The sequence below is a fragment of the Sanguibacter sp. 25GB23B1 genome (assembly GCF_040012415.1).
Taxonomy (GTDB): Bacteria; Actinomycetota; Actinomycetes; order Actinomycetales; family Cellulomonadaceae; genus Sanguibacter.
Genome location: NZ_JBDYKL010000020.1, coordinates 1 through 55,882, shown reverse-complemented (window position 1 = coordinate 55,882; position 55,882 = coordinate 1). Strand labels below are relative to the sequence as shown.

The 55,882-nt window shown below is 69.7% G+C and carries 53 protein-coding genes (1 of these 53 cut by a window edge); 18 read left to right on the top strand and 35 right to left on the bottom strand.

All coding sequences use genetic code 11. From position 1 onward, the window contains the following. On the top strand, positions 1–776 hold the 3' portion of the coding sequence (locus ABKW26_RS12175; protein WP_348594032.1) for a hypothetical protein. 508 nt of this gene lie to the left of the window's left edge; 776 of the gene's 1,284 nt are visible here — the last part of the coding sequence; its start codon lies beyond the left edge, outside the window; it ends in the stop codon at positions 774–776. Between the two features lie 57 nt (positions 777–833). On the opposite strand, the gene ABKW26_RS12170 is transcribed toward ABKW26_RS12175, so the two are convergent. From ABKW26_RS12170 to ABKW26_RS12160, 3 genes are read right to left on the bottom strand one after another with little or no spacing between them, the layout of a single operon-like run. After that, the gene (locus ABKW26_RS12170) at positions 834–1,319 is read right to left on the bottom strand and encodes a hypothetical protein (protein ID WP_348594031.1); all 486 of its coding nucleotides are present in this window, start codon (positions 1,317–1,319) and stop codon (positions 834–836) included. 5 nt (positions 1,320–1,324) lie between these two features. After that, complete coding sequence (locus tag ABKW26_RS12165) at positions 1,325–2,164, bottom strand: dihydrofolate reductase family protein (protein WP_348594030.1); 840 nt, start codon at positions 2,162–2,164, stop codon at positions 1,325–1,327. Next, positions 2,161–2,646 carry a SufE family protein gene (locus ABKW26_RS12160; RefSeq protein WP_348594029.1) on the bottom strand — a complete coding sequence of 162 codons (486 nt, stop codon included), beginning with the start codon at positions 2,644–2,646 and terminating at the stop codon, positions 2,161–2,163. Before ABKW26_RS12160 ends, ABKW26_RS12165 begins: the two co-directional genes overlap by 4 nt. Positions 2,647–2,684: 38 nt before the next feature. Between ABKW26_RS12160 and zapE the strand changes: the two genes are divergently transcribed. After that, entirely contained in the window at positions 2,685–3,722 is a 1,038-nt protein-coding gene (gene zapE / locus ABKW26_RS12155) for a cell division protein ZapE (protein ID WP_348594028.1), read from the top strand. A 63-nt stretch (positions 3,723–3,785) separates the two neighbouring features. Here zapE and ABKW26_RS12150 read toward each other — a convergent pair whose 3' ends face one another. The 4 genes from ABKW26_RS12150 to glgX form a co-directional block, all read right to left on the bottom strand. After that, positions 3,786–4,742 carry a polyphosphate kinase 2 family protein gene (locus ABKW26_RS12150; protein WP_348594027.1) on the bottom strand — a complete coding sequence of 319 codons (957 nt, stop codon included), beginning with the start codon at positions 4,740–4,742 and terminating at the stop codon, positions 3,786–3,788. 46 nt (positions 4,743–4,788) lie between these two features. Continuing rightward, positions 4,789–6,462 (bottom strand): malto-oligosyltrehalose trehalohydrolase, encoded by a 1,674-nt coding sequence (gene treZ / locus ABKW26_RS12145; RefSeq protein WP_348594026.1) that lies wholly within the window; start codon positions 6,460–6,462, stop codon positions 4,789–4,791. Between the two features lie 205 nt (positions 6,463–6,667). Further along, entirely contained in the window at positions 6,668–9,220 is a 2,553-nt protein-coding gene (gene treY, locus ABKW26_RS12140) for a malto-oligosyltrehalose synthase (protein ID WP_348594025.1), read from the bottom strand. A gap of 22 nt (positions 9,221–9,242) precedes the next feature. Next, positions 9,243–11,405: a glycogen debranching protein GlgX gene (gene glgX / locus ABKW26_RS12135; protein ID WP_348594024.1), complete on the bottom strand. Its 2,163-nt coding sequence runs from the start codon at positions 11,403–11,405 to the stop codon at positions 9,243–9,245. Between the two features lie 182 nt (positions 11,406–11,587). Between glgX and ABKW26_RS12130 the strand changes: the two genes are divergently transcribed. From ABKW26_RS12130 to ABKW26_RS12120, 3 genes are all read left to right on the top strand, one after another. Continuing rightward, positions 11,588–11,821 carry a hypothetical protein gene (locus ABKW26_RS12130; protein WP_348594023.1) on the top strand — a complete coding sequence of 78 codons (234 nt, stop codon included), beginning with the start codon at positions 11,588–11,590 and terminating at the stop codon, positions 11,819–11,821. A gap of 127 nt (positions 11,822–11,948) precedes the next feature. Continuing rightward, the gene (locus ABKW26_RS12125) at positions 11,949–13,334 is read left to right on the top strand and encodes a GntP family permease (protein WP_348594022.1); all 1,386 of its coding nucleotides are present in this window, start codon (positions 11,949–11,951) and stop codon (positions 13,332–13,334) included. A 207-nt stretch (positions 13,335–13,541) separates the two neighbouring features. Further along, complete coding sequence (locus ABKW26_RS12120; RefSeq protein WP_348594021.1) at positions 13,542–13,682, top strand: hypothetical protein; 141 nt, start codon at positions 13,542–13,544, stop codon at positions 13,680–13,682. A gap of 30 nt (positions 13,683–13,712) precedes the next feature. Here the strand turns inward: ABKW26_RS12120 and ABKW26_RS12115 are convergent, their stop codons facing one another. The 4 genes from ABKW26_RS12115 to ABKW26_RS12100 all read right to left on the bottom strand — a co-directional run bounded on the left by ABKW26_RS12115 (position 13,713) and on the right by ABKW26_RS12100 (position 19,096). Next, on the bottom strand, positions 13,713–14,255 hold the full coding sequence (locus tag ABKW26_RS12115; protein WP_348594020.1) for a flavodoxin/nitric oxide synthase: 543 nt from the start codon (positions 14,253–14,255) through the stop codon (positions 13,713–13,715). A 73-nt stretch (positions 14,256–14,328) separates the two neighbouring features. Further along, complete coding sequence (locus tag ABKW26_RS12110) at positions 14,329–15,285, bottom strand: universal stress protein (protein ID WP_348594019.1); 957 nt, start codon at positions 15,283–15,285, stop codon at positions 14,329–14,331. 120 nt (positions 15,286–15,405) lie between these two features. Then, complete coding sequence (locus ABKW26_RS12105) at positions 15,406–17,127, bottom strand: FAD-dependent oxidoreductase (protein ID WP_348594018.1); 1,722 nt, start codon at positions 17,125–17,127, stop codon at positions 15,406–15,408. Between the two features lie 55 nt (positions 17,128–17,182). Further along, positions 17,183–19,096 carry a heavy metal translocating P-type ATPase gene (locus ABKW26_RS12100; protein ID WP_348594017.1) on the bottom strand — a complete coding sequence of 638 codons (1,914 nt, stop codon included), beginning with the start codon at positions 19,094–19,096 and terminating at the stop codon, positions 17,183–17,185. Positions 19,097–19,219: 123 nt separating this feature from the next. Here ABKW26_RS12100 and ABKW26_RS12095 point away from each other — a divergent pair, with 123 nt between their 5' ends. Both ABKW26_RS12095 and ABKW26_RS12090 read left to right on the top strand, forming a co-directional pair. Continuing rightward, entirely contained in the window at positions 19,220–20,059 is an 840-nt protein-coding gene (locus tag ABKW26_RS12095) for an LLM class F420-dependent oxidoreductase (protein WP_348594016.1), read from the top strand. Further along, positions 20,056–20,742: a DNA alkylation repair protein gene (locus tag ABKW26_RS12090; RefSeq protein WP_348594015.1), complete on the top strand. Its 687-nt coding sequence runs from the start codon at positions 20,056–20,058 to the stop codon at positions 20,740–20,742. Before ABKW26_RS12095 ends, ABKW26_RS12090 begins: the two co-directional genes overlap by 4 nt. Positions 20,743–20,831: 89 nt before the next feature. Here the strand turns inward: ABKW26_RS12090 and ABKW26_RS12085 are convergent, their stop codons facing one another. The 10 genes from ABKW26_RS12085 to ABKW26_RS12040 all read right to left on the bottom strand — a co-directional run bounded on the left by ABKW26_RS12085 (position 20,832) and on the right by ABKW26_RS12040 (position 31,699). Next, positions 20,832–21,521 (bottom strand): DUF3618 domain-containing protein, encoded by a 690-nt coding sequence (locus ABKW26_RS12085; protein WP_348594014.1) that lies wholly within the window; start codon positions 21,519–21,521, stop codon positions 20,832–20,834. Further along, positions 21,518–21,958, bottom strand: a complete 441-nt coding sequence (locus ABKW26_RS12080; protein ID WP_348594013.1) for a phage holin family protein — start codon at positions 21,956–21,958, stop codon at positions 21,518–21,520. The genes ABKW26_RS12085 and ABKW26_RS12080 overlap by 4 nt, the downstream gene beginning before the upstream one ends. Continuing rightward, on the bottom strand, positions 21,955–22,890 hold the full coding sequence (locus ABKW26_RS12075) for a hypothetical protein (protein ID WP_348594012.1): 936 nt from the start codon (positions 22,888–22,890) through the stop codon (positions 21,955–21,957). Before ABKW26_RS12075 ends, ABKW26_RS12080 begins: the two co-directional genes overlap by 4 nt. 42 nt (positions 22,891–22,932) lie before the next feature. Continuing rightward, positions 22,933–23,898 carry a manganese catalase family protein gene (locus ABKW26_RS12070; protein WP_348594011.1) on the bottom strand — a complete coding sequence of 322 codons (966 nt, stop codon included), beginning with the start codon at positions 23,896–23,898 and terminating at the stop codon, positions 22,933–22,935. A 180-nt stretch (positions 23,899–24,078) separates the two neighbouring features. Beyond that, positions 24,079–24,264, bottom strand: a complete 186-nt coding sequence (locus ABKW26_RS12065; protein WP_348594010.1) for a hypothetical protein — start codon at positions 24,262–24,264, stop codon at positions 24,079–24,081. 161 nt (positions 24,265–24,425) lie between these two features. Further along, a complete protein-coding gene (locus ABKW26_RS12060) occupies positions 24,426–24,842 on the bottom strand; it encodes a hypothetical protein (protein WP_348594009.1) in 417 nt (138 codons plus the stop codon). A 71-nt stretch (positions 24,843–24,913) separates the two neighbouring features. Further along, positions 24,914–26,095 carry a cation:proton antiporter gene (locus ABKW26_RS12055; RefSeq protein WP_348594007.1) on the bottom strand — a complete coding sequence of 394 codons (1,182 nt, stop codon included), beginning with the start codon at positions 26,093–26,095 and terminating at the stop codon, positions 24,914–24,916. Between the two features lie 144 nt (positions 26,096–26,239). After that, positions 26,240–28,990, bottom strand: coding sequence for an HAD-IC family P-type ATPase (locus tag ABKW26_RS12050; RefSeq protein WP_348594005.1), 2,751 nt, complete (start codon positions 28,988–28,990; stop codon positions 26,240–26,242). 146 nt (positions 28,991–29,136) lie between these two features. Continuing rightward, positions 29,137–29,943 carry an alpha/beta hydrolase gene (locus ABKW26_RS12045; protein WP_348594003.1) on the bottom strand — a complete coding sequence of 269 codons (807 nt, stop codon included), beginning with the start codon at positions 29,941–29,943 and terminating at the stop codon, positions 29,137–29,139. A 70-nt stretch (positions 29,944–30,013) separates the two neighbouring features. Then, the gene (locus tag ABKW26_RS12040) at positions 30,014–31,699 is read right to left on the bottom strand and encodes a cation:proton antiporter (RefSeq protein ID WP_348594001.1); all 1,686 of its coding nucleotides are present in this window, start codon (positions 31,697–31,699) and stop codon (positions 30,014–30,016) included. A 351-nt stretch (positions 31,700–32,050) separates the two neighbouring features. Here ABKW26_RS12040 and ABKW26_RS12035 point away from each other — a divergent pair, with 351 nt between their 5' ends. After that, the gene (locus tag ABKW26_RS12035) at positions 32,051–32,935 is read left to right on the top strand and encodes a hypothetical protein (RefSeq protein ID WP_348593999.1); all 885 of its coding nucleotides are present in this window, start codon (positions 32,051–32,053) and stop codon (positions 32,933–32,935) included. 43 nt (positions 32,936–32,978) lie between these two features. Here the strand turns inward: ABKW26_RS12035 and ABKW26_RS12030 are convergent, their stop codons facing one another. Both ABKW26_RS12030 and ABKW26_RS12025 read right to left on the bottom strand, forming a co-directional pair. Further along, positions 32,979–33,638: a dihydrofolate reductase family protein gene (locus ABKW26_RS12030; protein WP_348593997.1), complete on the bottom strand. Its 660-nt coding sequence runs from the start codon at positions 33,636–33,638 to the stop codon at positions 32,979–32,981. Between the two features lie 51 nt (positions 33,639–33,689). After that, on the bottom strand, positions 33,690–34,166 hold the full coding sequence (locus ABKW26_RS12025; RefSeq protein WP_348593995.1) for a helix-turn-helix domain-containing protein: 477 nt from the start codon (positions 34,164–34,166) through the stop codon (positions 33,690–33,692). An 84-nt stretch (positions 34,167–34,250) separates the two neighbouring features. Here ABKW26_RS12025 and ABKW26_RS12020 point away from each other — a divergent pair, with 84 nt between their 5' ends. The 3 genes from ABKW26_RS12020 to ABKW26_RS12010 all read left to right on the top strand — a co-directional run bounded on the left by ABKW26_RS12020 (position 34,251) and on the right by ABKW26_RS12010 (position 36,116). Beyond that, complete coding sequence (locus ABKW26_RS12020) at positions 34,251–34,880, top strand: MFS transporter (RefSeq protein WP_348593994.1); 630 nt, start codon at positions 34,251–34,253, stop codon at positions 34,878–34,880. After that, entirely contained in the window at positions 34,844–35,443 is a 600-nt protein-coding gene (locus ABKW26_RS12015; protein WP_348593993.1) for an MFS transporter, read from the top strand. Before ABKW26_RS12020 ends, ABKW26_RS12015 begins: the two co-directional genes overlap by 37 nt. Positions 35,444–35,621: 178 nt before the next feature. Then, positions 35,622–36,116, top strand: coding sequence for an isoprenylcysteine carboxylmethyltransferase family protein (locus ABKW26_RS12010; RefSeq protein WP_348593991.1), 495 nt, complete (start codon positions 35,622–35,624; stop codon positions 36,114–36,116). Between the two features lie 37 nt (positions 36,117–36,153). On the opposite strand, the gene ABKW26_RS12005 is transcribed toward ABKW26_RS12010, so the two are convergent. The 7 genes from ABKW26_RS12005 to ABKW26_RS11975 all read right to left on the bottom strand — a co-directional run bounded on the left by ABKW26_RS12005 (position 36,154) and on the right by ABKW26_RS11975 (position 45,338). After that, positions 36,154–37,032, bottom strand: a complete 879-nt coding sequence (locus tag ABKW26_RS12005) for an aminoglycoside phosphotransferase family protein (protein WP_348593990.1) — start codon at positions 37,030–37,032, stop codon at positions 36,154–36,156. 72 nt (positions 37,033–37,104) lie between these two features. Continuing rightward, positions 37,105–37,695, bottom strand: a complete 591-nt coding sequence (locus ABKW26_RS12000) for a putative immunity protein (RefSeq protein ID WP_348593988.1) — start codon at positions 37,693–37,695, stop codon at positions 37,105–37,107. 198 nt (positions 37,696–37,893) lie between these two features. Beyond that, a complete protein-coding gene (locus ABKW26_RS11995) occupies positions 37,894–38,202 on the bottom strand; it encodes a hypothetical protein (RefSeq protein WP_348593987.1) in 309 nt (102 codons plus the stop codon). Positions 38,203–38,950: 748 nt separating this feature from the next. Beyond that, on the bottom strand, positions 38,951–40,003 hold the full coding sequence (locus ABKW26_RS11990; protein WP_348593985.1) for a restriction endonuclease: 1,053 nt from the start codon (positions 40,001–40,003) through the stop codon (positions 38,951–38,953). A gap of 1,614 nt (positions 40,004–41,617) precedes the next feature. Continuing rightward, the gene (locus ABKW26_RS11985; RefSeq protein ID WP_348593983.1) at positions 41,618–42,238 is read right to left on the bottom strand and encodes a hypothetical protein; all 621 of its coding nucleotides are present in this window, start codon (positions 42,236–42,238) and stop codon (positions 41,618–41,620) included. Positions 42,239–42,312: 74 nt separating this feature from the next. Next, on the bottom strand, positions 42,313–43,698 hold the full coding sequence (locus ABKW26_RS11980; RefSeq protein WP_348593981.1) for a M23 family metallopeptidase: 1,386 nt from the start codon (positions 43,696–43,698) through the stop codon (positions 42,313–42,315). A 368-nt stretch (positions 43,699–44,066) separates the two neighbouring features. Next, positions 44,067–45,338, bottom strand: coding sequence for an Nramp family divalent metal transporter (locus ABKW26_RS11975; protein WP_348593979.1), 1,272 nt, complete (start codon positions 45,336–45,338; stop codon positions 44,067–44,069). A gap of 372 nt (positions 45,339–45,710) precedes the next feature. On the opposite strand from ABKW26_RS11975, the gene ABKW26_RS11970 reads away from it, so the two are divergent. Next, positions 45,711–46,694, top strand: coding sequence for a cytochrome c oxidase assembly protein (locus ABKW26_RS11970; RefSeq protein WP_348593977.1), 984 nt, complete (start codon positions 45,711–45,713; stop codon positions 46,692–46,694). 166 nt (positions 46,695–46,860) lie between these two features. On the opposite strand, the gene ABKW26_RS11965 is transcribed toward ABKW26_RS11970, so the two are convergent. After that, entirely contained in the window at positions 46,861–48,930 is a 2,070-nt protein-coding gene (locus tag ABKW26_RS11965; RefSeq protein WP_348593975.1) for a cytochrome c oxidase assembly protein, read from the bottom strand. A gap of 39 nt (positions 48,931–48,969) precedes the next feature. Between ABKW26_RS11965 and ABKW26_RS11960 the strand changes: the two genes are divergently transcribed. The 5 genes from ABKW26_RS11960 to ABKW26_RS11940 all read left to right on the top strand — a co-directional run bounded on the left by ABKW26_RS11960 (position 48,970) and on the right by ABKW26_RS11940 (position 52,758). Then, complete coding sequence (locus ABKW26_RS11960; protein ID WP_348593973.1) at positions 48,970–49,428, top strand: hypothetical protein; 459 nt, start codon at positions 48,970–48,972, stop codon at positions 49,426–49,428. Positions 49,429–49,530: 102 nt separating this feature from the next. Then, complete coding sequence (locus ABKW26_RS11955; protein ID WP_348593971.1) at positions 49,531–50,097, top strand: TlpA disulfide reductase family protein; 567 nt, start codon at positions 49,531–49,533, stop codon at positions 50,095–50,097. Positions 50,098–50,227: 130 nt separating this feature from the next. Continuing rightward, entirely contained in the window at positions 50,228–51,271 is a 1,044-nt protein-coding gene (gene ccsB / locus ABKW26_RS11950; RefSeq protein WP_348593969.1) for a c-type cytochrome biogenesis protein CcsB, read from the top strand. 111 nt (positions 51,272–51,382) lie between these two features. Next, positions 51,383–52,030 (top strand): thioredoxin domain-containing protein, encoded by a 648-nt coding sequence (locus ABKW26_RS11945; protein WP_348593968.1) that lies wholly within the window; start codon positions 51,383–51,385, stop codon positions 52,028–52,030. Continuing rightward, a complete protein-coding gene (locus tag ABKW26_RS11940; RefSeq protein WP_348593966.1) occupies positions 52,027–52,758 on the top strand; it encodes a cytochrome c biogenesis protein CcdA in 732 nt (243 codons plus the stop codon). The genes ABKW26_RS11945 and ABKW26_RS11940 overlap by 4 nt, the downstream gene beginning before the upstream one ends. A 67-nt stretch (positions 52,759–52,825) precedes the next feature. Here ABKW26_RS11940 and ABKW26_RS11935 read toward each other — a convergent pair whose 3' ends face one another. The 4 genes from ABKW26_RS11935 to ABKW26_RS11920 are packed head-to-tail and all read right to left on the bottom strand — an operon-like array spanning position 52,826 to position 54,926. After that, positions 52,826–52,984 carry a hypothetical protein gene (locus ABKW26_RS11935; RefSeq protein ID WP_348593964.1) on the bottom strand — a complete coding sequence of 53 codons (159 nt, stop codon included), beginning with the start codon at positions 52,982–52,984 and terminating at the stop codon, positions 52,826–52,828. Then, the gene (locus ABKW26_RS11930; RefSeq protein ID WP_348593962.1) at positions 52,977–53,894 is read right to left on the bottom strand and encodes a cation diffusion facilitator family transporter; all 918 of its coding nucleotides are present in this window, start codon (positions 53,892–53,894) and stop codon (positions 52,977–52,979) included. Before ABKW26_RS11930 ends, ABKW26_RS11935 begins: the two co-directional genes overlap by 8 nt. Continuing rightward, positions 53,891–54,532 (bottom strand): isoprenylcysteine carboxylmethyltransferase family protein, encoded by a 642-nt coding sequence (locus tag ABKW26_RS11925; protein ID WP_348593960.1) that lies wholly within the window; start codon positions 54,530–54,532, stop codon positions 53,891–53,893. The genes ABKW26_RS11930 and ABKW26_RS11925 overlap by 4 nt, the downstream gene beginning before the upstream one ends. Beyond that, positions 54,522–54,926 carry a metalloregulator ArsR/SmtB family transcription factor gene (locus tag ABKW26_RS11920; protein ID WP_348593957.1) on the bottom strand — a complete coding sequence of 135 codons (405 nt, stop codon included), beginning with the start codon at positions 54,924–54,926 and terminating at the stop codon, positions 54,522–54,524. The genes ABKW26_RS11925 and ABKW26_RS11920 overlap by 11 nt, the downstream gene beginning before the upstream one ends. A 216-nt stretch (positions 54,927–55,142) precedes the next feature. Between ABKW26_RS11920 and ABKW26_RS11915 the strand changes: the two genes are divergently transcribed. Continuing rightward, a complete protein-coding gene (locus ABKW26_RS11915) occupies positions 55,143–55,649 on the top strand; it encodes a flagellar basal body-associated FliL family protein (RefSeq protein WP_348593955.1) in 507 nt (168 codons plus the stop codon). Positions 55,650–55,882 lie beyond the last annotated feature (233 nt).

Here is a 55,882-nt window from a genome sequence, read left to right as displayed (position 1 = left end):
TCGGGTTCCCGCTCATCGCCAAGGCGGCGAGCAGCGCCGACTACCAGGACGTCGAGTTCGAGGGCAAGAAGAAGGTCTTCGAGATCGAGACCCAGACCGAGCTCGACGAGCTCTGGGTCTCCCTGCAGGCGGCAGGGTACCGCGGACGCTTCGTCGTCCAGGAGCTCATCCCGGGTGACGACACGCAGATGCGGTCGATCACCTCGTACACAGACTCTCGCGGGGAGATCACGCTGCTGTGCTCGGCGCACGTGCTGCTCGAAGAGCACACGCCGTCGGGGCTGGGCAACCCGGCGGCGATGATCACGCGCCGGTTCGACGACATGCTCGAGCAGGCGCGCCAGTTCCTCGTGGCCACGGGCTACGTCGGGTTCGCGAACTTCGACGTCAAGGTCGACCCGCGTGACGGGTCGTTCCGCTTCTTCGAGGTGAACCCCCGCATCGGACGCAACAACTACTACCTCACCGCCGCGGGCGCGAACCCCATGACGTTCCTCGTCGAGGACAGGGTCCACGGTCGGGCGGTGGAGCCGGTGGTCGTCGACACCGAGATCCTCTACTCGATCCTGCCGAACAGGCTGCTCCTGCGGTACGTCGTCGATCCCGCGCTGCGGGCGACGGTGACCGGGCTCATGAAGTCCGGGAAGGTCGTGCACCCGCTGAGGTACAGCGAGGACGCCTCGATGAAGCGCCGCACCTACGTGCAGCTTGCGCTCCTCAACCAGGTGCGCAAGTTCCGCACCTACTACCCGCGACTGACGAGCACGGGATTCTGACGAGCACCTGATCTGACGAGACGACGTGAGCCCGGCTCGTGTCGTCAGGGCTGAGGCTCAGCCGATCTCGCTCGTCCGCGTGTAGAGGTGCAGCACGGGCACGTGCAGCTCCTCGCGTGCGCGCGACGCCCAGTCACGCCGGAACGTGTCCTCGAGCGCGTGGGGATAGGTGACGACGATGATCTCCCGTACGTCACCGAGAGCGACGGCGTCGCGCAGCGCAGGGATCGGGTCGTCCTCGACGACAGCGCCAGAGGCAGCGCAGCCGACCGCCTGGAACTCGGCGATGCTCAGTGCCAGCTGTTCGCTCGCCTCGGCGCGGGCCTCGCGCTCGTCGGGCTCGCCGGCGGTCGCGTCCTCCCACGCCTGCTTGAACAGGCCTGCGGCGAGGTGGTTGAAGATCGAGCCCAGGAGGCTGCGGTCGGTGTCCGCGGGCACGAGCACACGGTAGTCGAGCTCTTCGTCCGGGTGCAGTCCGACGATGTGCTGGACATCGAAGTCGTCGAGAGTGTCTTCGGTCAGGACAAGGATGGTCTCGGTCACAGCGTTCACACTACCGGCGCGGGCTCGGTTTGTCGGATGGTCCACCGGGCGAGGAGGACTCCGTCGGCGTGGAGCAGGTGAGCCAGGCGTGCCGCTGGACGGTCGGTGAGGACGTCCGAGGTGATGACGGGCCGCGCGGCGCTGCCGCCCAGCACCTGAGGGCTCGTCGTGAGGCACATCTCGTCGACGAGATCCGCCTCGAGCATGGACCCGAGCAGCGTCGGACCTCCTTCGCACAGCACCCGGGTGAAACCTCGTGCCGCCAGCGTGTCGAGCGCGTCGGCGAGGTCGACCTGCTCGTCGCCGGACACGACGACCCGGTCCGCGGGCACGGAGGCGGGCAGGTTCCGGCGCCCGGCCTCGCAGGTCACGACGTAGGGCTGCTGCGCCGCGGTGTCGCCCGCAGCGCCGGCCATCGCCTCGGGCAGGTGCCCGCTGCGTGTGACGACGGCGGTGTGGAGGTGCGTCGCGCGTCCGGCCGCCTCCCGCGCCGCGGTGAGGCCCCGCGGGACCTTCAGGGGGACGTACCGTTCGGTCCGCACCGTGCCGGCTCCCACGAGCACGATGTCGGCGAGGGCACGCATGACGCGGAAGGCTCGGTAGTCGGCCTGGCCGTTGATCGACCCCGAGCGCCCGTCGTCCCCCCACGCCGCTCCGTCGATCGTCGAGATCATCGAGGCGCGGACGAGGGCGCTGCGACCGTCCGGCGCCGGCGGGTGCGCGTAGAGCGAGCAGAGCTCCGGCTCGTCGGGGCTGTGGCGCAGCCGGCTGCCGGCCGGCGCGCCGAGCGCGCCCGGCCCTGTCGCCAGGAGCACCTCGAGGTCGGGAAACGTCTGGTCGGTCATCCTCCCGGTGCCTCGACGACAGCGTCACGGACCTGACGCTGGACGCGACCGAGCATCGACGCCATCCCGGCCAGCCGCAGGGGGCTGATGAGCCCGCCGAGCCCGAGCCGCTCGGGCAGGTCGCTCGGGACCGCGAGCACGGCGTCCGCATCGAGGTCTGCGAGCCCTTCGGTGAGGACACCGGCGAACCCGCGGGTCGTCGGTGCCTCAGGCGGGGCGGAGTAGTGGACGGTCACGGCGTGCGGCGCGGCGGGTGCCACCTCGACCACGACGAAGACGGGGGACTGGCACTCCTCGACGCGCTCCATGAGCGAGGTGTCCGACGCGTACGGCTCAGGGACGTCGGCGACCTGCTCGCCGAGCTCGACGAGCATCTCGAGCCGCTGTGCGGGCCCGAGCGCGTGGAAGTCCTCGACGAGGGCGACCAGCGCCGCCGGCAGCTCGGCAGGGGGACGGGGGGACTCGGACGTGGTGATCGACACAGCACCAGCCTAGAGGTTGGCCAGTAGGCTTGATCGTCGTGACCGTCCCCCTCCCGCACCTCACCGACGTCCGCCCGCACGTGCCTGTCGAGCGGCTCCTGGCGGACCTCGTCCCGCCGCGGCACTTCGCGGACGCGTCCTTCGGCTCCTATCGCGCCGACGCCGCGCACCCGAGCCAGCAGGCGACCGTCGATCGACTCGTCGAGGTCGCCGAGGCGCTCTCGGGGTCACCCAAGGGGTGGCTCAAGCGACTCGTCGGCAGCGGGTCCGGCGCCCAGGTCGCGGTCTACCTCGACGGCGGCTTCGGCGTCGGCAAGACCCACCTCCTCACCTCCCTCGCCCGCGCCGTGGGCCGGGAGGCGAGCGCCTACGGGACCTTCGTCGAGTACACCAACCTCGTCGGCGCGCTCGGCTTCGCCAAGACGGTCGAGGCCCTCGCCACGAAGCGGCTCGTGTGCATCGACGAGTTCGAGCTCGACGACCCAGGTGACACCGTCCTCATGTCACGGCTCCTGCGGGAGCTCGCAGACCGGGGGATATCCCTCGCCGCGACGTCGAACACCCTGCCCGACTCGCTGGGTGAAGGGCGCTTCGCCGCCGACGACTTCCTCCGCGAGATCCAGGCCATGTCGGCGCGCTTCGAGGTGCTGCGGGTCGACGGCGAGGACTACCGGCACCGCACGCTCGTCGCCGGTGCGTCGAGCCTGCCGGACGACGCCGTGGTCGACGCCGTCCGCGGGCGTCCCGGGGCGGTCATCGACGACTTCGACGAGCTCCTCACCCACCTCTCGCACGTCCACCCGAGCCGGTACGGGGCTCTCCTCGACGACGTGACCCTCCTCGGTCTCACCGGGGTGCACCCGGTGACGGACCAGTCGACCGCGCTGCGCCTCGTCGTGCTCGTCGACCGGCTCTACGACCGTGACGTCCCGGTGCTGCTCGGCGGCTCGGGCGAGGCGGACCTGTTCAGCGAGGAGATGCGCGCCGGCGGGTATCGCAAGAAGTACTTCCGGGCGCTCTCGCGCCTCGGCTCGCTCGCCGCCGACGGCCGGGAGCTCGTCGACCAGGCAGCCTGAGCTGCCGAAGACAGCTGCCGGAGACGGCTGCCGTGAGTGGCGTCGGACCCGCCCCCGGCCGCCCTAGGACTCTGCGAGCCGCCGCTTCTCGTGCTCGATGTCGAAGTCGGCCGGCGGCCAACCGAGGTCGAGGCCGCGCAGCGCGTCGAGCAGCAGCTGGGAGACCGCCAGACGGGCGTACCACTTGCGGTCCGCGGGGATGACGTGCCAGGGGGCGACCTCGGTGCTCGTCCGGTCGAGGATCGCCTGGTACGCCTCCTGGTAGTGCGGCCACTCGAGGCGCTCGTCGATGTCTCCCGGGTTGAACTTCCAGTACTTGTCGGGTCGCTCGAGCCGCTCCGCGAGGCGTGCCTTCTGCTCGTCGAGCGAGACGAACATCGCCACCTTGATGATGGTCGTGCCCGCGGCGGCGAGCTCGGCCTCGAAGGCGTTGATCTCGTCGTACCTGCCAGACCACACGTCTTCCGGCACGAGGTCGTGCACCCGGACGATGAGGACGTCCTCGTAGTGCGACCGGTCGAACACGCCGAGGTAGCCCGGCTTCGGCAGTGCCCGACGGATCCGCCACAGGTAGTTCTGCGCGAGCTCCTCCTCGGTCGGTGCACCGAAGGACCGGTGCTGGACGCCCTGCGGGTCGACGAGGCCGACGACGTGCCGCACGATCCCTCCCTTGCCCGCCGTGTCCATGCCCTGGAGCACGAGCAGGACGGATCGCGAGCCGCCGGCGCGCCCCTCGGCGAAGAGGCGCTCCTGGAGGTCGGAGAGCTCAGGTCCGTAGCTCGCGAGGGCGGCCTCGGCCTCGGCTTTGCCGCGCGACCAACCAGGCGTCGAGCTCCGGTCGAAGTCCTCGAGGGAGAAGCCTTCCTCGACCCGCAGGACCTCCTTCGGGTGGGCGTCCCAGAGCGGACTACCTGCTGTGTCTGGTGCTGGCGACGCGGCAGTCTCCGGTGCCGCGTGCTCCTTCGCGTGCTTGGGCTTCTTGCTGTCTCTCGACTTCTTGCCGTGCTTGGACTTCGACATGGTGCCTCCGACGATGGGTACGGGTCGAGCATTGCGTCCGGTGGTGCTAGCCGGCGTCTCTCAGGACGGCCACCGAGCGTGGCGGCAGGGTGAGGGTCGTCTCTGCGTCGCCCGCCTCGAGGTGCGGGTCGGCCCATCCGGCCAGGATGGTCGACCCGGCGGCGACGGGCACGGCCGAGGCGTCGGTCCCGCGGTTGAGCACCACGCGGACACGACCGCGGACCACCTCGAGGACGGGGGAGTCGTCGTCGCCCTCGACGCGGGTGGCATCGAGCTGCCCCGATGCGATGTCCGACTCGGATCGACGAAGGTCGATGAGAGTCCGGTACCAGTCGAGGAGCCGCGCGTGCTCGGCCTGGCCGAGCTCGTCCCAGTCGAGGACGCTCGCATCCCGGGTGGCGGGGTCCTGCGGGTCAGGGACCACGAAGCCCTCGCCGTACATGTCCACCCAGCCGTGTCCCGAGAACTCGCGGGCGCGTCCCTCGCTCACGGCACGGGCGAGGTCGGTGTCGGTGAAGTCGGCGAAGAACCGCCAGTCGGTCGACGCCCCCCACTCCTCGCCCATGAAGAGCATCGGCGTGAAGGGCGACGTGAGGACGAGCGCCGCGGCCATCGCCAGCCCACCCGCGTCGAGGCTCGCCGAGGGGCGGTCGCCGCGCGCACGGTTGCCCACCTGGTCGTGGTCCGACGCGAACGCGACGAAACGGTGACCGTCGGTGTCGCGCGGGACGGGATGGCCCCAGTCCTTGCCGCGGAAGGTCGAGAAGTCGCCGTCGTGGACGAACGCCCCGGTGAGCGCCTTGCGCAGCACCGCGACCGAGCCGAAGTCGACGTAGTACCCGTGGCGCTCACCCGTGAGCAGGGCGTGCACCGCGTGGTGCACGTCGTCGGCCCACTGGGCGGTCATCCCTCGTCCGCCGGAGGTGGTCCCCGTCACCGTGCGGGGGTCGTTCTCGTCGGACTCCGCGATGAGCCCGAGCGGGCGGCCGACCTCGCGCGAGAGGGCGGCGACCGCGTCCGAGAGCTCGGCGAGGATGTGCGGGTCCGAGTCGTCGATGAGGGCGTGGACGGCGTCGAGGCGCAGCGCGTCGACATGGAAGTCGCGCATCCATCGCACCGCGTTGTCGACGATCCACCGCCGCACCTCCACCGAGCCGGTCCCGTCGAGGTTGACGCCCTGGCCCCACGGGGTGTGGTGGTCGTCCGTGAAGTACGGCCCGAACGTCGACGTGTAGTTCCCCGTCGGTCCGAGGTGGTTGTAGACGACGTCCAGCACCACACCGAGCCCGTGGCCGTGCGCGGCGTCCACGAAGCGCTGGAACGCCGCCGGGCCACCGTACGGCTCGTGGACGGCGAAGAGGTCGACCCCGTCGTAGCCCCATCCGTGGCGGCCGTCGAACGCGGCGACCGGCATGACCTCGACGAGGTCGACACCGAGGTCAGCCAGGTGGCCGAGCCGGGCGATCGCCGAGTCGAAGGTGCCCTCAGCGGTGAACGTGCCGATGTGCAGCTCGTAGATCACCGAGCCCAGGACGCTCGTCCCCGGCCAGGCGTCGTCGTCCCAGTCGTGCACGGACGCGTCGAAGAGCTGGCTCGGACCGTGGACCCCGAGGGGCTGGCGGGGGCTGCGCGGGTCGGTCGGGCGGGCCCCCCGTCGACGCTGAAGCCGTAGAGGGCGTCCGGCGCGAGCGCGCCCGTGACGCCCTCCGGAGCGCCCCACCAGCCGTCGCCGAGCGAGCTGTCACGGACCATCTCGACCCGGTCGTCCGCCTGGCCGGCGCGGTCGGGGTCGGTGGCGTCGCCGGAGGCGAACCCGTCGGCGTCGGCAGGAGGGAGCACGAGCTCCACCCGGGAGGCGTCCGGAGCCCAGACCACCGGAGAGGCGGGCTCGAGCGTGCCGCGGTCCTGCGATGTCTGGGTGTCGGTCATGATGCGGTCTCCGGGATGAGGAGTGCGACGGGGTAGGTGTCGAGCAGCGGGGCGATCCGTTGGTGACCACCGTCGAGGACACGGTCGGTGAGCACGTCCCTCCATCGTCCCTCAGGAAGGGTCACCGTGTGCTCTCCCCAGCCGCCGAGGCGCTGCAGGCTCCCAGCACCACGGGTGGCGAGCGTGACGATGCGCGGACCGTCACCCTCCGTCCTGGCGAACGTCAGGACGCACCCGGACGAGGCCGCCAGCGGGCGGTAGCCGGCGTCGGGACCGATGAACGCGCCCGGGTACGTGCGGCGCACACGCAGCGCTGCGGCGGTCACGAGGAGCTTCTCCTCGGACAGGTCCCGGGGGTTGCTCCTGGCGTCGAGCCTGCCGAGCCGCTCCACGAGCTCGTCGGCGTCGACCGGCTGACGGTTGTCCGGGTCGACGAGCGTCGGCCGGAACGACTCCGTGCCCTGGTAGACGTCCGCCACGCCCGGCATCGTCAGCTGGACGAGCTTGATGCCGAGGCTCGCGGCGCGGACGGCGCTCGCGGTGCGCTCGGCCCACGCGGTGAAGAGGTCGACGACGACCGGGTCCTCGAGGGCGCGCCGCGCGAGAGCCATGACGGCGTCCTCGTAGGCCTCGACGGGCTCCGTCCATGTCGTCCACGTCTTCGCCTCGCGGACCGCCTTGAGCAGGTACGTCGTGATGCGGTCGGCGGTGATGGGTCCGTCGAGGCCCCAGGTGCCGGCGATCGTCTGCCACACGAGGTACTCCGTGCGGCCGTCGAGCAGCCTGCTGCGCGACGTGGCCGTGTGCTCCCGGAGGGTGTCGACGAGCTCGGCCCACTCGTTCGCGTACTCGGAGAGGACGCCCAGACGTGCCCGTGTGTCCTCGTTGCGCTTCGTGTCGTGCGTCGAGCCGGTCGTCTGCGCGAGCGGCGTCTGGGCGGCGAACCGTTCGGCGAAGGCGTGCCAGTCGTCGGTGCTCACGGCGAAGCGTGCCGGCTCCCCGCCGACCTCGCAGAGGGAGACGAGGTGCATCCACCGGTAGAACGCGGTGTCCTCGACACCCTTGGCCATGACGGCCCCGCACACCTGCTGGAACCGGATGACGAGCTCGTCGCGTCGCACCTCGCGACGCCGCCCCGCCGAGCCCACCTCCTTGCCGAGGAGGAGGTCGACGAGCATCTCGAGCGTCTCCGTCCGGATCTCGTCGACGTGGGCACGAGCGATCGCGGCAGCCTCCTCCATGGCGTGCACCGACTCGCGGCGCGTGTCGGCGCCGGGAACCACGTACGCGCGGTAGCGGTCGAACGCGACGAGAAGCTCGACGAGGCACTCGTTGAGCGCGCGCCACGTGTGGTCGCGCAGCCGCGGGTCGTCGCGGCAGATGGCGGCGGCGAGGTCCGTCAGGCGGTGGACCTCGGCGTAGAGCGGGCCGTGGACGATCTCGCGCTTCGACGTCTCGACGAGCTCCGGGAGGTCGTCGCCCGCGTCGCCCGTGACGCGGTGCATGAGGCTGGCGAGGCGGGACTCGCCCATCGGCTCGACGAACGTCGACTGGAGCCGCCACATGCCTTCGTAGCCGGTCGTGCCGACCGTCTCCCAGTCGCGGGGGACCTCTTCCTCGCCTGCGAGGATCTTCTCGACGGACACCCAGGCACCACCGGACTTCTCGGCGAGCCGGCTGAGGTATCCCGACGGGTCGGCAAGACCGTCCGGGTGGTCGATGCGCAGGCCGTCGACGATGCCGGCGTCGAGCAGCTCGAGGATGAGCTCGTGCGTCTCGTCGAAGACGTCCGGGTCCTCGACCCGGATGGCGGCGAGGGTGCCGACGTCGAAGAACCGCCGGTAGTTGAGCTCTTCGTCACCGACCCGCCAGTGGGCCAGCCGGTAGAACTGCCGGTCCACGAGCTCGGCGAGGGGGAGCGACTCGGTACCGCTCCGGACGGGGAAGACGTGGTCGAAGTATCGCAGGACGGTCTGCTCGCGGCCGTGGCCGGGGATCTCCTCTACCTCGACCGTCAGGTCGCCCGAGGCGAGCACGTCCCCGATCCGCCCGCCGAGCACGGGCATGAGGAGTGCTCCCTCGCCACCCGACCAGTCGACGTCGAACCACTTGGCGAAGCGCGACTCCGGCCCGTCCGAGAGGACCGACCAGAGGGCTGCGTTGTGCCACGCGGGCGTGGGTACAGCCATGTGGTTGGGCACGATGTCGAGCACGAGGCCGAGCCCTGCCTCGTGCGCGGCGGCGGCGAGCCGGTCGAGTCCGGCCCGCCCGCCGAGCACGTCGCTCACCCGGGAGTGGTCCACCACGTCGTACCCGTGGGTGGAGCCCGGCGCCGCCGCGAGGATCGGCGACAGGTACAGGTGCGTCACGCCCAGCGACGCGTAGTACCCCGTCCTCGCAGCGACATCGTCGAACGTCAGGTCCGCACCGAGCTGGAGCCGGTACGTGGAGACCGGCACCGGCTTGCCCGGGGACGGGGACCGGCGGCTGGACACCCACTCGCTCTGGGCGGTGGTCTCGTGCTGTCCGGTCGCGTGCGGCTCTGACATCCGGGCTCCTCGTGTTGTGCGGCTACTCCCCGAGCGGAGGCCGCGTCAAGAAGACCACGCTCCGTCCCTTGACGCACATCGAGGCGCCGGCAGCGACGGTCCCTGCCGTCGGGGTCGGGAGCTCGATCGGCGTCGGTGACGAGAGTGGCGACGCGTCCAACGGCGGGGTGGCCGTGTCGAACACGATCGTCCACTCCGCACCGAACCGGGCGTCGGGGATCGTGAAGTCGAGCTCGTCGTGGTGAGCATTGAAGAGGATGAGGAAGCTGTCGTCGACGATCCTCTCCCCACGCAGCCCGGGCTCCCCGATCGCCTCACCGTTGAGGAAGACGGCGACGGAGCGTGCGAAGCCCTCGTTCCACGCGTCGTCCTGCATGTGCTCGCCCTCGACGTTGAGCCAGGCGATGTCGCCGAGGACCTCGTCGCTCCAGTCGTGGTCACCGTCGAAGAAGCGGCGACGGCGCAGCACCGGGTGGCGCAGTCGCAGGTGGACCAGCTGCTGCGTGAAGCTCAGGAGGTCCTGCTTCTCGTGGTCGAGCTCCCAGTCCATCCACGCGAGCTCGTTGTCCTGGCAGTAGACGTTGTTGTTGCCCTGCTGGGTCCGCCCGATCTCGTCGCCGTGCGCGATCATCGGGACGCCCTGGGAGAGCAGGAGCGTGGCCAGGACGTTGCGCTGCTGGCGTCGTCGGAGCTCGTTGATCTCCGGGTCGTCCGTGGGTCCCTCGACTCCGCAGTTCCACGAGCTGTTGTGGCTCTCGCCGTCGTTGTTCCCCTCGCCGTTCGCGTCGTTGTGCTTCTCGTTGTACGAGACGAGGTCGGCGAGCGTGAAGCCGTCGTGGGCGATGACGAAGTTGACGGACGAGATGGGCTTGCGGCCCGTGTGCTCGTAGAGGTCGGAGGAGCCGGAGAGGCGGCTCGCGAACTCCGCGAGGGTCGCGGACTCCCCGCGCCAGAAGTCGCGGACGGTGTCCCGGTACTTGCCGTTCCACTCGCTCCACATGGAGGGGAACCCGCCGACCTGGTAGCCGCCGTCGCCGAGGTCCCACGGCTCGGCGATGAGCTTGACCTGGCTGACGACGGGGTCCTGGTGGACGAGGTCGAAGAACGCGGAGAGCCGGTCGACCTCGTGGAACTGGCGAGCCAGCGTCGAGGCGAGGTCGAAGCGGAAGCCGTCGACGTGCATCTCCGTCACCCAGTAGCGCAGCGAGTCCATGATGAGCTGCAGCACGTGAGGGTGGCGCATGAGCAGCGAGTTGCCCGTGCCCGTCGTGTCGAAGTAGTGCTGCTGCTCCTCGTCGACGAGCCGGTAGTACGCGGCGTTGTCGATGCCGCGGAAGCTGATCGTCGGGCCCTGGTGGTTGCCCTCGGCCGTGTGGTTGTAGACGACGTCGAGGATGACCTCGATGTTGGCCTCGTGGAGGGCCTTGACCATCGCCTTGAACTCCTGGACCTGCTGGCCGACGGAGCCCGAGGAGGAGTAGCGGTTGTGCGGGGCGAAGAACCCGATGGTGTTGTAGCCCCAGTAGTTCGAGAGGCCCTTCTCCACGAGGGTGGAGTCGTTGACGAACTGGTGCACCGGCATGAGCTCGATCGCGGTGATGCCGAGCTCGACGAGGTGGTTGATGACGGCAGGGTGCGCCATGCCCGCGTACGTCCCGCGCAGCTCCTCGGGGACGTCCGGGTGCTGCTGCGTCATCCCGCGCACGTGCGCCTCGTAGATGACGCTCTCGTGGTACTCGTGGTTCGGCGGGCGGTCGTGACCCCAGTCGAAGAACGGGTTGACGACGACCGACTTCATCGTGTGCGCCGCGGAGTCGTCGTCGTTGCGCTTCTCCGGCTCGCCGAACGTGTACGAGAAGAGGCTCTGGTCGCCGTCCACCTCACCGTCGATCGCCTTGGCGTACGGGTCGAGCAGGAGCTTCGACGGGTTGCACCGCTGCCCGTTCTCCGGGTCGTACGGGCCGTGCACGCGGAAGCCGTAGCGCTGCCCGTGCTGCACCGAGGGGAGGTAGGCGTGCCAGACGAAGGAGTCCACCTCCGTGAGCTCGATCCGGGTCTCCGTGCCGTCGGTCTCGAAGAGGCAGAGCTCGATGCGCTCCGCCACCTCCGAGAAGATGGCGAAGTTGGTGCCGGTGCCGTCGAAGGTCGCACCGAGGGGGTAGGGATGTCCAGGCCAGATCTGCATGCGAAAAGACTGCACTACGAATCGACCCCCGTCATGCCAGAAAGACCTTGAGGAGGCCAAAAGGGACGTTTCTCCACCTCGAACGCGTGTTCTGTCCCTATGACGTTCACCACGTGCCCCGGCGGAGGTGTCGTGGACGCTGCACCTCTGGCGCAATTCGCCGGAGTTTGGTGGGATGAAGCATGGCCACGAACCGATCAGTCCAGGACGACCCGGGCGCACGACGCCCGAACGCGACACCCGTGCCGATCCAGCGCGACGCTCGCTACTACGACGAGGACAAGCCGGGCATGGGTGACGTTCTCACCGGAGGGGACGCCACGCGGGCTCCGAAGTCGCTGCGCGAGTCGGAGCGGCGTGCCAAGGACGGCGCGATCCTCGCCGGTGACGACTGGGACAACCCCGAGGAGATCTAGGCCCGGGTGGGTCCGGGGCGACCGGTACCGGAGCGGGAGCCTGTCCCGGTCGCGCTCGTGGAGCTCCTCGTCCATGCTGGCAGCAGCCCTGCACGCTGACCCGCCTACCTGACGCCTGGAGCACCCGATGCCACCCGAGGACTGGAACCAGACACTCACGGCGGGCCCGTTGCTCGCCATCGCCGGCGGGGCGATCCTCCTGCTGCTCGTGCTCATCATCAAGCTGCGCCTGCACGCCTTCCTCGCCCTCATCCTCGTCTCGCTCCTGACGGCGTTCGCGGCGGGGGTGCCCGCCGGGTCGGTGGTCGACGTCCTGACGAGCGGCTTCGGCACCACCCTCGGATCGGTCGCCCTCCTCGTCGGTCTCGGCGCGATGCTCGGTCGGATGGTCGAGACCTCGGGTGGAGCGAAGGTCATGGCCGACACGCTCGTCACGCGGTTCGGTGAGGAGCGGGCGCCGTTCGCCCTCGGGGTCGCGTCCTTGATCTTCGGCTTCCCGATCTTCTTCGATGCGGGTCTTGTCGTGATGCTCCCGATCGTGTTCGCGGTCGCCCGCCGTCTCGGCGGGTCGGTGCTCACGTACGGGCTGCCCACGGCCGGTGCGTTCTCGGTCATGCACATCTTCGTGCCGCCCCACCCGGGCCCGGTCGCGGCCTCCGAGCTCCTCGGTGCCGACACCGGCCTGGTCATCCTCCTCGGCCTCGTCGTCGCCGTCCCCACCTGGTACGTGTCGTCGTACATGTACGGGATCTGGGCCGGGAAGAAGTGGGTCCTGCCCGTCCCCGAGATCCTCGGCAAGCCGGAGGACGAGGACTACCCGGACAACCCTCCCGGGCTCGGGACCGTCGTGGCGATCCTCCTCCTCCCGCTCGTGCTCATCTTCATCAACACCGGTCTCGACACGCTGCGTGGTGCCGGTGTCCTCGACGGCGAGGCCTCCTGGTTCCAGCTCGCACGGGCCATCGGCTCGACGCCGGTCGCGCTGCTCATCGCCGTCCTCGTCGCCGCCTGGGTGCTCGGCCACCGTCGGGGTCGTGAGAAGACCGTCATCGAGAAGCTCCTCGACTCGGCGCTGGGCCCGGTCTGCTCCGTCATCCTCATCACCGGTGCCGGTGGGATGTTCGGCGCCGTCCTGCGCGCGTCGGGCATCGGCGACGCCCTCGCGGACGTGCTCGGGGACGTCGGCCTGCCGATCATCGTCGCCGGCTTCCTCATCGCCACGATCCTGCGCATCGCCCAGGGTTCTGCCACGGTCGCTCTCATCACGGCCGCCGGACTCATCCAGCCGGCCGTCGAGGCAGGCAGCTACAGCGGGCTGCAGACGGCGGCGATCGTCGTCGCGGTGGCCGCCGGATCGGTCATGGCCTCGCACGTGAACGACTCCGGGTTCTGGCTCGTCGGGCGGTTCTTCGGCATGGACGTCCCGACGACGCTCAAGACGTGGACCGTCATGGAGACGATCATCGGACTCATGGGCTTCGCGATCGCAGGCATCGTCTTCGTCATCGCCTGATCGCTCGGGCCGTGCGACCGGGTGAGGTCTTGCGCGCGGGCGGGTGCTCACCCTGTCCTCGCAGGTGAGCGCGGCGGCCCATCGGGGCGCCGTCCGGGGCGTCCGTCTTCACCCGGTCCGACACGTCATGGACCGCCGTTCTCTGCGGATGGGGACTGTATCGCGGGACACTTCTCGCGACCAGCACCACGGTGAAGCGAGGATCTCATGAGCCACCTGTCGGCATGGAGCGCAGAGCACGTCGTGCAGCCCGTCAACCCCGGGCTCGCGCACGTGCTGCTGTGGCTCGTCCTGCACCCGCACGCTGCGGCGCGCATCGTCCGCCGTCGGACGGTCCGCGCCCGCTAGGTCGGCTCCGCGACCGACGGTACGGCCACGTCAGGCGGTGCGGCCGGCCCCTTGGCCGGAGCGCCCGGCGACCTCCTCCGCGAGCGAGACCCCCCAGGAGCGTGCGCGTGTCGTCTCGTCCGGGACGAGCGGCCCCGGCGTCCCTTCGACCCAGAACGACTCGGATGGTGCCACGAGGTCGAACCCCGACCGTCGGAGGCGCTTGTGCATGGCGCGGGCGGCGGAGCCGGGCATGCGTGGGTGCGAGACGCGGGTGTCGAAGGTCGCCGCCGCAGGCCTCGCGGAACCGTCGGGGACGGGTGGCAGCGACTCGAGCCACTCGCGGATCCCCGTCTCGCCGGAGACGACCGGGCCCCCGCGCTGCTTCGCCGCGTCCGCCCGGGTACCGGGCCGGCTCATCCCGAACGCGTGCGTCGGCCCACCCACGACGAGGAGCTCGGTGCCTGGTCGCCACACGGCACCGCCCACCTCCGCCAGCTCCACGTCCAGACGCGTCGACAACCCGTCCGCGACGGCCCGCGCCACCTCCTGCGTGTTGCCGAACATCGACTCGAAGACCACCAGTGCCCGCATCCTGCCCACCCCCGTCGTGTCGTCTCTCCAGGGTCGACCGACGGAGGGGTCCGGCGCCAGGGACCCAGGTCCCTCAGGAGGCGGCGCCCGGCGAGGCGCTGTCCGTGCCCTCCACGTGCCCGCTGCCGGCCTCGTCGTCCACCCCTGCGCGCACGACGAGCACGGTCTGGTCCGCCTTGCGCACCACCTCGCTGCTCACCGAGCCCATGAGGAGACCTCGGAAGGCACCGAGCCCGCGCGAACCGACGACGATCAGCCCGGCACCCTTGCCCGCCTCGAGGAGAGCGCGCGGCGGGTCGTCGAAGCGCACGTCGACGGACACCTCGAGCCCGGGATGCGCCTCGGTCAGCTCGCGGGCGAGCTGACCGACCTTGTCGTCCGCCCCGGCCGTGTCCGACGACCCGTCGGCGTCGCTGGAGGTGTCGCTCCCTGCCGCGGTCTCGCCGTCGCCATGGCGACCCAGACGGGTCGGGCGCGCATGCACCACGACGAGTGGTGTGCCGCGCAGAGAAGCCTCGTGCGCGGCGACCCGAGCGGCGGCCACCGAGGGCACCGACCCGTCCACGCCCACGACGACGGGCGCGCCGTCCTCTGCGCCCGCCTGCGCATCACGGACGACGGCGACAGGACAGAGCGCGTGCGCGGTCACGTGCGAGCCGGTCGACCCGAGCCGGCGACGACCGCTGTGGCCCCGCGCGCCGACGACGAGCAGCCCGGCTCCCCGGCTGACGTCGCGCAGCACGGGGACCTCCGAGCCGTGGAGCAGCCGGGTCGACACGGTCACGCCCGGCCAGCGCTCGCGGACGCGCGGGAGCGTGTGCTCGAGGTAGCTGCGTGACTCGGCCTCGAACATCTCGTCCTCGAGGAGCGGGTACCAGCCGATCACGTTGATCTCCCGCGTGCCGGGGCACGCTCGCACGAGGACCGCCTCTGCGCCCCGGCGCGCGGCTTCCGCCATGCCCCACTCGAGCGTCTGTGCACTGTGGGCTGAGCCGTCGAGAGCGATGATCACCGAGCCGTCGTGTGCCATGCGGGCCTCCTGAGCAGGTCGAGAGCGACCGCGTCCACGGTCGTCTTCACACTAGCCCTCAGCGCCGATACCGCGCATACCGTGACACGGGACCCTCGACCGCTCCGCACCGCTCGTCGGTCACCTGGCGAGGTGCGGGTGGACCGCCGTGAGGGTGAGCCAGCCACCGGAGAGGTTGCGTGCGTCGATGCCGGCGGCCACGAGCACGCGCGTCGCGATGTGCGAGCGGACGCCGCTCGCGCAGTGGACGCTGACGCCACGCCCTGCGGCTGCGGCGCGCACCTCCTCGACGCGGGTGCGCAGCTCGGTGTGCGGGACGTTCAGGGCCCCCTCGAGGTGGCCCTGCTCGAACTCGCCCGCCGACCGCACGTCGAGGACGAGCGTCTGAGCGCTGACCGTGTCGAGCTCGGTCGCGTGCCACTGCGGCATCGTGCCGTCGAGCACGTTCTGCGCGACGAAGCCGAGCATGTTCACGGGGTCCTTCGCCGACCCGTAGGGCGGCGCGTACGCCAGCTCGAGCTCGGCCAGGTCGTCCGCGGTCATGCCTGCTCGCAACGCCGTCGCCAGCACGTCGATACGCTTGTCCACCCCGTCTCGGCCCACGGCCTGCGCACCGAGCAGCCTGCCGTCCCGCGCGAAGGACGCGACGACGTGCACCTGCTCCGCCCCCGGGAAGTACCCGGCGTGGTGCCCGGGGTGGATGCGGACGACCTCGTGCTCGATCTCCGCGCGGGCGAGCGATGCCTGGCTCGCACCGGTCACGGCCGCCGTCAGTCCGAACACCCGGACGATCGCGGTCCCGAGCACCGACGCCTGCGGGGTGGTGCGCCGACCGAGCATGGAGTCGGCTGCGCGGCGCCCCTGACGGTTGGCGGGTCCCGCCAAGGGCACGGGACCTGCGGCACCTGTGACGGCCGAGAGCACCTCGACGGCGTCACCGACGGCCCAGACGTTCTCGTCGGACGTCCGCTGGTCCGCATCGACACGGATGGCGCCCGAGGCGCCCAGGTCGAGACCGGCCGCGCGAGCCAGGTCGCTCGCCGGACGCACACCGACGTTGACCACGACGACGTCCGCCGCGACCGTCGTCCCGTCCGACAGGGTGACCTCGACAGGGTCGTCGTCGGTCCCGTCGTCGATCCTGGTGACGCTCGTCGCCGACACCCCGAGGTGCAGTCCGACCCCGTGCGCTCGCAGCTCGTCGGCCAGGAGCGGGGCGAGCTCGGCGTCGAGGGGTGGCAGGACGTGGTCGGCGAGCTCGACGAGGTCGACGTGCAGCCCGCGCGCAACGAGGGCCTCGACGGCCTCGAGCCCGATGAACCCGGCGCCGACGACGACCGCGCGCGGCGGAGTGCCGGGCTCGGCGCGGGCCAGGACGCGATCGACGCGGGCGGTGAGGGCGTCGAGGTCGGGGATCGTCCGCAACGAGTGCACGACGGGGTGGTCCAGTCCGTCGATGGGCGGCCGGACGGCGACGGCCCCGGTGGAGAGGAGGAGCGCGTCGTAGGGGAGCGTGTACGTCTCGCTGCCGGATGCGACGGTCACCGACCGTGCCGCACGGTCGATCGCCGTGACTCGGCTCCCGGTGCGCACGTCGAGGGCGAGCGCGGCGGCCAGCGACCCTGGCGTGTGGAGAAGGAGGGCGTCTCGCTGCTCGATCTCGCCGGAGAGGTGGTAGGGGAGGCCGCAGTTCGCGAAGGAGACGTACTCCGACTGCTCGAGCACGGTGATCTGCGCGCTCTCGTCGAGGCGTCGTGCGCGTGCCGCTGCGCTCATCCCGCCGGCGACCCCACCGACGATGACGATGCGGCGTGGTTCGGTGGTGTCTTCGGTGGAAGTCATGGTCACAGCATACCCCTCGGGGTATGCTGGACGAGGCTCTGGCGGATGGCGTTCGTCACAGTCGGCTGCCCTGCGCCCGACCGAGCTCCACGCCGTGACCGACCGAGCCGACAGCCGGACGCCGACGCGACCAGCCACGGTGGCGGCGCGACCCCGTCGCGCGCAGCGCCCAGAGGATGGAGAGCACGTCCACGCCCTCCTGCGACCACGCACCGACGACCGCGGGCAACGCCCCGGTGGCGGCCACGCCCATGAGCGCCACGCTCAGACCGATACCCACCCAGATGCTCTGGAGCGCCACGTTCACCGTCTCGCGACCGATCGTCAGCGTCGTGCCCACCAACGCCACGTCGTCGCGCAGGATGACCACGTCCGCCGACTCGCTCGCCGCGGTCGCACCGCGTGCCCCCATCGCGATACCGACGTCCGCAGCTGCGAGCACCGGAGCGTCGTTGACCCCGTCGCCCACCATGACGACCGGGCGGTCGGTCAGGCCCACGACAGCATCGACCTTCTCGGCCGGGAGGCACTCCGCTCGCACGTCGTCGATGTCCAGCTCCGCCGCGACGTGCTCCGCCGTGGGGCGCGCGTCGCCCGTGAGCATGACGACGTGACGGATCCCCTGGGCGCGCAGATCGGCGATCGTCGCACGCGCATCCTCACGGACCTCGTCGCGCAGGACGAGAGCACCGGCGTACGAACCGTCCACCCCCACGTACACGGCCAGCTCACCAGGCTCGAGCGGCGTCGCAGGCACGTCCCCGACCGCAGCGGCGACGAACCCGCGCTTGCCGACCACCACGGTGCGTCCCTCGAGCAGGGCCGTCACACCGTTGGCCGTCGACTCCTCGGCCGACCCGGCCCCGGACAACGCGAGCCCGCGCACGGCAGCACCGGCGAGGACCGCCTGAGCGAGCACGTGAGGGGAGGACTGCTCCGCCGACGCGGCGAGCGTCAGGACCTCGTCACCCGACAGACCGCCCGCGGTCCGGACCTCGGTGAGCTCCGGACGGCCCCTGGTCAAGGTGCCCGTCTTGTCGAACGCGACCGACCGTGCCCGGTGGAGCTTCTCGAGCGTCCCGCTGTTCTTGATGATCGCGCCGGCATGCGCCGACCGGCTCATGCCCGCCATAAACGCGACCGGGGCAGCGATGATCAACGGGCACGGGGTCGCCACCACCAGCACCTCCGCGAACCGCACAGGGTCTCCCGACGCCCACCACGCCGCCCCCGCGATCGCGATCGCCACGGCAGTGAACGGGACCGCGAAACGGTCCGCGAGCCGCACCATCGGAGAGCGGCTCGCAGCAGCACCCTCCACGAGCGAGATGATCTGCTGATACTGGCTGTCCCGCGCAGCCCGCGTCACCTCGAGAGTCATCGCGACCGCCCCGTTCACCCCGCCGGACAGCACCTCCTCGCCCGCCACCCGCTCCACGGGAAGGCTCTCGCCGGTGAGCGAGGACTCGTCGAGGTCGGCACCAGCGGTGAGCAGCGTGCCGTCGACAGGCACGACCTCCCCGGCGCGCACGACCACACGGTCACCGGGACGGATCTCGTCGACCGGGACGTCCTGCGTCGACCCGTCCGCACACAGACGGTGCCCCGCCCGCGGAGCGTTGCTCAGCAGCGCCGTCAGGTCCCGCTCGGCGCGGTGCGCCGCGTAGTCCTCCAACGCCTCACCACCCGTGAGCATGAGCACGACGACCACCGCCGCCCACACCTCGCCCACCGCCACCGCCGCCCCGATCGCGGTCACCGCGAGGATATCCACACCCACGTTCCCACCACGCAGCTCCCGCACCATCGCCCACGCAGACCTCGCCGCGACCGACGCAGCAAAACCACCGAGCAGCCACGGTGCGACCCACGCCCACGACGTCGCCGACAGCACTCCCGCGCAGAGAGCGACGAGCACCGTCGTCACCACCAACGGGTAGCGACGCGCGGCGCTCAGGAACCTGTCCATGACACCGGTCTACTCCTCGAGAACACGGCGCCGCCAGCAAGGTGAGGCTGTCCGAGCACACCGAGCGTGCCCGGACGCGCCCCCGTACCGTAAGCCCAGAACCACCACCGATCGGAGACGCCCATGACCACCCCACAGACCCCCGCAGATGCCCACCCGACACGACGCCCCGTGCGCATCGGTGTCCAGATCGCCCCCCAGCACGCCACCTACGAGACCATCCGCCAGACCGCCGCAGCCCTCGAAGACCTCGGCGTCGACATCCTCTTCAACTGGGACCACTTCTACCCCCTCAGCGGCGAGCCCGACGGACTCCACTTCGAGTCCTGGACGATGCTCGCCGCGCTCGCAGAGCAGACCACCCGCGTCGAGCTCGGCGCGCTCGTCAACTGCCACAGCTACCGCAACGCGAACCTCCAGGCCGACATGGCACGCACCATCGACCACATCAGCGCCAAGGGCGGCACCGGCCGCTTCATCTTCGGCACCGGGTCCGGCTGGTTCGAGCGCGACTACGACGAGTACGGGTACGCGTTCGGCACGGCCGGCAGCAGGCTCGACGCGCTCGCAGCCGGCCTGCCGGTGATCGAGGAGCGGTGGGCGCGGCTCAACCCGCCGCCGACCCGCCGGATCCCCGTGCTCATCGGTGGGGGCGGGGAGAAGAAGACGTTGCGGATCGTCGCGAAGCACGCCGACATCTGGCACAGCTTCAGCGACGCTGCGACGCTCGAGCGCAAGCTCGGCATCCTGGCCGAGCACGGGCGCGCCGTGGGGCGAGACGTGGCGGAGATCGAGGTCTCGACCGAGATCGGCAGCCGCAGCCTGAGCGAGGTCGAGGAGCACCACGCTCTCGGCGCGACCCTCTTCACCATCGGGATCTCCGGACCGGACTACGACGTCTCCCGCGTGTCCGACTGGCTCGCCTGGCGGGACGAGAAGAACGCCCAGGGGGCACGAGCGTGACCACCGGTGCCGACGGACCGGATCCCGTCGGTGACGTCCTGGCCGAGCTGGCGGCGCTGGAGGACCCGAAGATCCGCGCGGTCAACGAGCGCCACGGCGACGACCACGGTGTCAACCTCACGCAGCTGCGTGCGGTCGCCAAGAGGCTCAAGACCCAGCACGACCTCGCGGGCCGGCTCTGGGGGACAAGTGACACAGCCGCCCGGCTCGTCGCGATCCTCGTCTGCCGGCCCAAGGCGTACAGCGCGGCCGAGCTGGACGCCATGCTGCGCGACGCACGGGTACCCAAGGTGAACGCCTGGCTCGTCAGCTACGTCGTGAAGAAGAGTCCGCACGTCGAGGAGCTGCGGACGCGATGGTTCGTCGATCCCGACCCGGTCGTCGCCGCCGCAGGGTGGGCCCTGACGAGCGACCGCGTGGCGAAGTCCCCGGAGGGCATCGACCTGGACGGCCTGCTCGACCTCGTCGAGTCGCACATGAAGGACGCGCCGGAACGGTTGCAGTGGGCGATGAACGAGTGCCTCGCCACCATCGGCATCCATCACCCCGAGCATCGGGCGAGGGCGATGAGCATCGGCGAGCGGCTCGAGGTCCTCAAGGACTACCCGACACCGCCGGGCTGCACCTCCCCGTACGCGCCGATCTGGATCGCCGAGATCGTCCGGCGTCAGACCCTCGCATAGGCACTGCTCGTCCGCAGTCGATCCGCACGCACGACGATGCCCTGACCGAGTGGTCAGGGCATCGTCGTGCTCGGGTCGGGCCGCGGTCGTCAGCCGGCGGACCCCTGGACGGATCCCCGTGACTCCTGCGCCTGGTCCTGGACCGTGCCCTGCGCATGCTGCGCCTGGTCCTTGACCTGCTCAGAGGCCTCTCGTGCCTCGTGGGCGACGTCCTGCGCGCCGCTCGCGGCCGTCTCCTTCACCTGTTGCGCACCGTCGACCGCCGTGTCCTTGACGTTCGTGAACGCCTCGGTCGCGGGCTCACGCAGAGTCGCACCAAGATCCTGCGCGGCACCCTTGAGCGTGTCGGTGGCGTGCTGCACGCCCTCGTTCTCCTTCGCGGCACGCACGGCGTCCTGCTCCGTGCGGGTCGCCGGGAGCAGCGCGGCGGCGAGCATGCCGACCCCGAAGGCGACGAGGCCGGCAGCGAGCGGGTTGCCCTCGGCCGTGCGACGCACGTCGCCGGGCGCGCTCTTCGCTGCATCAGCGACGGAGCCGCCGGCGTCACGGACGCCGTGCGCGGCGCTGTGCGCAGCGTCGTGCGCGCTGTCTCCCGCATCGGAGGCGGCGCCGAAGACCTTGTCCTTGACGCCGCCGACGGCGGACCTCACCTTGTCGGTCTGCCGCTGGGCGATCTTCGAGGGGTTGACCTTCTCCTCGAGGTTGTCCACGTCCTGGCTCAGTGCGGCACGGGTGGCCTCGATGTCTGCGCGGATCGCGTCCGGGTCGTTCGTCGTCATGATGTCTCCTGTCCTGTGAGCGCGTCGGGGATCTTCTTGAGCGTGTCCGCAGTCTGCGGAAGCCCGGGGGTCTGCTCGAGTGCCTTCTTTCCTCGGAGCGCGAGGACCGCGGCCACGGCCGCCCAGAGGAGGGCGACGATGAGTGCCGACCAGCCGAGGGCCGGGTCGCGGTCGCCGATGAGTGCACCGAGGGTCCACCACAGGGCGACCGACAGGAAGAACACCGCGAAGTGCGCCGCCCATGTGGCGCCTCCGAGGAGACCCACGCCCTTCCCGGCCTTCGTGGCGCTCTCCTGCGCTTCCGCCTTCGCCAGCGCGATCTCTTGCCGGACGAGGGTCGAGAAGTCGCGCGTGAGGTCGCTGAACAGCTCGCCGACCGAGGAGTCGGCCGGGTCGTCGGGGCCGGGTCGCGGCGCTTCGGGGGACGGGACCGTCATCGCAGGCCTCCTCCGGCGAGCGGGTCGGTTCCCCCACGTGCAGAGCCGGGGACCGACCCCGTGGCGCTGTCCGCGGCGTATCCGCCGGGCGTGGAGGTCGGCACGGCGGGGACGCCGTAGTCGACGCCGTAGTCGGAGGCGGGGACCGGGGTGGGGACGGCGGTGGCGGTCGGGACGGGAGCGGTGGTGGCCGTCCTGTCCGAGGTGCCTCGTGCACCAGCGGTCCCGGCAGGCTCGCTGGAGTCGGCGGCGTCGGCCCTGAGGCTGCGGGTCACCCGACCTGCGACGAGTCCCAGTCCTGCGGCGATGGCGATGAAGGTTCCCGGCGAGCGTCGTGCGAACTGCTTGACGTCGGAGAGCACCTCCTCCGGCCCGCGGTTGTCGAGCCACTCGCTCGCTGTGGCGAGGTACCCGGAGGCGCGCCGTGCGACGTCGCTCGCGATGCCGGGCTCGTCGCTGGCGGAGGCCATCGAGCTCAGCTCGTCCGAGATGGAGCGTGCTCCCGTGGAGAGGCGTTGCAGCTGGACGCCGGCTCCCTCGGAGAGCTCGGTACGGCTCTGCTGCCAGAGGTCGCTGACCTGGACCTTCGCTTCTGCGAAGGTCTCCTTGGCGCGGTCTGCGGCTTCTGCGGCGGTGTCGCGGGCCATCGTCTTCTCGGCGTCGAGCACCGATCCGGCGGCGTCCTTGGCCGTGCTCGCGAGGCCGGCGGCCTCGTCCTTCGTCGTGGCCGCGAGGGTCGCCGCCTCGTCCTTGGCCGTGTCCGCCAGGTGCGACGCCTTCTCGCGTGCGCCGCCCTCGTCGCTGTCGGACCCGCTACCGAAGCCGTCAGGTTCGCCGTAGCGCGGGGCGGGTGGCGACTGGGGAGTGCTCGGGTAGCCGGTGGGGTTCGTCCCCTCGGTGGGGTGCGGCGGGCTGGTGTAAGGGTCCGTCATGGTCGTACCTTTCGTGTGCGTGGTCGAGGGTGGTGGCAGGGCTCAGGAGCCCGACCCGGGTTCCACAGGGGCGTAGACCGGCGGGACGTCGGCCATCTCGAGGTCGGCCGTGGCCTGGATGAGGGCCAGGAGATCGGTGTCGAGACCGGGGGAGAACTCCTCGAAGCGCTCGTCCGCGATCGTCGACGGGAACCCTGCTGGTGCCTGCTCGTCGGCGAGGAGCTCGGTGCCGTCCTTGGAGGGGGACATGCCCTGGAAGATCTTCCCGGCCTCGGAGGCGTTCGTGAGGTCGAAGGTGTACTGCTTGCTCTGCAGTCCCAGGTCGACGAGCTTCTTGACCTCGGGGAACTTCTCGGCGTTGGTCTTGGGGATCGGCAGGAGCTTGCCCCAGTCGACGCCGAGCGTCTCGAGCGCCTTCGCGTAGGCGTTCTCGTGGGCCTGGTCGCGCACGATGAGGTACGAGATCGTCGAGCGGGCCGTCTTGTTCTCGGTCATCTCGTAGATGCGGCACTTCTGGAGGCGGCCCGTCGACTCGAGCATGAGGTTGTAGAGCAGGTCGAGCACGAGGTTGCCCGAGTTGTAGACGTAGCTCCCGCTCCAGGGGTTGCCGGCGGAGTCGACGGGCAGAGCGCCTTGGGCGGCGACGAGGTAGTGCTGGATGTTGCCCTGGTCCAGAGCGCTCTCGAGCGGGATCGCGCCCTTGGCCCCGGGGGTGTCGAGCGGGTCGGTCTTCTTGCCGTTGTAGCGAGGTGACCCGTCGAGCAGGCGAGCGATCGTGGTGCCGATGAGCTCGACGTGGCTGATCTCCTCGGTCCCGATGCCCTGGAGGAGGTCGCGGTACGGCTTGCCCGTCGGTCCTCGGAAGTTGATGCTCTGGAAGAGGTACTGCATCATCGTGCGCATCTCGCCGAACTGGCCGCCGAGACCCTCTTGGAGCGCGTTGGCTGCCGCGGGGTCCGGCTCGTCGGCGACGATCTCGTGGATGAGTCGTTGGACGTGGAGGAACATGGGTTGCCTCTCGATCTGGATGGTGCCGGGTGGTCGTCCGTCGGGGTCGCCGCACAGACCCGGGAGCGTGGTTCGCTCCGGGTGGTCAGGTGTGATGGATGTGCGGCGAGGGTCGCTTCGCGTCGTGCGCGAGTGACGGTGGCTCTCGGCACCGTCGGGCCGTGGCGGGCGCAGGTGGTTCTAGACGTCGCTGTCGTGGTGCGCGGGACCAGGGGTGCTGGCCGTGGTGTCGCGGGGGTTCAGCATCGCCGGATCGGCATCGGGGTCGTCCGGGCCGGACCTGTCGTCTGACCTGTCGTCACGAGGGTTGAGGGTGCCTGGATCGGCATCCGTGTCGCTCGCGGGATCGTAGGGCTGCTCGCTCATGGAGTCTCCTCGGCTGCGGGGGATCGGCGGCGACCGAGGGTCGCGACCGTCTCGCCGCCAGCTTGACGAGGTGGTGGTGGAGCTGCCGTGGTCGGTGTGGAGCGCTCGACTGTTCGGCTTCACCCAATGTAGGTCAGGGCAGCCGGGCGCGCGCGCCGAGATTACTCGTCTCGCTCCGTGGCTGGTCGGCCGGCGTTCTGTGCGCCGAGCCTCTTGCGCAGGAAGGCGATCGGGAGGAGGAGGGTCGCCAGCGCTGTGACCAGCCACACGAGGACCACCGCCGCGATCCAGGTCGTCACGCCACCGGTCACCTCGAGCCCGCCGGTGAGCGCCATCGCCGCAAGGAGAGCGACGTACGTCGACACCAGTCCGACCCCACCGAGGAACGCGCTGGCGTACTTGCGTGTCATCAGCGCGATGAAGGGCGACAGGATCGCCTGCGCGACGGTGAACACCACGACGGCTGTGGCGAACCCGGCGGCCGTGAGGCTGAACCCGTCGACCACGAGCGACGTGACCCAGAGCCCGACCGCGGCAGAGCCGAGGAAGATCGCCACCCGGATGAGGAAGATGACCATGCCGCGATCGTAGACCTGGGGGCGGCACGGAGACCAGGGTCATGTGGCCCGTGGGAGTCGGCCGCGAGCGGTCAGGGTACGCGTGCCGGTGAGACCGGTCGCTGTGCGAGCGCGAGGAGCGGGAAGAGCAGGACCGAGACCATGCCGGCCCCGACGAGGGCGGCGGCGGTGGTCTCGGCGAGCAGCCCGGCGTCGACGCCGATGCTCGTCACCGCGACGATGATCGGCAGACCGGTCGCGCAGAACAGTGCGATCGCTCGTCTGTCGGCAGCGCTCGACCCGACCGGGGCGGCAAGGATGCCGGGGAGGCCGCGCACGAGCAGCAGGAGGACGACGAACACCGGGACCAGGGCGAGTGCGCTGGGGTCGTCGAGCAGCGCCCGGAGCTCGAAGGTGACTCCTGTGCTGATGAAGAACACGGGGACGAGGAACCCGTAGCCGAGAGCCTCGATCTTGCTCTCGACGAGCTCGCGATCGTGCTCGGGCGCCTCGGCGACGAGCAGGCGCCACTGCATGCCGGCGACGAAGGCCCCGAGCAGCATGTCGAGGCCCAGCACCATGCTCAGCGTCACGAGGACCGCGAGGAGCAGCAGCACGAGCCTGATCGCGAACTGTCCGCTCGTGTGCAGAGTGGCCGCGACGAGACCGTGCAGGGACGCGTGCGGGCCGCGCGACGCCCACCACACGGCCGCTGCCGCGATCGCGACGAAGACGAGGAGCACGATCGTGGCGGCGCCTGGACGTCTGCCGCTGAGGAAGATCGAGATCGCGAGGAGCGGTCCGAACTCGCCTGCGGCGCCGACGGCAGTGATCGCACGGCCGAACGGCTGGTGCAGCTCGCCCGTGTCACGCACGATCGGCAGGATCGTGCCCAGCGCGGTCGAGCCGAGCGCGATCCCGATGATGGCTCCTGCGGAGAGGTCGGGAGCGATGAGCGCCCCTGCGGCGACGCCGGCCACGAGCGAGACGAGCCACCCGAGTCCTGCGCGACGGAGCGGGCGTCCGCGGATGGCCGAGAAGTCGATCTCGTTGCCCGCCATGAAGAAGAGCATCGCGAGCCCGAGCTCGGCGAGGGTCTCGGTGACGACGGTCGGCTCGACCCACCCGAGCAGGCTCGGTCCGAGCAGCAGACCCAGCACGATCTCGAAGACGACGAGGGGGATGCGTGCCACCCGACCGATGGCGGCGGCGATCACGGCGGCCGCCACCGCTGCGGCAGGGATGAGCAGGAGCGCGAGCTCCTCGTGGCTCATCGGGTCACGGCCTCGGTGCTGCGCGACGACGTGCGCGTCGGGCACGGACAGAGACGGGCCGCATGAGGACATACCTCTCAGATCGTGACGCTCCGCTACACGGGCATCATGGCTCTCTCTGGGCTCCTGCGCATCCTGGGAGCCTCAGGTTCGTGTCTCCTGCCGGTCGCCGACGTGCCGGATGACGGCTTTGGCGGCTTCCATGAGGACGAACACGAGCACGGCGATCCCTGCGGTGAGCATCCAGCTGTGCAGTCCGATGGGGGTCGAGTCGAACCAGGCGTTCATGAACGGCGCGTAGGTGAACACGAGCTGGAGGGCGATGAGCGCGCCGGCCGAGATCCACAGGCTGCGGTTGCCGGTGAGCACCCGCACGGTGAACGCGGAGCCGTTGAGCAGGCGGCAGCTGAGCAGGAAGGCGAGCTGGCCGAGGGCGAGCATCATGACTGCGGACGTCTGCGCGACGGCGTAGTCGCCGGTGCGGTCGCGCTCGAGGAGGTAGACGGCGAGGGTCGCGGCGCCGAGGACGACCGAGGCGGTGAGGATCACGGCGACTGCGCGGGACGAGAGGACCTGCTCGGTCGCTGCGCGTGGCATGCGCCGCATGATGCCGGGCTCGGCGGGCTCGCCTGCGAGGGTGAGCGAGAGCGTGAGCGCGGTCGCCAGGTTGATCCAGAGGATCTGGACGGGGGAGAGCGGCAGGGCGATCGCCGCGAGGACGGCGACGAGGATCACCAGGGACTGCGCCCCGTTCGTGGGGAGGAGGAACACGACGGCCTTGCGGATGTTGTCGTAGATCCGTCGACCCTCCTCGACCGCGCGCTCGATGGTCGCGAAGTTGTCGTCGGCGAGGACGATGTCCGCGGCCTCCTTGGTCGCTTCGGTCCCCTTGATGCCCATCGCGACACCCACGTCCGCGCGGGTGATCGACGGGGCGTCGTTGACTCCGTCTCCGGTCATCGCGACGACCTCGCCGTGGGACTGCAGGGCCCGGACGATCCGTAGCTTGTGTTCCGGCGAGGTGCGGGCGTAGACGTCGATGTCGCGGACGACCTGGCGGAGCTCGTCGTCGTCCATCGCCTGGAGGTCGGCGCCGGTCAGTGCGGGCACGTCGCCCTCGGCGGGGGCGATGCCGAGCTCGCGGGCGATCGCCGTCGCGGTGCCGCGGTGGTCGCCGGTGATCATCTTCACGCGGATGCCTGCTGCGTGCGCCTCGGCGATCGCGGCGGTGGCCTCGGGGCGTGGCGGGTCGACGATGCCGACGACGCCGAGGAAGGTCAGGCCGACTTCGAGGTCGTCCAGAACGATGTCGTCGACGCCGTCTGCCGGGCGGGCGGCTGCGGCGAGCACGCGGAGACCTTGGGCCGACAGGGCGTCGACCCGGTCCTCCCACGCGGTCCGGTCCAGCGGGGCGGTCGTGCCGTCCGCGGTGCGCTCGGTGTCGGCGCGGTCGAGGAGCCGGTCCGGGGCGCCGACCACGTGCACGATGCGGTTCACGCCGTCGGGGGTGGTGCCGGGCGGGAGCTCGTCGAGGGTCGCGGAGAACTTGTGGGTCGACTCGAACGGCACCGCGCCGACCCGGGTCGCGGCGCTGGTGGCTGCGCCTGCCTTCGCTGCCAGGACGTCGAGGGCGCCCTCGGTGGGCGCGCCGACGACACGCCAACCGTCGTCGGTCTGCTCGACGTGGGCGTCGTTGGCGAGGCCGACGGCCAGCACGAGAGCGGAGAGGTCCGGGTGGGCGTCGAGGTCGGCGGTCCGGCCGTCGGCGGTGACGACACGGCCGGCAGGGTCGTAGCCGGTGCCCTCGACGGTGTAGGTGCCTCCGGCCGTGACGACGGTCCGGGCGGTCATCTCGTTCTGGGTGAGCGTGCCGGTCTTGTCCGAGCAGATCGTCGTCGTGGAGCCGAGGGTCTCGACTGCCTCCATCTTGCGCGTGATCGCCCGGCGCCGGGCCATCTGCTGCACGCCGAGCGCCAGCGTGATCGTCACGAGGGCAGGGAGCCCTTCGGGGACGGCGGCGACCGCGAACCCGATGGCTGCGGAGATGAGCTCGTCCGCGTCGAGGCCGTGCACGAACCGGCCGACGAGGAGCATGACGACGGCGAGCACGCCGATGAGCACCGCCAGCTGCGTGCCGAGGTGCGCCATCTGGCGGGCGAGCGGGGTGTCCATCGCGTCCTGCTCGGAGACCAGGGCGGAGATGCGGCCGATCTCGGTGCCGCTGCCGGTCCCCACGACCACGCCTTCGCCGGTTCCGGCCACGACGATCGTCCCGGAGAAGAGCATCGAGGTCCTGTCGCCGACGCCCGCGTCCGCCTCGACGACGTCGTCGGACTTGGTCGCCGGCACCGACTCTCCGGTGAGGGCGGACTCGTCGACCTGCAGCTGGGCTGCGGTGAGGAGCCGGACGTCGGCCGGAACCCGGTCGCCGCTGCGGACCCGCACGAGGTCGCCGACGACGAGCGTCGCGGAGTCCACCACGCCCCAGGTGCCGTCGCGTCGTACCTGGGCGCTGAGCGACTGCATCGTGCGCAGGCCGGCGAGGGCTGTTGCGGCCCGCCCTTCTTGGACGAAGCCGATGAGGCCGGTCGCCACGATCACCACGACGATGACGGTGAAGTCGACCCAGTCGCCCGTGATCGCCTTGAGGACCGCGGCGGCGACGAGGATGTAGATGAGGACGTCGGCGTAGTGACCGATCAAGCGCTTGAGCACGGACGGCTGCGGCGGCTCGGGGAGCTCGTTGCGCCCGTCACGGACGAGCCGCTCGTCGGCGTCGTGCTCCGTCAGCCCGTCCGGTGAACCGGCGACCGCCTGCACCACGTCGGCGCCGGCGAGGGACCAGGGAGTCGGCAGGGTGTCGACGCGTGGGTGGTCGGGTGCGGCGGTCGTCATGGACTGGCTCCTTGGCGCTCTGGATCTCTGCGGTCGGGTCGGTCTCGTCGGTCCGCAGGGACTGGTCGCGGGTGCCGACGCCGCGCTACCTCCTGCTTACCATCCCGACGATCCTGACGGCGACACGGTTCCCGACGCGCCGGGGATCATCGCTCTGCATCGGCGACCCAGGCGAGCACCTGGTCCGCGAAGTCGTCGGGCCGTTCCATCGAGGGCAGGTGGGCGACGTCGTCCCACACCACGCCGCGCACGTCGTGGAGCCCGGCGAGCAGCGCGTCGGCTGCCAGCAGGACGCTGTCGATGTCGAGCCCGCCGGAGATCACCAGCGACGGCACGCCGATCTCGCTGAGCCGCTCGGGCGCAATGGGATCGAGCTCGTCCTCTGACGCCCAGACGTCCTCGGGCCATCCGGCCGTGATCTCGAAGGCATGGCGCTGCATCGTGCGGACCGCGTCGCGGACCGTGGCCGCCACGACGTCGGGCCCGCGGTGCGGGCCGTCGACCCACGCCGCGAGGTTGGCCTCGACGGCCGCGTCGAGGTCGCCCGCCGCGAGGGCGCGGCCCTCCGTCGCGACGAATGCCATGAGCTCGTCGCTCTCCTCGGTCAGCAGCGACCCACCGGGCGCCGCCAGCACCAGCGACCTCACGGTCGCCGGCCGCTCGAGCGCCACCTCGATCGCGACGCCGGCCCCGAACGAGCAGCCGACCACGTGCGCGCGGTCGATCTCGAGATGGTCGAGGGTCGCGATCACGTCGGCTCGGGGCGACCACGGGCCGTCGGGTCGGGCCGTCGACTCGCCGTAGCCGCGCAGGTCGATGCGCACGACGTCGCGGGTGGCGGTGAGGGTCGACCAGATCGGGTCCCACATCCGGCGGTCGGCGATCCCGGCGTGGATGAGCAGGATCGGTGCCAGGCCGGTGCCGGTGGGTCCAGAGCGTTCGTGGGCGAGCATCCGGCCAGTCAACGCTCCTCACGCGCCCGAGGCAACGTCACGCCGCGCGCTGGCGAGACCAGACCCGACCTCAGTCCTCAGGCTTCAGCGCCTGTGCTGCCTGTTCGGCGGCGTCGTCGAAGGGATGCAGCACGAGGTCCACCCTCCCGGCAGCCGTCTCCTGGGCGAGAGCGGCCGCGTGCGAGTCGGTGTGCGCGGTGACGGCGAGCCTGCCGGTGAACTGCAAGCGCTGGAGCGCCGACGCGAGCACGCGGTTGACGTCGACCTGCGGGATGGTGCTGACCACCCACCTCGCCGACGCCAACGGGAGGCTCGCAGGGAACTCCGGGTCCTCGGCATCACCGAAGATGATGCGAACACGCTCGGATGCTTCCGGAGCCGCCAGGTCGGTCCGGGCGAACGGGTCCCAGTCGACCACGAGGACATGCTGCCCGTCGTCGGCGAGGCGCCGGACGATGTGCCGGCCATAGCGGCCGTAGCCGTAGACGATCACGTCGACGGGCGGGAGATCGGGCGGTGGGGCGGCGAGGGTGCGCCGGCGTTCGAAGATGCCGAGCAGGGGTGAGAGTCGTTCGAAGATCTCGTGGGAGTAGATGATCAGGTAGGTGGAGGTGCCGATCGTGACCATCCCGACCAGGGTCACCAGTCCGACGGCTTCGCTGCCGATGTGCCCGAGGTCGAGGCCGAGCGCGACCAGGATGAGCGAGAACTCGCTGATCTGGGCGACCGCCAGGCCGGCGAGGAACGAGACCCTCTTCGGGTAGCCCATGAGGCCCATGATCACCAGCACGATGAGCGGGTTGCCGATCAGCACGAACACCGAGAGCGCGATGGCGGCCGGGACTTGTGAGCCGATCTCCGCGAAGTCGAGCTGGGAGCCGAGCTCGATGAAGAAGAACAGCAGAAGGAAGTCACGCAGGCCGGCGAGCGACGAGGCGAGCGACTCGCGGTACGGGGTCGATGCCAGCGCGAAGCCGGCGAGGAACGCGCCGACCTCGATGGAGAAGCCGAGCCAGTCACCTACGGCAGCGACGGACACGGCCCAGGCCACCGCGAAGACGATGAGGAGCTCTTGGGAGCCCGCGACGAGGGCCATCAAGCGGGGGAGCACCCACCGCATGAGGATGGCCAGGCCGACGAGGAGGGCCATGCCTTGCGCGGCGACGAGAAGGATCCGGACGCCCACGGACCCCTCGTAGTCTCCGCTGAAGGAGGAGAGGACGATCATGAGCAGCACGACGACGATGTCCTGCACGATGAGGAAGCCGAGAGCGATCCGGCCGTGCAGCTCATCGAGCTCGCGCTTGTCCGAGAGCAGCTTGACGATGATGATCGTCGAGGAGAAGGTCAGGGCGATCGCGACGTACAAGGCGGTCACGGGCTCCATGCCGAGCATGATCGCGAGCGCGTACCCGATCACCGAGGTGAAGACCACCTGACCGAGCCCGGTGATCACCGCGACCCGACCCGTCGTGCGCACCAGGTGGAGGTCCAGCTTCAAGCCGACGAGGAAGAGCAGGACGGCGATGCCCATCTGAGCGAAGAGCTCGAGCGGCTCGTTCTGCTCGACCCAGCCGAGCGCCGACGGACCGACGATCACGCCGACCGCGATGAAGGCGACGATCAGGGGTTGGCGGGCACGGTTGGCGAGCAGCCCCACCACGGCGGCGACAGCCAGCACTGCGGCGGTCATCTGGAAGGTGCTCTCCATGGTCAGGTCGACCGAGGAGAAGACGGACGGGATGGTGCGGCGCAAGCGTGCTCGTCACAGACGAGCGTCGTGGTGTCGGGTGTCGGGGTCGCGCACTCGAGATCGGTCATTCGGCCTCCGTGGACAAGGGTGCACGAGTGTCGCTGGGCGTCGATCGGTGGTGTCGAGCATTCTGCCAGAGCGACCTCCGGACCCGCAGGGACGGCGGCCTGGCTCCGTCGCGCCGGCGAGCGACGCCGGCACGGACCGGAGCCCGAGGCGCTGCCCTGGGCTCCGTGCAGAAGGCCAGGTCAGCCTCCGAGAAGGCTCCGGAACGCGTGCTACGGTCTCACCCACGCTGGCAGAGACCTCGCCGGCTTCAGGGTTTCGGGAGCTTCACCGTGGAGGATGCAGCACGTGCCCGACATCGACGCGATGGCTGAGCCTCGGTGGGCCGAGATCGGCCCACCGAGGCGGTCCGCCTCCCGCGGTTCCCGGCGCTCCTCTCGGGGTCTGGTGATCGCGTTGGTCGTGCTCGCCGTAGTGGTGGTCGGCGTGCTGGTGCTCCGCGCCGTCCGCTCGGGTCCGCCTGTGGCGTTGGAGGAGGCGTTCGGCGATGACGGACTCAGGGCGTGCGTCGCCCGGGCCCTCGGCGTCGACGTCGACGACACGGTCACCGAAGATGACCTCGAGGGCATCGACCGTCTCGAGTGCGCCCTGAGCAACCTCGACGGGGACGGACCCGACCGCGCGCCGATCAGGCACCTCGAGGGTATCGAGAGCCTGGTCGGCCTGGAGCAGATCAACCTCGGGTGGCAGCCCCACGTCACCGACCTCCGACCGCTCGCGACGCTACCCCGGCTGGCCTCCCTCAACCTCCTCTACGTCCCCATCACGGACCTCACCGGCATCGAGAGCATGACCGCCCTCACCACTCTCGAGCTCGGCCAGGACGGCTGCTTCACACGCTCGGGAGAGACCCGGCTGAGCGACATCTCCCCGCTCGCAGGTGCCGAGCGGCTCGAGTCCGTCAACCTCACGTGCACCGACGTGAGCGACCTCGCCCCGCTCGCCGGCCTCTCGGCACTGACGTCTCTCGCACTCGCGGGAACACCGGTGCGCGACGTGGGGCCGCTCGCAGGGCTCCCCGCGCTGCGGACGCTCAGCCTGGGGTTCACGCCGGTCGAGGACGTGTCGCCGCTGGCGGACCTGGTCACGCTCCGCTCGCTCGACCTCATCGGGGCCGACGTCCTCGACGTCAGCTCTCTGGACGGGTTGCCGGACGTCGAGATCACGCGCTGAGGCGGTGGTGCTGGGTCGGTTCGCCGACGAGGCGCTCGCGGTCCTACCGCCCCGCGCGACGCGTGAAGACCAGATGGATGGCTCCGGACGGAGACGGGGTCGTCTCGATGTCGAAGCGCTCTTCGAGTCCTTCGAGGCCGTCCCAGAGCCGTTCGCCGCGGCCCAGGACGATCGGGACGATGACGATGTGCATGTGGTCGACGAGGTCGGCCGCGAGGAACTGTCGCACGGTGCTGGCGCCGCCGCCGATGCGGACGTCGAGGTCGCCGGCGAGGGCGCGAGCCTGCTCGAGCGCGGAGGCGGGGTCGGCGTCGACGAAGTGGAAGGTCGTCCCGCCGTCCATCTCGAGCACGGGCCGAGGATGGTGTGTCAGGACGACGACGGGGGTGTGGAAGACGGGGTTGTCGCCCCACCACCCCTTCCATTCCTCGTCCTCCCAGGGGCCGCGTTGGGGGCCGAACTTGTTGCGCCCCATGATCTCTGCGCCGATCCCGCGTCCCCAGCGGCTGGCGAACGCGTCGTCGACGCCGGTGGATCCTTCTGTCACGCCGTGGAGGCCCATGTCGCGGAAGGTGCGGGTCTCGAACGCCCACTCCATCAGGCGATGGCCGGCGTGGCCGAACGGGGCGTCGAGCTGTTGACCCTCGCCGGTGCCGAAGCCGTCGAGCGAGATCGAGAAGTTGTGCACGCGGACGAGGGACATGGTCATCTCCTGTGATGCTCGTCGAGAGCAGTCACCCTATGGGGAGCGGACCTAGCGGCTCAAGACCGGTCTTGAGCGCTGGACGCGCGTGTTCTCGCTCGTCAGTGGCGTTCCGTCGACAGACGTAGGGCGGAGTTCCGGGACGTGAGCGCCGTCGACACCCACGAGCACCGAGTGTTCTTCTCCGGCGGCGAACGCGTGTCGCTCGCCCCACTGCCGCAGCGTGAGGATCACCGGGAAGAGGTCCCTGCCCGCCGGGGTGAGCTCGTACAGCTTGCGTCTGCCCGTCGGGGCATCGACCTGGACGAGCAGGCCGTGTGCCGTGAGCTTGCGGAGCCGGTCGGTGAGGATGTTCCGGGCGATCCCGGTGCGCTGCTGGAAGTCGGTGAACGAGCGGGCGCCGTCCATCGCGTCCCGGATGACGAGCAGGCTCCACCGGTCGCCGACCAGGTCGGTGGTCCGGGCGACCGGGCAGCTCGGGTCGGTCCATGCGGTGGCCGCGGTGGCCGCGGTGTCGTCGTGCGTCATCACACCTCCAATGAGTTGCGTCTTGAAACCATTCTGCCGTACCTTCCGTTTGGTAGCAAAGTGCAACCGAATGAGGGGGAGGGCATGAAGGGTGGAACGAGGATGCTGCTCGCGGTCGTCTGCGGGGTCGCGGTGGCGAGCGTGTACGCCGGCCAGCCGGTCCTTGGGTCGATGGGTCGTGATCTGGGAGTCCCGGCTGAGGCGGTGGGCTGGTTCGTGGGGGTCGGCCAGCTCGGGTACCTCCTGGGCCTGGTTCTCCTGGTGCCCTTGGGGGACATGCTCGACCGCAGGCGGCTGGTCGCCCTCCACCTCGTCCTCCTCGCGGCGGGTCTGCTGGTCGTCGCCACCGCGACCGCAGCATGGGTCGCCTTCAGCGGCCTCGCAGTGGTGGGCATGTTCGCCGTGGTGGTGCAGACGACCGTCGCATACACGACCGCGCTCTCGGCCCCGTCCGAGCGCGGCCGCACCGTGGGGATCGTGACCTCGGGTGTCGTGATCGGGATCCTCGGTGGACGGATCCTCGCCGGGTTCCTCGCGGACCTGTGGGGATGGCGCGCCATCTACGTCGTCCTGGCTCTCCTCGCCACAGCCCTCTCGCTCGTGGTGCGAGTCCGGCTCCCCGCCGATGTCCGCCCGGGGCGGCCAGGTACGGGGACCTGCTCCGCGCGTTGTCCGGGATGTTCGTCCATCCCATCCTTCTCGGCCGCGGGCTGATCGCGTTCTTCGTGTTCGCGTCCTTCGGTGCGGTGTGGAGCGGCATCGCTCTGGCCTTGGCCGGTTCGCCGTGGCACCTCAGCGAGACACAGATCGGACTGTTCGGCTTCGCAGGGCTCGCCGGCGCCCTCGGCGCCGGCCGTGCTGGTCGGTGGGCCGACGCCGGGCACACGAACCGGGTCACCGGCATCGCGCTCGTGATCCTGCTCGCCTCGTGGGTCGCGATCGGGCAGCTCACGTCGTCGCTCGTCTGGTTGGTGCTCGGAGTGGTCCTGCTCGACTTCGCCGTGCAAGCCGTCCATGTCAGCAACCAGCACATCCTCACCACCGTCTACGCCCACCGCACCAGTACCGCGATCGGCGCCTACATGGTCTTCTACTCGCTCGGATCCGCCATCGGCGCGGCGGCCACCACTGCCCTGTACGACGCCGCCGGCTGGACGGGCTCGGCTCTCCTCGGCGCTGCCGTCTCAGCCGGCGCGCTGGTGACCTTCGCGCTCAGCCTGCGAAGAGCACGCCGGACCGCTCGCCTCGATCGGCGCCGCGAGGCCGCACTCTCATGACCCTGCCGGGCCCGATGTCATCAGGTGGAGAGAACCCGGCTCCGGGTGGCTGGATCTGCCGGCGTGCCATGTGATGGTGGTATGACCGATCAGTCGAGCTCACACGACCAGCGTCGCACCATGCACGGCCGGAAGCCGCCCGCCCGGAGCGTCCCAGCCGACCGGGAACGGTGACGACGTGAGTCGGTCCCGTCGGCACCGGAACCTCGTGGCCTGGACCCTCGTGCTGACCCAGGGCGTCCTCCTGGTCGCGCTCGCGGTGTGGCCCGTCCCGCAGCGTGCGACGTCGTGGTTGCCGGTCAACCTCGCTGGAGTCGGGTTGAGCGCGCTGGGTCTGGGCGTCGTGGTCGTCGGATCGACCCAGCTGGGGTCAAGCCTGACAGCGTCGCCCGTGCCCAAGGACGTCGGCGTGCTGCGCGACTCAGGGTTGTACGCGGTGACGCGGCACCCGCTCTACTCCGGGCTGCTCCTGTTCGCGGTGGGACGGGTGCTGAGCCACCCGTCGTTCGCCGCCGCAGGTCTGGCGCTCGGTCTCCTGCTCCTGCTGTGGGCGAAGGCGTCCTGGGAGGAGAGGATGCTGCGACAGAAGTTCCCGCAGTATGCGGCGTACGCGTTGCGCGTCCCGCGGTTCGTGCCTCGACCGTCACTGTGGCGGGCTTCGCGGAGTCCGTGACCTTGGAGGGCCTGCCCCTCACGTGAGAGGTGGCGCCTCAGCAGAGCTGGATGTCTACCTCGGCTGCGATCGTCTCGACCATCGCGATGAGGCGCTCGGTTCGGGAGGGCATGGTGTGCCGGTACGTGGTGATGGTGAGCAGGCCCGGCCCGACGAAGGCCCACGCCCGGGCGCGGGTCCAGGTGTCGTCGTCGGCTGCGGACGCGACCCGGAGTGTCTCGCGTGCTGGGGCGTCGAAGATGCTCCACGCGTAGAGCAGGTCCACGGACCGGTCGCCGACGCCGATGCCGCCGAAGTCGATCACCCCGCCCAGCCAGCCGTCGGGATGAACGAGGAGGTTCTCTTCGGACAGGTCGGTGTGCACCCAGCAGGCGGCTCCGGTGGCCGGGGGGACGTCGCGCAGGCGTCGCCATGCCTCACGAACACTGGTGGGGCTGAACATGTCCGCCAGTTCTGCAGCCGCGTGATCGGCCCACCGGTCGATCGTGTCGGTGACCGGCTCACCGCAGCGATAGCCCCAGTGATCGGGCCCCTCTGGGGCGTCGACGGTCTCGACGGCGTGGAGACTCTGGACGAAGGTGCCTAGTGACTCGGCCAGGAGAGTCTGCTGCGACCCGTCCAGTGCGAGCGGATGGTCGCCCGGCACCCAGGACACGACCGCCCACGGCCGCGGAAAGGCTTCGCTGGGCCGGCCGACGGCGACGACCTCGGGGACTGCGACCGGCAGACGGGGTGCAAGGTGGGGTAGCCAGCGCACTTCGTTCACCAGGTCCGCGACGTAGTCGTCCGACCGGGGTAGACGCATGGCCAGGGTGTCTCCGATGCGGAACACCCAGTTGCTGCTCCCGGACGCACCGCTCGCTCGCACGGGCATGTCGGCCAGATGCGGAGCTTGCTCGCGGAGCAGCCGGGTCACGACCTGAGGATCTGGGCCGACGTTCGCCGGCACACGGGAGAGTGGGTTCACTCTCACATGATCGTCGACCGGTCATGTTCGCGGAGCGTGGTTTCTGCGCGCGGTGCCCGTCCGCAGATCGGCGTGCCCGTGCCTGATTGCTGTATCGAGTGCGCTCATCAGCTGTGAGAGGCGAGACCTGCCCTGCGGTGCGGCTGGATATCGACGAAGCACATCGGGTACTGGGGAGGTGGCTCGTTCTGCCAGGATGCTCACGCTGTCGCTACCTGTGGTGCCGTCGTCGCCGGCTCTCAGCTCGGCCACTCGTGCGGCACAGGCCGCCGCGCGGAGTATGTGGCCGACCTGCGTTGCCTGTGCGATGGGGTGAAGGTAGGCGGAGGCCGCGGCGTCACCGCAGGCCAGTGCGGCGAGTTGCGCAGTCTCTGCGGACACGCTCTGTGCTGCTCGGTGTGCTGCGAAGGCGGCTTTTCGTTGGAGGTTCGTCCGGGTAGCTCCCTCGGCAAAGGCGCGAGCGGCGTTGAGCGCTTCGCGCGGTCGCGAGTCCTCCGGGGCCTCGGCCTCGAAATCGGGAAGCAAGCTCTCCGCGCAGTCGGTGGCGAAGCGAACTACCGCTCGCAGCTCGTCCATCGTGAGATCGAAGTCGCCACCGTTCGCTGAGGTCATGCCGCTACTCTGCCAGCGTTGTGAGGCTCAATACGGGAGTCGGTGGGCGGACGCAGCTCGATCATGGGAAGAGCCTTCTGCGTGGCCGAGATGGAAGCTGCTGCGCCCCGCTGCGCCCGTATTGGGAGCGAGTCGAGGCCGCATAGCCGTCGCTACCTGGCGGGTGGTCTGTCCGGGAGGAGTGGTTGCGTGCTCTTGTCAGCGCAGTGGCGCAGCGTTCCCTTCACGCTCTGGGATGCGGCGGCGTCGAAGCGCGCGCAGGCAATCGAGCCCGGTTTGGGCAAGGCAGACGAACGCGAACGCCTGTATCGCCTGCGCGGCCGGGTCGCTCATGTTCACTCTCTTCAGAGTGACGATCATCGCGATGGCCAGCAGCCAGAAGGGCGCCAGGGCCATCCATCGGCGCCAGTCCTTCAGGCCAAAGCGTCGGCCGACGAAGCCCGCGTAGGCAAAGCCCAGCGCGACGCTCACGATCGTGACGAGCAGAAACACGATCAGCTCCTTCATGAGGGAACCCAGTCCGCGTCACGCTACACCGTATGGAGTGGGGCGAAGGCCCGCTTTCGCAACCCCACCAGCTACACCGCCCGCAGCCACCTCGAGACCGGCGAACACACCCAAACTGCACCCTCGACTGCGCTGAACCACACTTCTGAGCCCACTCCGCATCGGAGGAGCGCAAGGGCAACGGCGAGGTGAAGGACCTGGGGGCTGCTCAGCGGTGAATGGAGTGAACCAGTGACCTCTTCCGTGTCAGCGAGGGGAAAGGGTCTGAAGGTGTCTAGGTGTGCCCATACCTGCAGGTCACGGGATTGGTATGCACTCCTGGTCAATGCTGGACAGCCCTGGATTCATCGCGGTAGGGGTACGCGTAGGGGTACGGACGAGGTGGGATCCGACGGTGGTCTCGGTGGTGCTCCACGTCGTTGAGCATGGCGATCGACGTCGCCCTAGCCGGCTTCCACACCGATCACGTCGAGGGCCGGCTCGACGCCGTCCGCCACCTCGCACGCCACCTCGCACGCCACCTGGCGCGCCTCGAGCCCCTGGCCCTGGGCGCCGCCGCCGGCCGCATTGGGCGACGGGCTCGACCCGGCCATTGTGCAGCGCGAGCCCATCACCGCTCACTTCGAGCGCTGACTCCTCAGACGCGGGTGAAGGCGGCGTCGCAGACGTCGAGGCTGTCTTCGGCGGCAGGGTCAATATTCCCCGAACGAGGTGAGCAGAACCAGCATGATCGCGGGCCGCTCGCAGCTCAATAGTGAAAGTCGACGGTGCCGGTGGAGACATCTAGTCCGTAGAGAGCGACCCCGGCGGCCTTCGCGTACTGAACGGCCTGCGTGGTGTAGCCGCCGGTAGAGAAGAAGGCCAAATTCGCGCCATGGAGGTTCGCGCCAACGAGACGTTGGATCTCCTCGCGCCCAGTGGGCTTAGCGCGGTGCTTGACCTGAGCGACGAGGCCGCGCGCTTCGACGTCGAATCCGCCGTCTGCGCCTACTGGGGTGCGCCGAGCGTCGGGGTAGCCGTTTTCGCGCAGCCACTCGGCTGCGAGCTCCTCGGCGAGCTCCCACGCGGGAGCGCCGGAGTCGTACTCTCCGGAGGGCTCGTCATCGGACTCGTAGCGAGGAGTGATGTGGATGTGATGCTCGGCGATGAGCGCCTGGATGTCGCTGGTTGCGTTCAGAGCGCGTGCAGCGTTGCCGTCTTCGCCGTCCGCCCATATCGCTGCGCAGGCCCGGTTGAAGTCTGCGTCCAGGAGGCTCGCCGTTCTCTGGAGCACTTGACGCAGTTTCTGGTAGTGGCCATCGTCGACGCCTTGCCCGTTTCGGAGGCAGTGGAGGGCGTAGTCACGCAAGCCGCTGGCAGCCGATGCGACATTCCCGGTGCGCTGGTCGAGTTGCGCATGGAAGGCGGCAGTGAAGTCACTTGCATGCCCTGCGCTGGCCCGTAACGCGTCCGAGGTCAGGCGCGCTCGGACCACCACAGCGGAGGCCAGGCGTCGTTCGAGGTAGTTCAACACACTGATCAACGCCGCCGGTGTCATGAGCATGACGGCCGAGCGCTCGGCAAGCTCGTCACGTTGGGCCTTCCAGGGCCCGTAGACGAGCGGATCAGGTTGGAAGAAGACCCACCCGGGCGGAGCCGGACCCCACTCCACTGGAGCGACCCAACCATCCGGTGGTTCGAACCCCTCCGGCGCCGGCGGCCACGTCGGAGGCGCCGTCCAAACGGTGGGGATAGTGGTAGTTCCTAGCGTTTCGTCGAGCTCAACCTCAAGGTAGAAGGCCTTCACGACGAACTGGTCCATTCCATCTACATCGAAGTCTGGGCCGGCGGTCCACCAGGTGTGTCCTGCGGGCAGCGGAAGGGTGGCGGGGGGCTGCCACGACCTCGTCGGCAACCACCCGTCAGGAACGCTCGGCCAACCGTACGGCGGGACCCAGTCTGGAGTCATCGGAGAGAACGCGGCAAGCGGAAGCGCATCCTGGCTCATCTACTGATTGTGCGGCATCTCGCCGACACTGTGTGTCTGGGCAGGCCCGCCACATGCTCTTTCATCCACGGCAGGACAGCAGCAGATCCGAAACTCCCTCCGACTCCCACCCGGCAGGTACATGGGCTGTCCTGAACCTCTGGCGCGGCGAGCCGCCGCTGGGCATACGGCGTCGCATGATCGAAGGCCATCAGCCGTCCACGATGAAGTGTGAACGCACCCGCCCACGGCAGGCACGGAGTGTCCCGGCGCGGCGCGTCGGGATCGGCAGTCGAGCGTCTCGCTGCGGCGACGCGGCGGGACCGGGGCGGCGTTGCGGATCGTCTGTGCCCCGTAGCCGGCGGAGTGCGCGGCGGAGTTGATCACGGTCGCAGCGCACGAGAGCAGCCGGTCACATTGAGGGCCACGGATCGGCCGTCCCGGGCTCGCGCAGCTCGGTGCGCACGTCCTGGCGCGAAAGCCACGTCATCCGGGTAAGAGGGCTGCGGGCGCTCGGGTTCCAGCGCGCCAGCACCCGATCGTGCGCGGTGCGCACCACGACGCCGGGCGCCACCTAGCACCGGGACCTAATGAGAGCCGGGCCAACGGCGCACGTGTCGCTCCGCCGGTGCCGCCAGCGCGTTGCGAGGAGCAACGAAGAGGTGATCGTTCATTCGAACGAGTGTACGAGTGGCGCAGGAGTCAGGAGCCGTCCGGTGACCCGACGCGATCGGCGCCCTGGGCGCACTGGCGCAGGCGGGGGACGGGCGACCATCCTTGCCGTGTCCTATGATAGGACTTAGACTAGACGCGTCAGGTCAGGGATAGCCCCAGTGTGGACGTGCAGCCTAGACTGCACGCTCGCGCATCTATGCTGCATGGGTGCCACTTTGCCTGATGATGACCGTTTGATGGGGCGGAATCGTCGGGTTGGTAGCACTCAAGTGGGGGCGTAGTTGTCGAGTGTTGGGTCCGTAGTGGTGCTCAGGTGTGTGCCACCTGTCGATGGAGTGTTTGATACTGGGGACCGTGTGGGCGAGTACGGGTCGCGGAGGTGGTGAGTCGGCGCGACGGGGCGTCCGTCTCGCTCGAGCCTTCGCTTTCTCGTCAAAACGGAGCGATGCGGGGGTGTGCCTGAGAGAGGTGCAGGACCGGATACCGGCGTTCCTCGGGGCGGCGTTTGTGCGCTTCACCCCAACAAAGATCAGCGACGCGAAGGCCATGGTGTGCGTGATCGATGCGAGTTCATAGGCGTGGTCAGACCCGGGGCTTGAGCTGCTCATCTCGAACGGCAGGCGCGAGCAGCGGCGGGCGCAGGAACTCTCACGCTCGTCTACCCCGAGCCCCACGCCAGGTCCTGACTGCTATTGGCAGTTCGTTTCCTACGATGGAACAGGGCCGCCACCGTGAAGGTGGCGACCCCGTCTCAGGTCTGATGCTGAGTGCGCATCACTGGGTCAAGGTGCCGACCTCAGGACCCGTGAGCGTCTCGAAGGGCGCCATCTCGGGCTTCGCCGCAGCAAATGTCGAATCTCCAGCATCGACGTACATGCCCGCGGAACCGCCGAGAATCGCGTACGCGCCGTCCAGGTCATCGGTAGCGAAGAGCAGGTAGTTCTGCTTGGCCTCAAGCATGACCTCGTCCGCTTGCACATAGGTCACTCCGTTGATGGCCCCACCGATCTGGTTGATCGTGATCTCCTCCCCGGGCTGGACATCGCCCTTGTGGACGACGTCGACCCGGAAGGTCACGACCGTCACAGGGACCCCCGAGGCCTCCGCAATGGCCTTCTCCTTCTCCTCCTCCGAGAGCCCCAGGAGTGGGTTCTCCTCGGGGGTATCGCCTTCGAACTGAGGCGCGATCATGCGGCTCTCGAAGGACATTGGCGTGCCCTCGACAACAAGCGTCGCGTCCTCAACGAGCGAGCGCTCGTCGTAGGCGATGTAGTCCCCCGTCATCGCGACCGTCGAACCGGTCTCCGGATCACCGATCTGATCCGCCGAGCATCCCGCGAGGACGAACACGATAGAACCAGCCACAACCAGAGTCAATATGGACATCTTGGTCATAACAGTCGCGCCCCCAGGCGGAGCGGACCAGCGCGGACGACTTCGAGGTGCTCCGGGCGCAGCATCGGGGCTGTTCAGAGCATCGTCATCGAGTTGATGGTGCCACCGTTGACGTATACCTCGAAGTGGAGGTGGCACGCGGTGCCGATGCCGGTGTTCCCGGAGTATCCGATGACCTGGCCCTTGGAGACGTTCTGCCCGGTTGAGACGGCGAAGTTCGTGAGGTGGTTGTAGCTCGTCATGAGGTTGGAGCCGTTGACGGTGCCGTGGTTGACGAGCACCTGGTTGCCGAAGCCGGGACGCGTCTTGGCCCACTGCACCGATCCGGCGGCGGCTGCGTAGATCGGCGTGCCGCAGTAGGCGCGGAAGTCGGTCCCGGCGTGGAGGCGGTTGTACTTGAGCACCGGGTGGAAGCGGTAGCCGTAGCTGGACGTGACGTAGGGGACCGCGGTCGGGTAGGAGAGGAACTTCCCGCCGCCGCCGCCCGTGGCGGGTGCGGCGGGCGGTTGCACGATGGCCGGCGCGGGGGCGGCCTTTCCCGGGTTGGCAGCAGCTGCGGCCGCAGCAGCTTTCGCCGCCTCCTGTCGCTGGCGTTCCTGCTCGGCTGCCAGCGCGGCGCGCTCGGCCTCCTGGAGTCCGATGATGTTCTGGATGTCGGTGGTCAGCAGGGCGCTCTCGGCCGCGAGGGCGTCGGCCCGCGCCTGCTCGGTGGCCTTGCGGTCCTCGATGGTGAGCTTCTTGGCGGCCTGCTCGGTGATGAGCCGCTCGACCTCGACCTTCGCTGCGGTCGCGGCGACGGCTGCGGCGTCGGCCTCGACGACCTTCGCGTCGGCTTGGGTCTTGAGGTCGGTGATCGCGAGCTTGACGGCTGCGAGGCGGACCTCGCTGTTCTTCGTCACGGCCTCGGTCTGGCGGAGGTCGTCGAGCGACGAGCTCTGCGTGCGCATGGCGGTGGTGGCCATGTTGTACTCGCTGACGAACTCGTCGGTGCTCTGCGCGCCGACGATGAACTCGAGCCCGGACAGGCCCATGTCTCCGCGGGCCGCCTGGCGCGCCATCTCGGCGACGCCGTTGCGCGCGTCGGTCGCAGCGGTGGCGTTCGTCTCGATCTCCGCGGTGAGCGTCACCTCCTCGTCCTGAGCGTCGACGAGTCGGACGGCGAGGTCCTCGGCCTCGCGCTGAGCAGTCTCGAGGACCGCGTTCGCCTGGAGCAGGGTGGCCTCCGCGACGGGAAGCTGAGCCTCGATCGTCTGGAGGTCGATGTACGCCTGCGCGAGCTCCGCGTCCGTCTCGGCGAGGTCCGCAGCCGTCTGGTCGAGCGCACCCTGCGTGGCGGCCTGGGCGCTCTCCGCGGCAGCGAGGCGGTCGTCGAGATCGTCGGCCACCGCAGGCAGGACGGTCAAGGCTCCGAAGAGGCCGAGCGCGAGCACCGCGGCGACTGCGGAGCGAGATCGAGTCATGTCACACCTTCGTGTAGCGGCTCAGGGTGACGATCGAGGAGATCGCCGCCAGCAGGAAGGCGACGCCGATGAGGGCCGGCGTGATGACCCACACGTCCCCGGTGGACACGTACGGGATCCACTGGACGACTGGCTCAGCCAGTCCTCAATGAGGAACCGCACGCCGCCCCACGGGCCGGCGACTCCCATGAGTGCCCCCACCGTAGCTGCGATGGCTCCTCCAGTATGAAGGAGAGCTGGATGAAAAAACGTGGACGCGCCGACGACGCGCATGATGGTGTTTCACGCTTGCGGCTCAGTGCGGAGCGGTGCTTGGGCCGGTGGCAGGGCACCTGCTCGAGGAGCTTTCTCCTCCGGTCTTTCCCTTCTCAGCCGGCTCCGCGCGCGGCGAGGACGATGAGGGTGACGTTGAGGGCCACGATGACGAGGGCGACGGTCCAGGCGGTGAGGGTCATCGCCAGCTTGTTCTGGTGCTCTCCCATGACGGTGGGGTCGCTGGTGATGCGGACCAGGGGGATGAGGGCGAAGGGGATCCCGAAGCTGAGGACCACCTGGCTCAGGACGAGGAGCCAGGTTGCGGAGACTCCGGTGCTGAGCAGGAGCAGGGCCGGGATGAGTGTGACGAGGCGTCTGGCCAGGAGCGGGATGCGGACGTTGAGCAGTCCTTGCATGATCTCCGCGCCGGCGTAGGAGCCCACCGACGTCGACGCGAGTCCGGAGGCGAGCAGGGCGATCGCGAACGCCATGCCGACGAACGGTCCTAGCGTGCTCTCGATGGCGGCGTGTGCGCCTTCGAGGGAGTCCACGCCGGCGACGCCGGGGAGGGTGGAGGCGGCGAGCAGGAGCATCGCGACGTTGACGGTCCCGGCGAGCAGGAGCGCCAGTGCGACGTCCCACCGGGACGCGATGAGCAACCGGCGCAGGCCCGCAGGGGTGTGGGTGCGTCCGTGGCGGTCGCGCGCGAGGGCGGAGTGCAGGTAGATGGCGTGCGGCATGACCGTCGCGCCGAGCATCGATGCGGCGATCAGGACGGAGGAGGGGCCGTCGAAGCGCGGCACCAGGCCGGCCAGGGCGGCGGATCCGGACGGTGGCGCGACGAAGAGTCCGGCGCAGAAACCCACGGCCAGGATCGCCAGCATGGAGGTGATGACGACCTCGAACGGGCGTTGTCCGCGGCGCTGCTGGATCGACAAGATGATCATCGAGACTGCGCCGGTGATCGCCCCGCCGACCAGGAGCGGCAGTCCGAACAGGAGGTTCAGGGCGATCGCCCCGCCGATGATCTCGGCGAGGTCCGTCGCGGCAGCGACCAGCTCGGCCTGGCCCCAGAAGGCGAGACGGCTGCGACGGCCGAGCCGCGCTCCGATCACTTCGGGCAGGGACTGTCCGGTCACCAGGCCCAGCTTGGCCGAGAGGTACTGGACCACCACGGCCATCGCGTTCGCCGCGACCAGCACCCACACGAGGAGGTATCCGAACTGTGCCCCGGCGGAGATGTTCGCGGCGACGTTCCCGGGATCGACGTAGGCGATCGCGGCCACGAAAGCGGGTCCGAGCATCCGCAGCGCCGGCCCGCGCAACCGCGTCGAGGTCGGGCCCGTGGCGGTGACCGGCTTCCGCGCCGTGACCGGTTCTGCCATCGTCCAGCCTCCGAAGTTCGGGTGTGCGAACTTATTGTGGACGCATGACCGAACTTGCACAAGGCAGGTCTGACTTGGGCAGCGCGAGAGGCTGACGATGCAGCCCGGACGCTCTGCCCACACTGGTGGTGGCGAGCGGCTGGACCCAGGTCGCAAGGGGCCAGAGCTTCGAGCGTGTGTCATCCCGCGGGGTGCCGAGTGGACAGAGTGCGATCGGTAGCCCCGCCGAAATTGTTGGTCGAGATCAACGTCGTCGCCGTCCATGTCGGCGCACCCCGGGCCGTGACCGGACCGGAGTGGCTCTCTCTGCAGACCCTAGGATTGAGCGAGGCGCGACGCCTGCTGACTCACATGCGGGAAGGGGGACCACACATGTACATCGGTGCGCTCACAGCGTATGGCGAGATCAGCGGTCCCGTATGGGTGCCATCGGCTCCCCCCTCGTTGGAGACCTACCTGGCTCTGACCCTGCAACCGATACCGCTGCTGCCTGCGATCGCGGTCTTGATGGGGCTCCTCTACCTGGTTGGTGCGATCAAGCTGTGGGCGACGGGCCGCCGTTGGTCTCCACTCGCTACCGCGTCCTTCTTGTCCGGCTGCGTGATCATCGCGGTGGTCATGGGTGCAGGGATGGAGGGGTACGGCCTTCGCATGCTCTCGGTCTTCATGTTCCAGCAGCTGACCTTGATGCTCGCGGTCCCACCGCTGCTCGTTCTGGGCAGGCCGGGAACCTTGTTGCTCAGGGCGCTCCCGCACAACCGGCTGGGCTGGACAGTGATGAAAGGGGCCCGTTGGGGTCTGAAGTCGAGGCTCGGACGCGTGCTGATCCACCCGGTGCTGATGATCCCGCTGTTCTTGGCGTGCTTCTACGGGCTCTATCTCGGTGGCGCCGCCGACACACTGCTGCGCACCTGGACCGGTCACGTCAGTCTCGAGATCCTCTTCCTGGTCGCAGGCATCCTGTTCACGGTCCCGCTGCTGTCAACCGATCCGCTACCAGCCCGGCAAAGTCACATGGGCCAGGCGATCGACGTCGCCGTGGAGATGCCGCTGCACGCGTTCTTCGGCGTCGTTCTGATGATGGCGCCCGCCCCCCTCTTGCCCCTGTTCGCGTCCCCACCGACGTCCTGGGGGCTGGACCCTCTCAAGGACCAAGGCACCGCCGGGGGCCTTGCATGGTCCTATGGCGAGATGCCCACGCTGATCATCTTGCTGATCATCTTGTCTCGATGGTTCCGCAGAGATACCCGCGACGCGGCAGCCGCCGACCGCGAGATCGACCGGTACGGGAACCCCGACCTCGATGCATACAACGCATACCTGGCGCGTCTCAACAGCCAGCAGGAGAGCCGCTGATCGTCGCTCCCAGCCGCGCAACGAGCGGCTGGGACATGTCCGTGTGGGCGCACGGGATCCCACTCTCCTACCGCGACGGGCGGCCCCACCCCGCCGGCGGTGGCGACGAGTTTGAACGGATGGAGGAGCGCACGCCGCAGCATGCGCAGCCACCAGGGCCTGCGACTCAGTTCACCGTCCGGTCCCTGTCGGAGAGTTTCTTGAGCATGTCGTTGTAGTCGTCCATCTCGATGTCGCCGTCGCGGTCGACCTTGCGGTCGCGGCGGGTGGCGAGACGGGTGTCGTCCCGCGCCCACGAGACGGCGACGATGACGGCGAGGCTGATGGTCGGGAGCTCGCCGACGCCCCACGCGATGCCGCCGCCCTTCTGCTGGTCCTCGAGGGCGGGCAGTCCCCACTCGCGGCCCATGAGGCCGAACCACTCGGGGACGAGGAGGATCTCGCCGGACATGAGGGTCACGCCGAAGAAGGCGTGGAACGCCATGGTCGCGAGCAGGAGCAGCAGCCGCTGCGCGTGCGGGGGGCGCGACGGGCCGGGGTCGATGCCGATGAGGGCGTTGGTGAAGAAGTACCCGGCGAGGACGAAGTGCACGGTCATGAGGATGTGACCGATGTGGGTGGAAAGGGCGTAATCGAACGCGGGCGTGTAGTAGAAGACGACCATCGACCCGGCGAAGTTCATCGCCGCGACGATCGGGTGGGCGAAGAAGCGCCCGTAGCGCGAGTGGATGATGACGAGGAGCCACTCGCGCGGCCCGCGCGTCCCGTCCTTGCGGATGGCCAGGCCACGGAGGGCGAGGGTCATCGGCGCCCCGGAGACGAGGAAGATCGGGACGACCATCGCGAGGATCATGTGCTGGAGCATGTGCGCGCTGAAGAGGATCGAGCCGTAGACCGCCGGTCCGCCGTTGGTCACCCAGAAGAGCAGGACGGTGCCGACCACCCAGGACGCGGTGCGCAGGGGCGACCATGCGTCGCCGCGCCGGTGCAGCCGCCACACCCAGCGGAGGTAGACGACGAGGGCCGCGACGCACGCGAAGCCGAGGAGGACGTCCCAGCGCCACTCGGTGAACCATCGGGCGAGGGTCAGCTCGGGAGGGAGCGCCCGGCCGGTGATGATGAACGCGGGGGTCGGGTCCGGCGGCGGGGCGTTGTCGTCGGGCGGCTGCGTGCCTCCCAGGGCGACCGCGACGCCGGAGACCGCGCCCATGACGAGGAGCTCTGCTCCGGCGAGGCGCCAGAAGAGCGCGGTCAGGCTCACGCCTGTGCGCAGGGCCGCGCTGCCCGGCACGGTGGCCGTTCCGAGCTTTCCGACGACCCAGGTGCGGTGGGCCCAACCGAAGCCCCCGAGGACCACGAACAGCGCTGCCTTGGTCAGCAGGAGCACGCCGTACTTGGTCGAGAGACCCTCGACCCCTCCGAGCCGCACCAGGGCGTTGACGACCCCGGAGAGAGCGACCACGACGAAGCACCACGACGCGATGGGTGAGTACCGCGCGACGACGACGGCGAGGCCCTCGTCCGTCAGCGCGCGCCGCGCCCGCAGGGCCGCCACGACCAGCAGGGCACCTATCCACACGGCTGCCCCGACGAGGTGCATGAAGAGGGAGGAGACAGCGAGCTCGTGGCTCGTCGAGCCGGCGGCGTGTCCCATGAAGGACTGCAGCACGAGCGGCACCAGGGCCAGGATGCCCGCCCAGAGCGCGCCGCTCGCCGTCCGAGCGAGCATCGCCGACAGACACACGAGCGACGCGACCACCGTCATGGCCAGATAGGCACGACCAGCCGGGATCTGCACGAGGTACACCCCGAGCTGCTCACCGAAACTGGGATCGTCGAGCGGCACGCCGACAGCGTTGGAGGCGGAGAAGACCATGCGGCCGAGCGCAGCGACCGTCCACGCTCCTGCCCCGACGGCCGCCGTGCTGAGCGTCCGGTCGAGGGCAACCCCGGGCGGCACGACGAACGCGGCAAGGACGAGCCCGCCCAGCGCCACGGCGACCGCGAGCTCACCGAGCACGGTCGTCACGGGCAGGCCCCAGCGCACGACGACGCCCGGGTCGAGCAACAGCTGCGTGGCGAAGGCGCCCGAGAACACGCCGCCGGTGACGAGGGCGACCAGAGCGAGGACGACCACCCCGACGAGCACACCCACCCAGGAGCGTGGCGCGTCGAGAACTGTGCGAGCAGACTCTCCAGAGGCCGTCGCAGCCCCGTCTTGCTGGCCTGTCTTCACCCCTCCAGGGTACGTGGAGGGGTGCCCTATGGTGTGTCGATGACCTCCCGCCTCCGGTTCTTGTCAGTCGCTGCGCCCAGGTCGGCCGCGCTGATCGTGATGCTTGGTCTGGTCGTCTTCCTCGGCTGTGTCACCGTCCCGCAGGCTCGCGCCGCCGACGTGATTGCCGAGACTCGCCCCAGCCAGGAGGCGGCGCTCGTTGACGTCCCGTGGACCAGTCCGGCAGCCATCACCCCCGCGGCGAGGTGGCAGGTCAGGACATTTGCACTGCCAGTGGCTGATGCGCGGACGGTCACTGTGGCAGCGCCGAGCCTGGCCGACGAATCAGGCGAGCCGGGCGGATACGGGCCGGTGATGGTGGTGGCCGTCATCCTCCTCGTGCTCGGTTCGGTCGGCCGCGTCGTCGGCATGTGGATGCACCACCGACACCGGCAGGGTAAGCAAAAAGCGACACCAGATGAAGATGCTGACAGCGAGGCACCGCCGCCTTCTCAGTGATCTCCCAGTCCTCTGGGAGAGAGTTGGACGGTGCTTCATGCCCTGACTGCCCCACGCCCTCGTGACCACGACGACCGTTGGTCTTCTGGAGTCTTTCGCGTCATGGTCGCCCTGGTCGCGGCCCTCACACTGACGGGCTGCAGCTCGGGCTCTGACGACGCGAGCTCCGGCGACGTCGTCGGCCAAGGGTACGAGTCCGGCGATGGCAGCATCCGCATCTGGTCTCCGGCTGATCGCAGCGAACCGATCCGCCTCTCGGGCACCGACTTCTCCGGGAATCCCGTGGACACGGGTGCCTTCGAGGGCGATGTCGTCATCCTCAACACCTGGTACGCCGCGTGCCCACCCTGCCGGGCCGAAGCACCCGACCTCCTCGCGGTCGCCACCGACCGCGCCGATGAGGGCGTGCACCTCATCGGGATCAACGGCACGGACGAGGCCGGCGCGGCTCTGGCGTTCGAGCGCGAACACGACGTGACCTGGCCGTCGATCGCCGACACCGACGGTTCCGCGATCGCGACCCTCCAGAGCGTCGTCCCCGTCCAGGCTGTTCCCACCACGGTCGTGCTCGACCAGCAGGGCCGCGTCGCCGCCCGCGTGCTCGGCCAGGTCGACGCCTCCACCCTCAACGGACTGGTCGACGACGTCCTCGACGACGCCGGGGAGTGACGGGGTGTCTGACGCCGGGTGGCCTACGTGGTCACAGCCCGCGCCCTCGACCTGCCCGCTGACTTCGCCCGGCCAGACGGATGTCCCACACGACATGACGGACACACACAAGCTTGAGAGAGGTTGATCGATGGATCCCGGTGGCATTACAGGAGCACTCCCCTGGGGAGAGATCAGCGACATCCTCGCGTGGGGAGCAGCAACGGCCTATACCGTCGCGATGATCGCTTTCGCGATCGACCTGTCCAAGCTCTCCGACGCGGCCGGGCAGCGCAAGGCCAGTCAGCTCGTCGGAGCCGGCAGCCCGGACGTGGCCTCGGCGAGGACCTCGGGAGTCACGATTCCCGCATCATCGGGGCGGCGCAGCTCGAAGACGCTGGGCATCGCGATGTCGACGATGTGGCTCGGCTTCGCCATGCACCTCGTCTCCGTGGTCGCACGAGGCATCGCTGCCGGTCGTGCACCGTGGGCGAACATGTACGAGTTCTGCCTCGCCGGGACGCTCGTGGCCGCCGGGGCGTTCCTCCTGCTGCAGATACGCCGGGACGTGCGGTTCCTCGGCGTGATCGTGTCCTTCCTCGTCGTGACCTTCCTCATGGTCGGGCTCAACGCCTTCCACGTCGTCGCGGACAGCGTCCAGCCCGTGCTCCAGCACTACTGGCTCGTGATCCACGTCGGCGTCGCCGTCCTGTCCACCGGGATCTTCACGGTCGCCTTCGCCATCAGCGTCCTGCAGCTTCTGCGCGACTCCCGCGACCAGGGATCGACGTTCCTGCGCGGTGAAGGCACCATCGTGCGGGGACGCAACGTCGCCGCATGGAAGATCTTCAACTGGCGCTTCCTCGACGCGATCCCCAACCCGACATCGCTCGAGGCCCTGAGCTTCCGCATGAATGCCGTGGGCTTCGTCCTGTGGACCTTCACCCTCATCGGCGGCGCCATCTGGGCGAACGATGCCTGGGGGCGCGCGTGGGGTTGGGACCCCAAGGAGGTCTGGACGTTCGTCGTCTGGGTCGTCTACGCCGCGTACCTGCACGCACGCACCACGCGCGGTTGGTCCGGCCGGCGCGCCGCGTACTTCGTCCTGGTGGGCTACGCCTGCGTCTTGTTCAACTTCACCGGCGTGAACATCCTCTTCAGCGGAAAGCACTCCTACGCCGACGTGCCGGACTAGCCACCGAACGAGTCACGGCGGCCGACTCAGGGATGTCTCAGGTGGGCTTGAGATGCTGACCCGGTCCCTCTGCCCACAGGTGCGTGACCTGTGCCCTGACCAAGGATCTCGATGACTACTCGCCGCTCCCGCATCCTCCTCCTGACTGTCCTCGTGGCGTTGATCGCGGCACTGGTTGCTCGGGCGTGGTTCTCCGAACCCGCCGGGAACCCGAGTGAGGTCTCGGGGGAGTCCCTGGTGCGCGAAGACAGCCACGTGCTCTCGCAGGCCCCGGCGGAGAAGGCGGTGCTGGTGGAGTTCTTGGACTTTGAGTGCGAGTCGTGCCGCGCGTTCTACCCCACGGTGGAGGAGCTGCGCGCGGAGTTTGCCTCGGAGCTGACGGTCGTCCTGCGGTACTTCCCGATCCCGTCGCACGCCAACGCGCAGAACGCGGCCCTGGCGGTCGAGGCCGCCAGCCGGCAGGGCCAGCTCGAGGCGATGTACAAGATGATGTACGCGACGCAGGGCGAGTGGGGCGAGGCGCAGGAGTCCAAGGCGCAGGTGTTCCGCGGCTTCGCCGACGAGCTGGGCCTGGATCTAGCCCAGTACGACCAGGACGTCGCCGACCCCGCGACGCTCGAGCGCGTGACGCGGGACTTCGACGACGGGCTCGCACTGGGAGTGTCGGGAACACCCACCTTCTTCCTGGACGGTGAGAAGGTCACCGCGAACTCCCCCGAGGAGCTGCGCGCCGAGGTGGAGGCGGCACTCGACCAGTGAGCGTCGCCGAGCTGGTCTTCTCAGGCCAGCTGCTCGTCGCCGTTCCGCTGGCCGTCCTGGCCGGCCTGGTGTCTTTCGCCTCCCCGTGCGTGCTCCCGTTGGTGCCCGGCTACCTCGCCTACGTCAGTGGCCTGAGCGACGGCGAGACGACCAGGCGACGGCTGCTGATCGGTGTCGGCCTGTTCGTCGCCGGCTTCACGGCGGTCTTCGTCGCCTACGGCGCCCTGTTCGGAGCGCTGGGCGGATGGTTGGTGCGCCACCAGGACCTGCTCATCCGCATCCTGGGGCTCCTGGTCATCGTGATGGGGCTGGTCTTCATGGGGCGCCTGGGGATGTTGCAGCGTGCGATCAAGCCCTCCTGGCGCCCGGCCACCGGGCTCGCCGGGGCGCCCCTGCTGGGCATCGTCTTCGGGCTGGGATGGACGCCGTGCTTCGGGCCCACGCTCGGGGCGATCTCGGCGCTGAGCATCGAGTCGGCCGCGGCATCGCGAGGAGCTCTCCTGGGCCTGGCCTACTGCGTGGGACTGGGGCTGCCGTTCCTGGCGATCGCGTGGGGATTCGGGTGGGCCACCCGGGCGATGGACTTCCTTCGACGGAACCTGCGGACCATCAACATCGTGGGCGGGGGCGTCCTGGTGCTCATCGGGATCGCCATGGCCACGGGCCTGTGGGGGGCGCTCATCCGCCAGCTGCAGGGCGTCATCAGCGGATACGTCACCCCGATCTAGCAGCCCCACCCCAGGCTCGCCGAGAGTCAGGTGGCACTGTGGGCCGGGCGAGCGGGGAGTCGAGGCCTCAGCCGATGAGGGCCGCGGAGGAGGCGGCGCGACTGGCGGCGATGGCCTCGGCGACGATCCACCGCACCCGGCGTTGGAGGAGCGAACGGCGCGGAGCAGAGAGCGGGGCGGGGTGCAGGGAGACGGTGAGCATCGTGATCCTTGGGGTGTCAGTCATGGTGGACGAGCTCGTGGCTGCGATGCTCGGCAGGCTCGAGCTGGAACGTGCAGTGACCGATCGTGAAGTCGGTCTCCAGGCACTCGGAGAGCGCATCCAGCAGTGCCCCGGAGCGGCCCTGGGCGATGCACGCGTCGTCGACCACGACATGCGCGGAGAGCGCGGGCACGCCGCTGGTGATGGTCCAGGCGTGCAGGTCATGGACGTCGACGACGCCGGGCATCTCGCGGATGTGCTCGCGGACGGTGTCGAGGTCTACTCCGCGCGGGGTGGCCTCGAGCAGGACGTCGAGTACCGAGCGCAGCAGCGACCAGGCGCGCGGCAGGATGAACAGCCCGATGGCGATGGATGCCAGGACGTCGGCACGCTGGTAGCCGGTGGTGATGATGATGATGCCGGCGACGATGACGGCGACCGAGCCGACGAGGTCACCGAGGACCTCGAGGTAGGCGCCGCGGATGTTCAGGCTCTCCTTCTCGCCCTGGCGCAGCACGAGGAGGCTGGCGAGGTTGGCCAGCGCGCCGACGACGGCGGTGATGAGCATGAGTGTGGTGCCGACCTCGGGCGGGTCGTTCCACCGCTGCACGGCCTCGACGATCACCCAGATGGCCAGCCCACCGAGCAGGAGGGCGTTGGCCAGGGCCGCGAGGATCTCGGCGCGCTGGAGGCCGAACGTACGGGACTTGTCCGGTGGGCGGGCGGCCAGCGTTGTGGCGAGCAGCGCGATCGCTACCCCGGTGGCGTCGGTGAGCATGTGCCCTGCGTCGGCCAGCAGAGCCAACGACCCGGAGATGAGGCCACCGGCGACCTGGATGCCGACGACGCCGAGCGTGATGGCCAGCACGATCACCAGGCGGCGGCGGTGGCGGCCCGTCGCGGTGCCGTGGGAGTGGGTGTGCCCGCCGCTCATGCGGAGGTCCTCGAGATGAGGGGCGCGGGCAGGGTGCCTACGCCCGGGAGGAAGCGCCCGACCCGGCTCGCATAGTCCGCGTAGTGGGCCCCGTGCGTGGCCAGCAGGTGCGGCTCTTCGGTGACGCGGACCTGGATCTCGATCCCCAGGACGAGGAACACCAGACCGGCAAGGGTCATCGGCGAGGGTACGGCGAGCACCAGGCCACCGACGGCGACGATCATGGCGGTGAAGATCGGGTTGCGCAGCCAGGCGAACGGCCCGTCTGTGACGAGCTCGGTCTCCTCGCCCGGACGGACCCCGATGCGCCAGGAGGTGCCCATCCCGGATTGCGACACCAAGACGCCGAGGAAGCCGGCGACCGCCACCACCACACCGGTCCAGGTTCCCGCCAGGGGAGCGGGCGCCGCATCGATGGCCTCGGTCGCGGCCAGGCCGAGCCCTGCGCCGGTCAGGACTAGGGCGAGAACGAAGGACACCCCGCCCCACCACGCGGGCGCACCGATCGCACTGGAGAACCCGACGAGACCTGTGCTCCCGGTGCGTCGACGATGGAGCCAGCTCCGCACCCCGAAAGTCACCACGAGGCCCACCACGTAGAGGAGGAGGGCGGCTGTGGCCGTCGTGTCAGCGGTCATGGTGCTCAGCCTCCGCCGTCGTTGCCTCGATGCCGGAGGTGGGGCACAGCGTGACCGCGTCGCCGGTGAGGCTCAACAGCCGCTCGGCAGCGGCGAGCAGGTCCACCATCGCCTCGGGATGGGTCAGGCGGAACATCGAGGACCGCCCCTGCGGGCGGGACTCGACCAACCCGCAGTCCCGCAGGCACGCCAGGTGCTTCGAGACCGTCGACTGAGCCAGCCCCAGGTGCTGGGTGAGGTCGACGACCCGGTGCTCGCCCAGCGCCAGGTGCTGAAGGATCGTCAGCCGGGAGGGATCGCTGAACCCATGGAACAGGCAGGCCGCAGGCAAGAGCGGGGTGGCCTCCGTCGAGGAGGGCTTTCCGGGAACGACTAAGGGTCGTGTCATCGTCATACGGGGATGTTAGCGCAATCTACTGTGGCGCGTACAGGATGGTCGGCGGAAGGTCATGAGGCCAGGGAGCGGGGTCGTGAAGGTCCTGACTCGGCAGCCAACCAGCCTGAGTGAACACACCGCCACATCGCGGCACACCGCTCAGAAACTGGGCTCCTCTGCCGATAGAACGAGCGGTGCCGACACGCGGTAGCCGACCGAGTGATGGGGATGTTGATGCCAATCGAACAGCGTGTGATGGTGAACAAGCCAAAGATCGGCGCGGGATCCACCACATCGACCGGCAGAGAGCCGGACCCGGTCGCCAATCCCAAGAGTAAGAAGAAGATCCTTCTAGTGGCCGCACTAGTGCTGGCCATGACGGCCTTCGCCGGATACTGGTTTCTTCTGGGCGGACCCGGCACGCAGGAAGCCAACGCAGCAGAGGCCGAGCACCTCGAGCTCGGAGAGGTCGTGACGATCGAGCCCATCAACCTGAACCTCGCCGACGGCCGCTACCTGCGCCTGGGGATTGCCCTGCAGCTGGCGCTAGAGGTCGAGGAGGAGCCGGACACCGCACGCGCCCTGGACCTGGCGATCTCCCAGTTCTCCGGCCGATCGCTGGCTGAGCTCGCCAGCGTCGAGGGCCGCGACGCCCTCAAGGCCGAACTGCTGGAGAAGATAAAGCAGGCCTACGACGGTGAGGTCCTGGACCTGTACTACACCGACTTCGTCACTCAATAGTCCCCACAGTGACCGGTCGCTGGCGCCGACGGGTGCTCTCTGCCACCGACCCGTAGGTGGGCAGCAATCTCCGGCACGATGCCTCGGGTAGCGAGAGCCACGCTCAGTCCAGAGTCGCAGGCCGCGGGACCCAGCTGACGATGAACGCCCCACCGTGAGACACCCGCAGCGGTCGGGTTCCTCACGGTGGGTGTTCATTCTTGGGTCACGAGTGTTCGTCACCGGGGGGGGGG

Bases quoted from the DNA above. Each gene is read 5' to 3' on its own strand.
- ABKW26_RS11955 (WP_348593971.1), top strand. From the start codon at position 49,531: ATGGTCGCCCTGGTCGCGGCCCTCACACTGACGGGCTGCAGCTCGGGC.
- ABKW26_RS12045 (WP_348594003.1), bottom strand. From the start codon at position 29,943: ATGCTCGCCCACGAACGCTCTGGACCCACCGGCACCGGCCTGGCACCG.
- ABKW26_RS12075 (WP_348594012.1), bottom strand. From the start codon at position 22,890: ATGACGGACCCTTACACCAGCCCGCCGCACCCCACCGAGGGGACGAAC.
- ABKW26_RS11985 (WP_348593983.1), bottom strand. From the start codon at position 42,238: ATGACCAAGATGTCCATATTGACTCTGGTTGTGGCTGGTTCTATCGTG.
- ABKW26_RS12165 (WP_348594030.1), bottom strand. From the start codon at position 2,164: ATGACCGACCAGACGTTTCCCGACCTCGAGGTGCTCCTGGCGACAGGG.
- ABKW26_RS12000 (WP_348593988.1), bottom strand. From the start codon at position 37,695: ATGACCTCAGCGAACGGTGGCGACTTCGATCTCACGATGGACGAGCTG.
- ABKW26_RS12085 (WP_348594014.1), bottom strand. From the start codon at position 21,521: ATGACGACGAACGACCCGGACGCGATCCGCGCAGACATCGAGGCCACC.
- ABKW26_RS12110 (WP_348594019.1), bottom strand. From the start codon at position 15,285: ATGGCACACGACGGCTCGGTGATCATCGCTCTCGACGGCTCAGCCCAC.
- ABKW26_RS12115 (WP_348594020.1), bottom strand. From the start codon at position 14,255: ATGCGGGCACTGGTGGTCTTCGAGTCGATGTTCGGCAACACGCAGGAG.
- ABKW26_RS11995 (WP_348593987.1), bottom strand. From the start codon at position 38,202: ATGAAGGAGCTGATCGTGTTTCTGCTCGTCACGATCGTGAGCGTCGCG.
- ABKW26_RS11975 (WP_348593979.1), bottom strand. From the start codon at position 45,338: ATGGCAGAACCGGTCACGGCGCGGAAGCCGGTCACCGCCACGGGCCCG.
- ABKW26_RS11960 (WP_348593973.1), top strand. From the start codon at position 48,970: ATGACCTCCCGCCTCCGGTTCTTGTCAGTCGCTGCGCCCAGGTCGGCC.
- ABKW26_RS11990 (WP_348593985.1), bottom strand. From the start codon at position 40,003: ATGGACCAGTTCGTCGTGAAGGCCTTCTACCTTGAGGTTGAGCTCGAC.
- ABKW26_RS12080 (WP_348594013.1), bottom strand. From the start codon at position 21,958: ATGACGGTCCCGTCCCCCGAAGCGCCGCGACCCGGCCCCGACGACCCG.
- ABKW26_RS12065 (WP_348594010.1), bottom strand. From the start codon at position 24,264: ATGAGCGAGCAGCCCTACGATCCCGCGAGCGACACGGATGCCGATCCA.
- ABKW26_RS12030 (WP_348593997.1), bottom strand. From the start codon at position 33,638: ATGTCCCTCGTCCGCGTGCACAACTTCTCGATCTCGCTCGACGGCTTC.
- ABKW26_RS11925 (WP_348593960.1), bottom strand. From the start codon at position 54,532: ATGACCGCTGACACGACGGCCACAGCCGCCCTCCTCCTCTACGTGGTG.
- ABKW26_RS12050 (WP_348594005.1), bottom strand. From the start codon at position 28,990: ATGACGACCGCCGCACCCGACCACCCACGCGTCGACACCCTGCCGACT.
- ccsB (WP_348593969.1), top strand. From the start codon at position 50,228: ATGGATCCCGGTGGCATTACAGGAGCACTCCCCTGGGGAGAGATCAGC.
- treY (WP_348594025.1), bottom strand. From the start codon at position 9,220: ATGTCAGAGCCGCACGCGACCGGACAGCACGAGACCACCGCCCAGAGC.
- ABKW26_RS12105 (WP_348594018.1), bottom strand. From the start codon at position 17,127: ATGACTTCCACCGAAGACACCACCGAACCACGCCGCATCGTCATCGTC.
- ABKW26_RS11915 (WP_348593955.1), top strand. From the start codon at position 55,143: ATGCCAATCGAACAGCGTGTGATGGTGAACAAGCCAAAGATCGGCGCG.
- ABKW26_RS12070 (WP_348594011.1), bottom strand. From the start codon at position 23,898: ATGTTCCTCCACGTCCAACGACTCATCCACGAGATCGTCGCCGACGAG.
- ABKW26_RS12130 (WP_348594023.1), top strand. From the start codon at position 11,588: ATGGCCACGAACCGATCAGTCCAGGACGACCCGGGCGCACGACGCCCG.
- ABKW26_RS12020 (WP_348593994.1), top strand. From the start codon at position 34,251: ATGAAGGGTGGAACGAGGATGCTGCTCGCGGTCGTCTGCGGGGTCGCG.
- ABKW26_RS11980 (WP_348593981.1), bottom strand. From the start codon at position 43,698: ATGACTCGATCTCGCTCCGCAGTCGCCGCGGTGCTCGCGCTCGGCCTC.
- ABKW26_RS11930 (WP_348593962.1), bottom strand. From the start codon at position 53,894: ATGAGCGGCGGGCACACCCACTCCCACGGCACCGCGACGGGCCGCCAC.
- ABKW26_RS12060 (WP_348594009.1), bottom strand. From the start codon at position 24,842: ATGGTCATCTTCCTCATCCGGGTGGCGATCTTCCTCGGCTCTGCCGCG.
- ABKW26_RS12015 (WP_348593993.1), top strand. From the start codon at position 34,844: ATGTTCGTCCATCCCATCCTTCTCGGCCGCGGGCTGATCGCGTTCTTC.
- glgX (WP_348594024.1), bottom strand. From the start codon at position 11,405: ATGCAGATCTGGCCTGGACATCCCTACCCCCTCGGTGCGACCTTCGAC.
- ABKW26_RS12100 (WP_348594017.1), bottom strand. From the start codon at position 19,096: ATGGACAGGTTCCTGAGCGCCGCGCGTCGCTACCCGTTGGTGGTGACG.
- ABKW26_RS12025 (WP_348593995.1), bottom strand. From the start codon at position 34,166: ATGACGCACGACGACACCGCGGCCACCGCGGCCACCGCATGGACCGAC.
- ABKW26_RS12120 (WP_348594021.1), top strand. From the start codon at position 13,542: ATGAGCCACCTGTCGGCATGGAGCGCAGAGCACGTCGTGCAGCCCGTC.
- ABKW26_RS11945 (WP_348593968.1), top strand. From the start codon at position 51,383: ATGACTACTCGCCGCTCCCGCATCCTCCTCCTGACTGTCCTCGTGGCG.
- ABKW26_RS12095 (WP_348594016.1), top strand. From the start codon at position 19,220: ATGACCACCCCACAGACCCCCGCAGATGCCCACCCGACACGACGCCCC.
- ABKW26_RS11970 (WP_348593977.1), top strand. From the start codon at position 45,711: ATGTACATCGGTGCGCTCACAGCGTATGGCGAGATCAGCGGTCCCGTA.
- ABKW26_RS11920 (WP_348593957.1), bottom strand. From the start codon at position 54,926: ATGACGATGACACGACCCTTAGTCGTTCCCGGAAAGCCCTCCTCGACG.
- ABKW26_RS12055 (WP_348594007.1), bottom strand. From the start codon at position 26,095: ATGAGCCACGAGGAGCTCGCGCTCCTGCTCATCCCTGCCGCAGCGGTG.
- ABKW26_RS11935 (WP_348593964.1), bottom strand. From the start codon at position 52,984: ATGACTGACACCCCAAGGATCACGATGCTCACCGTCTCCCTGCACCCC.
- ABKW26_RS12150 (WP_348594027.1), bottom strand. From the start codon at position 4,742: ATGTCGAAGTCCAAGCACGGCAAGAAGTCGAGAGACAGCAAGAAGCCC.
- ABKW26_RS12125 (WP_348594022.1), top strand. From the start codon at position 11,949: ATGCCACCCGAGGACTGGAACCAGACACTCACGGCGGGCCCGTTGCTC.